Raw genomic sequence first — 57671 nt, forward strand, 5'->3', positions numbered from 1 at the left:
TGTCGAGCCGGGCCGGCTTCCCGTCGACGTACTCGATGGTCACCTGGGTCTTGCCGTCCGGGCGCAGGTAGCCGATCTGGCCCTCCTTGCGGACCGCGGACAGCCGCCTGGCGAGGCGGTGCGCCAGCGCGATCGGCAGCGGCATGAGCTCGGGGGTCTCGTCGCAGGCGAACCCGAACATCAGGCCCTGGTCGCCGGCGCCCTGCCGGTCGAACTCGTCGTCGGCGGAACCCTCGACGCGAGTCTCGTGCGCCGTGTCGACGCCCTGGGCGATGTCCGGGGACTGCGCGCCGATCGACACGCTGACGCCGCAGGACGCGCCGTCGAAGCCCTTCTTGGAGGAGTCGTAACCGATCTCCAGGATGCGCTCGCGGACGACGGAGGCGATGTCGACGTAGGTCTTCGTGGTGACCTCGCCGGCGACGTGGACCTGACCCGTCGTGATGAGCGTCTCCACGGCGACCCGGCTCTTCGGGTCATCCTTGATCATGGCATCGAGAATCGAGTCGCTGATCTGATCGGCGATCTTGTCCGGATGCCCCTCGGTGACGGACTCGGACGTGAACAGGCGCGTCGCCACTGGACTAACCCCCTGGGTGATCCGGCTGATTCCGACGAAGCTTACCGAGGTGCCGCGAGGGGTACACGTAGCGCCTCCGCGGGCGTTCCATCGGTCCGATCGGCCGTGAGGCCGACCACGAGGTCGAGGATCCGATGCGCGAGGAGGTCCTTGCTCGTGTGCTCGATCGCCGTCTCGCCACCGCGGGGGTCCAGTACCACGGCGGCGTTGTGTTCCACCTCGAATCCGAGGCCGGCGCCGACCTCGTTGACCACGAGCAGGTCGACCGGCTTGCGCGCCAGTTTGGCCCGGGCGTGGTCGAGTACCCCACCGCCGGGACCGCCGGTCTCGGCCGCGAAACCGACGAGGACCTGACGGGGCCGGCGGTTCGCCAGCAGCTCGGCCAACACGTCGGGATTCGCCACGAGCGGGATGGAGCCCGGGGCCGCGGACTCCTTCTTGATCTTGTAGGCCTGCGGCGCCCCGGGGCGGAAGTCAGCGACCGCGGCCGCCATGACGACCACGTCCGCCGAGGGCGCGACCTCGTGGACCCGATCGCGCAGCTGCGCCGCGGAGGTGACCGGGATCGTGCGGGCGCCGGCGACCTCGGGCAGCGCGACGTTCGCCGCCACCACCGTGACGGAGGCTCCCCGCACCACGGCAGCCCTGGCCACGGCGTACCCCTGACGGCCGCTCGAGGCGTTGCCGAGGAACCGGACGGGGTCGAGGTACTCCCGGGTGCCGCCGGCCGTGACCAGGACATGCCGGCCGGCAAGATCGGGCCGCACCCCGGCCGCACCCCGGGCCAGCACCGCCATGCCGAGCGCGGCGATCTCCGCTGGCTCTGGCAGGCGACCCGGACCCGAGTCGGCGCCGGTCAGCCGGCCCACCGCCGGCTCAACCACCACCGCTCCCCGCGCCCGCAGGGTCGCCACGTTCGCCCGGGTGGCCGGGTGCTGCCACATCTCGGTGTGCATCGCCGGCGCGTAGACGACCGGGCAGGTCGCCGTCAGCAGGGTGCCGGTGAGCAGGTCGTCGGCGCGCCCGGCGGCCGCGCGGGCCATCAGGTCCGCGGTGGCTGGCGCGACGAGGACGAGGTCGGCCTCGCGGCCGATCCGGACATGGGCGACCTCGTCCGCATCGTCCCACACGTCCGTGGTGACCGGGTTTCCCGACAGCGCAGCCCAAGTCGTCGCGCCGACGAACCGCAGCGCCGACGGCGTGGGCACCACCCGGACCTCGTGGCCGGACTCGGTGAACCGGCGGAGCACCTCCACCGCCTTGTAGGCGGCGATGCCGCCCGCCACACCGAGCACGACCCGGGGACGCCGAGGGTCGGACAACCCGGTGCCGGAGCGCTCCGCATCGGGCATCTCGGTCATCGTCCTACATCAGGAGACCGGCGGGAGGCTGTCGGCGACGGTCTCGTGGGTGAGCAGGCCGGCGTTGATCTCACGCAACGCGATCGACAGCGGCTTCTCCTGCGCGTTGGTCGTCTCGACCAGCGGGCCGACGTACTCCAGCAGACCCTCGCCGAGCTGCGAGTAGTAGGCGTTGATCTGACGAGCTCGCTTCGCCGCGTAGATGACCAGGCTGTACTTCGAGTCGGTCGCCTCGAGGAGCTCGTCGATGGGGGGGTTGGTGATGCCTTCGGGATGGGCGGCGGTACCGGCCACGATGTCCTTCCGGAATGGGACGTCCAAGGCGGCTGCGCCGTCCGGACAGTGCGGAGCGCAGGCTACGCGGGGGCAGGGCGGGCTGCGCGGAGGAGGCTGTACGGCATGTGGGCTGTACGGCATGTGGGCTGTACGGCATGTGGGCTGTACGGCATGTGGGCTGTACGGCATGTGGGCTGTACGGAGATGCCGGCTGCGCGGGCGACCGGTGGGCCGGACCTACGAGCCGATCATCAATGCTACCAAGCGGGCTGCCGCGGACCGCACGTCGTCGTTCACGATCACGTCGTCGAACTCCGTCTCGGCCGCGAGTTCGATGCGCGCCCGGTCCAGCCTGCGGGCGATGACCTCGGGTGACTCGGTCCCCCGACCGGTCAGCCGACGGACGAGCTCGTCGAAGGTGGGCGGGGCGAGGAAGACGAAACGGGCCTGTGGCATCGCCGAGCGCACCTGCCGGGCGCCCAGCAGCTCGATCTCCAGCAGGCAGGGCACACCCGCGGCGAGCCTTTCGAGAAGCGGACGGCGGGGGGTGCCGTAGGCGTGTCCGGCAAACATCGCGTGCTCGACGAACTCCCCGGCCTTGACCATCCGGGCGAACTCCTCGGCGTCGACGAAGTGGTACTCGACACCGTCAGTCTCACCCGGACGCGGTGGCCGCGTGGTGGCGCTGACCGAGACCCAGACCTCGGGGTGACGTTCCCGGACTGCCGCGACGACGGTGTCCTTCCCGACTCCGGACGGCCCGGACAGCACTGTAAGACCCATGGGCACCACGATAGGACCTCTCAGTCAGTCGGCGCGCACCCGGTCATCAGTCCCCAGAGGACACGAGGACGGGACTGGTTTCCCGGGGACGGCCGGATCGGGGGAGGTTAAAGAAATGCCGCCCCCCGATCCGACCGGAAGGAAGGGCAACATCGCCGGAAGAATGTGAGTGACGCCACCCTCCCGTCAACGCCGCTACCCGCCGTAACCATGATCCGGGCTGGCGGAGTGGTTTTCCCACTCCACCGGATCAGGCCATGCCGAACTCCTCGAGGAGTGCGGCACGCTGCTTGGCGCCGAGTCCTCGCAGTCGGCGGGTCGGACTGATCCCGAGCCGTTCCCGGATCTTCTGGGCGCGTACGCGCCCCACTCCGGGAAGCGACTCAAGAACAGCCGAAACCTTCATCTTGCCGACGACCTCATCAGCCTCGGCCTGTTCCAGGACGGCGGCCAGCGTGGTCTCCGCCTTCTTCAACCGCTCCTTGAGTTCCGCACGCTGCTTACGAGCCAACGCTGCTTTCTCGAGGGCGGCGGCCCTCTGCTCGGGCGTTAGGGGCGGCAGGGGCACGGGTACGCCTCCTCAATTCGGTGATCGCGCCGCGCAAACTAGCGAGGAAGGGACTCCTCAGTCCAGCCTTGGCCATAACACTCTGATGCGAACATATTGTCAGCACAAGAGAAGGCTTTGACGGACGAAAGGGGTGGCCCACTCGTGCCGCACCCTTTCGGTCTACGGCGGCCCCACCGTACCGCTTCGTACCGCACCAGGACGAACACACCCTGGTCCCATCGGCGTCACAGCAGGTCAGCAGCCCTGCCGGCAGCGCTGAGACCTGCGGCGATGGCCCTCGCGGCGACCCCGGGGTCGGGCGCACCGGTGATCGGGCGACCCACCACGACCAGGTCAGAACCCCCCACAAGGGCAGCTTCCGGCGTCGCGGTTCGGGCCTGATCGCCGGTTTCCGACCCCGCCGGTCGCACGCCTGGAGTGATGAGAGTCACATTGCTACCAAGCTCCATACGGACCATTCGAACCTCCCGCGGACTGCACACCAGGGTGCGCGCACCGGCTTCGACCGCAAGCACGGCGAGCCTGCGGACGGCGTCGGAAGGGGGTCCGGCGAGCCCGATCGCGCTGAGCGCCGCCACATCCAGCGAGGTGAGTACGGTCACGACGGCTACCTCGACATCCGGGGCCGCCTCGATCGCCGCACGTATCATCGCCGCCCCCCCAGCCGCATGCACGGTCACGAAACGAGGGCCCAACGGGGTGATTGAGCGCATTCCCCCGGCGACCGTGGCGGGAATGTCGTGCAGTTTGAGATCGAGGAACAACTCCGGGGCACTCCCGGTGCCGCCCGCGGCGACCGCCGCGCCGCCGGCCCCGGCGAGCACGCCGGCCGCGCGCAGCGCCGTCACGATTGCCGGGCCCTCCCGGTAGAACAGCTCCAGACCGATCTTCAGCACGGCCACGGTGGGGGCGACCGCGGCGGCCCAGCGCAGCGCGGTCGCGGCGTCCGGGGCATCCAGCGCGACCGCCAGCGGCGCCCGGCCCCGCGGCGGGGTGAAGCGGGGCGCGGCCGCGCTCCTCCCGCCGGAGCTCCTCCGGCCGGCGCTCATCCGCTCCTCCTGGCCGCCGGTCCGAACACGGCGGACTCAGGCGCCGCGGACTCAGACGCCGCGGACTCAGACGCCGCAGAGCCGGAGGATTCGGGCGGCGAGCCGCCCGGTTGTCCCCCGCCCCACGCCTGCCGCAGCGCCGCGTGGTATTCCTGCAACGATCGGACCCCCAGCTCCCCCCGTACCAGCGCTTCCACGCCCTGCACGCAGGCCGCCGCACCCTGGATCGTGGTGATGCACGGAACCCCGGCACTCACGCAGGCTGTGCGGATCTCATAGCCGTCCAGGCGCGGGCCGACGCCCCACGGGGTGTTGATGACGAGGTCGATCTGCCCGGATGTGATCATCTCGACACAGTCGAGTAGCCCCTCGGTGGGGGCCCAGTGCTTGCCGAGGACGACCGCCTTGACCCCGTTGCGCCGCAACACGTCCGCGGTCCCCTCGGTGGCGTAGACGACGAAACCGAGATCCGCGAGCCGCTTGATCGGAAAAACCATCGCCCGTTTGTCCCGGTTGGCCACGGAGACGAACACCCGGCCGTAGGTGGGCAGCGAGGCGTACGCGGCGGCCTGGGACTTGGCGTACGCCGTGCCGAAGCCGTCGTCGATGCCCATCACCTCACCGGTCGACTTCATCTCCGGCCCGAGGACGGTGTCGACGCCGCGGCCACCGGCGTCACGGAAGCGCCCGAAGGGCAGCACGGCCTCCTTGACCGAGATGTGCGAGTCCAGCGGCAGGGTGCCACCGTCGCCGGAGCGCGGCAGCAGGCCCTCGGCCCGCAGCTCGTCGATGGTCGCGCCGAGCATCACCCGGGCGGCGGCCTTGGCCAGCGGCACCGTGGTGGCCTTGGAGACGAACGGCACGGTCCGCGACGCCCGGGGATTGGCCTCCAGGACGTAGAGCACATCGGACTGCAGGGCGTACTGGACGTTGAGCAGACCCCGCACCCCGACGCCCTTCGCGATCGCCTCGGTGGACGTCCGGATACGGTCGAGCTCCGAACGGCCCAGCGTGATCGGCGGCAGGGCGCAGGCCGAGTCGCCCGAGTGGACCCCGGCCTCCTCGATGTGCTCCATCACCCCGGCGAGGTAGAGCGTCTCCCCGTCGTAGAGGGCGTCAACGTCGATCTCCACCGCGTCGTCGAGGAACCGGTCGACGAGCACCGGATGTTCCGGGGAGATGGCGGTGGCCCGATCGATGTAGTCGCGCAGCATCGTGTCGTCGTAGACGATCTCCATGCCACGCCCGCCGAGCACGTAGGACGGCCGCACCAGCACCGGGTACCCGATCCGCTCGGCCACCGTGCGCGCCTCGGCGAAGGAGGTCGCCACCCCGTGCGGCGGCGAGGGCAGGCCCGCCCGGGCCAGCACACGCCCGAACAGCCCACGGTCCTCGGCCAGATGGATCGCCTTGGGCGGGGTGCCCACGACGGGCACGCCCGCCTCGGCGAGCGCCGCGGCGATGCCGAGGGGGGTCTGCCCGCCGAGCTGGACGATTACCCCGGCGAGCGGCCCGGCCTGCTGCTCGGCGTGGACGACCTCAAGCACGTCCTCGACCGTCAACGGCTCGACGTAGAGCCGGTCGGCGGTGTCGTAATCGGTGGACACCGTCTCCGGGTTGCAGTTGACCATGACGGTCTCATAGCCGGCGTCGGAAAGCGCCATCACCGCATGACAACAGGCGTAGTCGAACTCGATGCCCTGGCCGATGCGGTTGGGCCCGCTGCCGAGCACGATCACCCGCGGCCGTTTGCTCGGCGCGACCTCGGTCTCGGCGTCGTAGGCGGAGTAGTGGTACGGGGTCTCGGAGGCGAACTCCGCCGCGCAGGTGTCGACGGTCTTGAACACCGGCCGGATGCCGGTGCGGTGGCGGAACGCCCGGACCACGTCCTCGGAGGTGCCGAGGATCTCGGCGAGCTGGACGTCGGAGAACCCGGCTCGCTTGGCCCGCCGGATGCCCGCCGGATTGCGGCTGATCATCGCCGCGGTCTCGTTGAGGAAGACGAGCTGGTCGACGAACCACGGGTCGATCCCGGTGACCCGGGTGACCTCGTCGGGATCCGCGCCGGCAAGCAGCGCCTGCTGGACGGTACGCAACCGGCCGTCGTGGGGAACCCGCGCGGCTTCCAGCAGGTCGGCGGCGTCCGCCTCGGGCGGGACGAAGGAGAACACCGAGCCCGGGGCCTCCATCGAGCGCAGCGCCTTCTGCAGCGCCTCGGCGAAGCTGCGGCCAACCCCCATCGCCTCGCCGACGGACTTCATCGTCGTCGTGAGCGTCGGGTCGGCACCGGGGAACTTCTCGAACGCGAACCGCGGCACCTTCACCACGACGTAGTCCAGCGCCGGCTCGAAGGCCGCGGGCGTGGTGCGGGTGATGTCGTTGGGGATCTCGTCAAGGGTGTATCCGAGCGCGAGCTTCGCCGAGATCTTCGCGATCGGGAAGCCGGTCGCCTTCGACGCCAGCGCCGAGGACCGCGACACCCGGGGGTTCATCTCGATGACCACCTGCCGGCCCGTCGCAGGGTCGACGGCGAACTGGATGTTGCAGCCGCCGGCGTCGACGCCGACGGCCCGCATCACCGCGATCGCCATGTCCCGCATGCGCTGGTACTCGCGGTCGGTCAGGGTCATCGCCGGCGCCACCGTGATCGAGTCGCCGGTGTGCACCCCCATCGGGTCGACGTTCTCGATCGAGCAGACCACGACCACGTTGTCCGCGCGGTCGCGCATCAGCTCGAGCTCGTACTCCTTCCAGCCGAGGACCGACTCCTCCACCAGCACCTCGGTCGACGGGCTCGCGGCCAGTCCGTCCGCCGCCATCCGGCGCAACTCGCCGGAATCATGGGCGAAGCCGCTGCCGGCGCCGCCGAGGGTGAAGCTGGGTCGCACGACCACCGGGTAGGAGAACTCCTCCCCGGCGGTCAGGCACTCGGCGACGGTGTGGCAGATGGCGCTGCGCGCGGTCTCGCCGCCGACCGCGGCGACGATGTCCTTGAACGCCTGACGGTCCTCCCCGGCGCGGATCGCGTCGATATTCGCGCCGATCAGACGGACCTCGAAGCGGTCCAGGACACCGGCGTCGTGCAGGGCGACGGCGGTGTTCAGCGCGGTCTGGCCACCCATGGTGGCCAGGATCGCGTCGGGCCGCTCCCGTTCGATGATCTTCGCGACGATGTCCGAGGTGATCGGCTCGACGTAGGTCGCGTCCGCGATCTCCGGATCGGTCATGATTGTCGCCGGGTTGCTGTTGACCAGGATGACCCGCAGGCCCTCCGCGCGCAGCACCCGGCAGGCCTGGGTACCCGAGTAGTCGAACTCGCACGCCTGGCCGATCACGATCGGCCCGGAGCCGAGGACCAGGACGCTGCTCAGATCCTCATGCTTCGGCATGACCGGCCTCCCGCACAGATCGCTCACTCCGCTCCCGGCCACCCTCCCGGGTGTCCGCCATCAAAGCGCGGAACCGCTCGAACAACGGGGAGGCATCATGCGGCCCCGGCGCGGCCTCCGGATGGAACTGCACGCTGAAGGCCGGCACGTCCAGACACTCCAATCCCTCGACGACGTTGTCGTTGAGGCCGCGGTGGCTGACCACCACCCGGCCGAACGGGGTGTCGGTCACCCCGGTGAGCGGCGCCCGCACGGCGAAGCCGTGGTTCTGGCTGGTGACCGCGATCCGCCCGGTCGCCATATCCCCGACCGGCTGGTTCACGCCGCGGTGGCCGTAGGTGAGCTTGTACGTCTCGAAGCCAAGAGCGCGGGCCAGCAGCTGGTGCCCGAAACAGATCCCGAACACCGGGACACCGGCCCGCAGCACCGTCCGCAGCGCGTCAACCGCATAGTCCGCCGCCGCCGGATCGCCGGGACCGTTCGACAGGAACACCCCGTCCGGTTCCAGCGCCAGCAGCTGTTCGCCGGTGGTGCGGGCCGGCAGCACATGCACCTCGCAGCCCAGCGCGGCCATGGCGGCCGGCGTCGCGCGCTTGATGCCGAGATCGAGCGCGGCGACCTTGAACAGCGCGGCGCCCGCCACCGCCTCCACCACATAGGGGGTAGGGGTGGAGACCCGGGGCGCGAGATCCGCGCCGAGCATCTCCGGGGAGGCGCGGACCCGGTCGAGCAGGGCGTCGAGCGCCGCCGCCCGCTCGCCGTCCGCGCCGGAACCCGGGCCCGGGCCGACCGGGCCACCGTCGGCGTCGGCGTCGGCGTCGGCGTCGAGCACGCTGCTGATCCCGCACCGCATCGAGCCGAGCTCACGCAGGTGACGGGTCAGCGCCCGGGTGTCGATCCCGCTGATCCCCACCACACCGGCCGCGGCCAGCTCGTCGTCGAGCGTGCCCCGGGCGCGCCAGTTGGAGGCCCGCCGGGCGGGGTCACGCACGACGAACCCGGCGACCTGGATCCGCTCGGACTCGTAGTCCTCGTCGTTGACGCCGGTGTTGCCGATGTGCGGGGCGGTCATGATGACGACTTGGCCGTGGAACGACGGATCGCTCAGCGTCTCCTGGTAGCCGGTCATCCCGGTGGAGAACACGGCCTCGCCGAAGGTCTCGCCGATCGCCCCGTACGCCTCGCCGACGAAGCTGCGACCGTCCTCCAGCATCAGGACCGCTCGCGTCGGCGTCGTGGTGGGAGTGCTCACCGATCCTCCTTCAGCCTGTTGACCTCACCGAGCGGTGAGGTCAACGGGTCGACCGACGACCAGCCGGGGTCAGACTGATCAAGCTGTTCCGGGTCCACCCACCCGGGGTCCGATTCCGGATCCGCCGGCCACTGATCGGGATGACGCCGCTCGGGGTGGCGCGGGTCGGAGCGGCGCGGGTCGGGGTGACCCTCATCCTGGTGTCGCCGATCGGGGAGTCGCTGGTCCGAGCGCCACCGCTCCGCGTAGAGCCGCCGGTCGGCGGGCACCGCCCGCTCGCCGCGGGCCTGGGCCCGCTCCCCCCGGGAACGCAGCCGAGGGCCGGTCCGGATCGCCGGCATCTCCTCGGTCGGTTGTCCGGAACCCGGCCGCTGCCCGGACCGGCCCACCGGCCCGGGGCCGGGCGCGACGGCCCGGGGCCGGATCCGCGGGCGGATCCGCGGTACCGCGTGCGGCGAGGTGACGTCGCCCGGTGCCAGATGCGCGGGCGGGGGGCCGATCAGGTCGTGGACGGCGCGCACCACCTTGGGCTGGCGGGCACGGTCCTCACCGCGGAAACCGGTCTCCAACTCGTGCCCGCCGAACGACCACGCGATGACGATCAGACGCCCGGGGGCGGAGACCTTGCCGGCGTGCGCCCGCTCCAGGCGGGCACCGCGGACGGCCTCGCGCGGGATCCAGAACGCCTCGCCGGGGCGGTCCACCCGCACCCCGGTCTCGTACACGCTGACGTAGCCGCCGGCCCGCCCGCCCAGCCCGCGGGCGGCGATCCATTCCAGCCAGTGCCCGGCGTCGACGGTGCCGAGGTACATCCCGCGCAGCGGAGCGGCGAACACCGTGCCTGGTTCCGCCGGCGGGACGGGCAGCTCGGGAAGGTCCTCCTCCTGACGCTCGGCCCGGTTGCGCCACGCCCGTCGCATCGAACCGACCGCCGCGACGAACACCAGCAACAGGCCAAGCAGGAGAAGCAGGTGCAGCCCCAGGCGATCCGGCGCCCGGTCCAGGGCGACGGCGGGCCCGGCGGCCGACAGGGCGGCGCGCGAAACAGTCATACGATCTTCCCGTCGAGCACGGTGGGCCGTCCCCGCAGGAACGTGGCGCGGATCGTTCCCGGCAGCGACCGGCCCGCATAGGGCGTGTTGCGGCTGCGGCTGGCGAGCGCGTCCGGCTCGACCATCCGCCACGGCGCCGGGTCAAGCAGGGTGACGGTCGCGGGCGCGCCCACTGCTATGGAACTCCACACCTCGGCCGCGGTTCGCGGCAGGCCACCGATCCTTGCCGGGGCCAGTGCCATCCGCTCGGCGACCCCGGCCCAGTCCAGCCGGCCCGGGATGACCATCGTCTCGATGACCACCGACAGCGCCGTCTCGAGACCGAGCATGCCGGGACGCGCGGCGGCCCACTCCGTCTCCTTGTCCTCCAGCGCGTGCGGAGCGTGGTCGGTGGCGACGCAGTCGATCGTGCCGTCGGCGAGCCCGGCGCGCAGCGCGGCGACGTCCTCGGCGGTGCGCAGCGGCGGGTTGACCTTGTAGACCGGGTCGAACGAGCAGACCAGGTCGTCGGTGAGCAGCAGGTGGTGCGGGGTCACCTCGGCGGTGACGTTCCAGCCCTTCGCCTTGGCCCACCGGATGATCTCTACCGATCCGGCGGTGGAGACGTGACAGACGTGCAGTCGGGAGCCGACGTGCCCGGCCAGCAGCGCGTCCCGGGCGATGATCGCCTCCTCGGCGACCGCGGGCCACCCCGGCAGCCCCAGCCTGGCAGCCACCGTGCCCTCGTTCATCTGGGCGTTCTCGGTCAGCCGCGGTTCCTGCGCATGCTGGGCGATCACCCCATCGAACGCCTTGACGTACTCCAGCGCCCGGCGCATGAGCAGCGCGTCCGACACGCAGTGCCCGTCGTCGGAGAAGACCCGCACGCCCGCCGCGGAGGAGGCCATGGCGCCGAGTTCGGCGAGCCGCTCGCCGGCAAGTCCGACGGTGACCGCGCCGACCGGCCGGACATCGCAGTGACCCGCGTCCAGGCCGAGCCGCCACACCTGCTCGACGACCCCCGCGGTGTCGGCGACCGGATTGGTGTTCGCCATCGCGAACACGGTGGTGTAGCCACCGAGGGCCGCGGCGCGGGTGCCGGAGGCGACCGTCTCGGCGTCCTCCCGGCCGGGTTCCCGCAGGTGGGTGTGCAGGTCGACCAGGCCGGGGAGCAGGATCAGCCCGTCCGTGTCCAGCACGGTGGTGCCGGCGGGCAGTCCCCCGGCCCCGGCGTGCGTGGAGCCGGCCGGTCGCCAGGCGGCCACCACCCCGTCCGCGAGGACGACGTCGACGGGGTCCCCGCCGAGCGGGCGGACCCGCCGCAGGACCCAGGAGGTCCCCGCCGACCTCCCCACCGGCGTTTCCTCCGACGTTTCCGCCGCGGGCGTCGTCATGAGACCTCCCCGGAACCACCCAGCAGCAGGTACAGCACGGCCATCCGCACGCTCACCCCGTTCGCAACCTGTTCCACGACTGTCGACCGGGCGGAGTCGGCGACCCGAGAGGCGATCTCCATCCCGCGTACCATCGGGCCGGGATGCATCACCAGGGCGTGGTCGGGCAACATCTCCGCCCGGTCGGCATCCAGCCCGTAGCGCCGGCTGTACTCCCGTTCGGTCGGGAAGAAGGCCGCGGACATCCGCTCCCGCTGGACCCGCAGCATCATCACCACGTCGCTCTTGGGCAGCACGGCGTCGAGGTTGTACGACACCTCGACCGGCCACGAGGAGATTCCGAGGGGCACCAACGTCGGCGGGGCCACGACGGTCACCGTCGCGCCCAGCGTGGCGAGCAGCCACACGTTCGATCGCGCCACCCGGGAATGCAGCACGTCGCCGACGATGGTGACGGCGAGGCCGTCGATCCGGCCGAGCCGGCGGCGCATGGTGAAGGCGTCGAGCAGGGCCTGGGTCGGGTGCTCGTGAGTGCCGTCTCCCGCGTTCACCACGCTGCCGCGTACCCAGGAGGCCAGTCGGTGCGGCGCGCCACTCGCGGCATGCCGGCAGACCACGGCGTCGGCACCCATCGCCTCAAGGGTCTGCGCCGTGTCCTTCAGACTTTCGCCCTTCGACACGCTTGACCCGCGCGCCGAAAAATTGATCACATCGGCCGACAGTCTCTTGGCGGCTACCTCGAAGGACGTACGGGTGCGGGTGGAGTCCTCGAAGAACAGGTTGACGACGGTGCGGCCCCGCAGGGTCGGCAGTTTGCGCACCGACGCCTCGGCGACCCGCGCCATCCGTTCGGCGGTGTCCAGCACCAGCAGCGCGTCGTCCCGGTCGAGATCCTCAGTCGACAGGAGATGGCGGTTCACGCCCGTCCCCCGAACCCGGCTTGTGCTCCCCACACGGCACTTCCCCCGATCATGGCTGGTTCCCGGGGGGCGCGTCGTCGGCGCCGTCCCCCCCGGCGGCCGAGAGGATCAGCACGCCGTCGGCGCCGTCGATCTCCCGCAGCCGGACTGCCACCGACTCCCGGCGCGAGGTCGGCATGTTCTTCCCGACGTAGTCGGCGCGGATCGGCAGCTCGCGATGGCCCCGGTCGACCAGGACCGCGAGCTGGACGGCACGCGGCCGGCCGTAGGCGGCCAAGGCGTCCAGCGCCGCCCGCACCGTGCGCCCGGAGTAGAGGACGTCGTCGACGAGGATCACCACGCGGCCGTCGACACCACCCTCGGGAATGTCGGTCACCTCGAGGGGACGCACGCCGCGCAGTCGCAGATCGTCGCGGTACATGGTCGGGTCAAGGGAGCCAACCGGGAGACGCACCCCCTCGACGGCCTGCACCCGCTGTGCCAGCCGGTGCGCAAGGGGTACCCCTCGGGTGGGTACTCCGAGCAGGACGACCCCGGCGCCACCGGAGGTCTTCTCGAGAATCTGATGCGCCATCCGGCTGACGATCCGGGTGATGTCGTCTGCGGACAGTACTGCCCGGGCGGTGCCGGGACGGCGCGATGCGGGGTCGCTCGCGGCAGCCGGGGCCACGCGGCATCCCTCCTTCCCCGCCTCACGGGACGGTCCTTAAAGGAGTGGTCCCAGCGACGTTACCAGGGCCCTCAGGACGTGTGAGGATCTCGCCGCCGGACGCCGACGCCCCTGGCGCCCGGCGCGACGACGGGTCGCCCACCGGTCCGGACAGCGCGGGACGTTATTGCCGCGCCAACCACGCAGCATCATGTTGTCACTACTTGTCACTGGGTTCGATGCCGTCGCCACAGCGGTGGCGGCATCCGGAAGTTCCCACCGCTCAGGCGTAGGGCGCAACCAGAGGGCTACAGAAAGTGGTACAAAGAAAGAGGCGACACGACCCCCCGGGTGTCGAGCGTCAACCCGGCGGGCACTACTATCGGTAACCGCCGGCGGCACGAGCCCCGGTTCCAACTGATCGACCACGACAGGAGTGGGCACTCCGATGTCCGACTATGCGAAGGCGCTCGGTGCTCGGCTGCGCGCGATACGCACCCAGCAGGGGCTCTCGCTTCATGGCGTCGAGGAGAAGTCGCACGGTCGGTGGAAAGCCGTCGTCGTGGGTTCCTACGAACGTGGGGACCGCGCCGTCACCGTGCAGCGCCTCTCCGAGCTCGCGGAGTTCTACGGCGTTCCGGTGGGGGAGCTTCTTCCCGAGGGTTCCACCGTCGCTCCGCTGGAGCAGTCTCCTCGGATCGTTCTCGACCTCGAGCGTCTCTCCCAGGTTCCCAAGGAGCAGGGTGGTCCGCTCGCCCGGTACGCGGCGACCATTCAGAGCCAGCGCGGCGACTACAACGGCCGGGTGCTCTCGATCCGGTACGAGGACCTGCGCTCGCTCGCGGTGATCTACGACACCTCGCCGAGCAAGCTCACCGAGCAGCTCGTCTCTTGGGGCGTGCTGTCTCCGGAGCAGGGCGCGGACGCCGCGGCGACCGACGTCTAGCCTCGCTCCGGTATCGCGGTACCGGTACCGCGATACCGGTACCACAATCCGCCGGCTCGCATCCGCGCCACCCGCGGCACACGTATCCGGGGAAGGACCCGGTACGTCGCCTGGGCGACGTACCGGGAACGCCGATCCCGGTTCCCTCCCGGCAACCGGGCAACCCCGGTGGACCGCCGCTACGACGGCTGGCCGGGAATTGAATCCACCGCCGATCCCCGTCCGGTCGACTCGGCCGGGGTGGCCAGGCCCTTTCCCTCGACCAGACTCGCGAGCAGCCCGTTGACAAACGCCGGCGACCGGTGGGTGGAGAGGTTCTTCGCCAGTTCCACGGCTTCGTCGATGGCGACCCGATCCGGGACGTCGGGACGCCAGAGCAGTTCCAGCACGGCAATCCGCAGAATGTTGCGGTCGACCGGCGGCATCCGCTCCAACGTCCAACCCTCGGCGTACCGGGCGATCCGCTCGTCGATCTCCCCGCGGCGCTCGACGACCCCCTCGACCAGCTCGACGGCGTATTCCGACACCGGTGGATCGGACTGGGCCAGCCGGGCAGCGAGGATCTCCGGCACGGCGCTCGCGCGCACGTCCGCTTCGTAGAGGATGTCCAGCGCCCGTTTACGGGCTTTGGACCTGGCGCTCAGCTCGTCACCCGGCCCAGGTACCGGCCGTCACGCGTGTCGACCTTGACCTTTTCCCCACTGGTGATGAACAGCGGCACGTTGATGGTGGCGCCCGTCTCCAGGGTGGCCGGCTTCGTCCCGCCGGTCGAGCGATCGCCCTGCACCCCCGGGTCGGTCTGCGAAATGGTCAGCTCGACGCTGGCCGGCAGTTCGACATAGAGCGGGGCGCCGTCATGTAGCGCGACGGTGGCCACGGTGTTTTCCAGCATGTAGTCGGCCGTCCCACCGACGACATCCGGCGGGATCGGGATCTGATCGTAGGACTCGCTGTCCATGAAGACGAAATCGGCACCGTCCCGGTAGAGGTAGGTCATCTCGCGGCGGTCGACGGTCGCGACGTCAACCTTGACCCCGGCGTTGAAGGTGCGGTCGACGACCTTCCCGGTGAGCACGTTCTTCAGGGTCGTGCGGACGAACGCCCCACCCTTACCCGGCTTGACGTGCTGGAAGCCGACGACGTTCCACAACACCCCGTCGATGTCGAGCGTCATGCCGTTCTTCAGGTCGTTGGTGGTCGCCACTGCGCGCGTTCTCCGTTTCCATCGCCGTACGCCGACGGCGGGTGTGGTCGTTCCCCGGACCCTCGTGCGAGGACCGCGGTGCTCTCTCCCCAGGCCATCCCCAGGCTCCCCAGGCCATCCCCAGGCCGCTTCCATCCTCAGGCCGCTTCCGGACCCCGCCACCGGGCGAACGCACCGGGCGCGGACACCGGGCGCGGACGTGGCGGCGATCCTACAAACCGCCGCGACGAGTCTACCGACCCTCGGCGACAGTGGTGAACGCCGCGATCAGCAGGCCAGCGTCCGGATTGTCCAGGATGACGGTGCGGCCCTGCGCCTCGAGGCCGACGAAACGCATCCGCCGTCCCCGCGCCTTCTTGTCGACCCGCATCGCGTCGAGCAGCGCCGCCCACCGGTCGTCCCGGTAGGTCACCGGCAGGCCGATGCGGGTCAGCAGCTCACGGTGCCGGTCGGCGGTGGCGTCGTCGAGGCCGACGACGAGCCGGGACAGCTCCGCCGCGAACACCATGCCCACCGAGATCGCCGCGCCGTGCCGCCAGCTGAAGTGCTCGACCTTCTCGATGGCATGACCGAGGGTGTGACCATAGTTGAGGATCTCCCGCCGGCCGTCCTCCCGCGGATCGCCGGAGACCACCTCGGCCTTGACCCGGATGGACCGCTCGATCAGCTCGGGCAGATGCGCGGCGCCGGTCGGATCGGCGTCGAGCAGATCGAGGATCGCCGCGTCGGCGATGAAACCGGTCTTGACGACCTCGGCGAGCCCGGCGCGTACCTCGACGGCCGGCAGAGACTCCAGCGCCGCCAGATCGCACAGCACGCCGAGCGGCTGGTGGAAGGCCCCGACCAGGTTCTTGCCCGCGTCGATGTCGATGCCGGTCTTCCCGCCGACCGCCGCGTCGACCATGCCGAGCACGGTGGTCGGCACCTGGACGACGTCCACCCCGCGCAGCCAGCTCGCGGCGACGAACCCGGCCAGGTCTGTCACGGTGCCGCCGCCGAGGCCGATCACCATGTCGTCCCGGGTGAAGCCGATCCGGCCGAGCACGTCCCAGCAGAAGCCGGCGATCCGCAGCTGCTTGGCCTCCTCGCCGTCGGGCACCTCGATGGCGTGCGCCTCCACGCCCGCGTTCTCCCGCAGGTCGGCGACGACGGCGTCCGCGGTGGCCCGCAACGCCCCGGGATGGATCACCGCGGCGCGGGTCCGCCCGACGACGGTCTCGGCGAGCTCGCCGAGCAGGCCCACCCCGAGCACGACGTCGTAGGGACGCCCGCCGCCCGGCCGTACCGGGATCCGCACGATGTCGGAGGCCTTCACCTGCATACTCACCGTTTGCCCCCCGCGGCGTCCGCCGCCTCGTCCGGTTCGCTGCCCCCCGCGGCGTCCGCCGCCTCGTCCGGTTCGCTGCCCCCCGCGGCGTCCGCCGCCTCGTCCGGTTCGCTGCCCCCCGCGAGCAGCGGGCCCAGGGCCGCCGCCAGCAGGTCGGTCACCTCGTCCGGCTCGTGCCCCGCGGTGTCGATGACCACCGTCGCCACCTCGGCGTAGAGCGGCCGGCGCGCCCTGAGCAGGGCGGCGAGCCGCGTGCGGGGCCCCTCGACCAGCAGTGGACGGTCCCGGGCGAGGCCCACCCGCCGCACCGCGTCGGAAACTCCCACCTCAAGATAGACGACCCGGTGCCCGGCCAGCAGGGTCCGGTTCTCGGCGTCGAGCACCGCTCCCCCGCCAAGGGCCAGGACCCCCCGGTGATCCGCGAGCGCGGCCGCCACCGCCCGGCGCTCGGCCAGCCGGAAGTACTCCTCACCATGATCGAGAAAGATGTCCGCGACGGTGGTGCCGAGCGCCGCCTCGATGTCGGCGTCGGTGTCGCGGAAACCCACCCCCCACCGCCGCGCCAGCTGGGTGCCCACCGTCGTCTTCCCCGCTCCGGGCGCTCCGACCAGCACCACCATCGGCCCCGTCCAGGCCATCGGCCCCGTCCACGCGTCCGTCGCCGGCTCCCCCACGATGATCCTCTGTCTTCGCCGCCTGCCGATTCCCGCCGCCGATCAGCGGATGACCAGGGACTTCAGGTACCCCTCGTAATTACGCCGGGTCTCCTCCACCGAGTCCCCCCCGAACTTCTCCAGCGCCGCGTCGGCGAGCACGAGGGCGACCATCGCCTCCGTCACCACCCCGGCCGCGGGCACCGCGCACACGTCGGACCGCTGGTTGATCGCGACCGCCGCCTCGCCGGTGGACACGTCCACCGTGGACAACGGCCTGGTCAGCGAGGAGATCGGCTTCATCGCCACCCGCACGCGCAACGGCTCGCCCGTGGTCATGCCGCCCTCGACCCCGCCGGCCCGGTCAGTCGCCCGCCGCACCCGCCGGCTGCCGGCACCGGCCGGCTCGATCTCGTCGTGCGCCCCGGAACCCCGCCGCCGCGCGGTGGTGAAACCGTCCCCGAACTCGACGCCCTTGATCGCCTGAATGCCCATCAGCTCGCCCGCGATCCGGGCGTCGATGCGCCGGTCGCCGTGCACGTAGCTGCCGAGCCCGGGCGGGCAGCCGTACGCCAGCACCTCGACGATGCCGCCGAGGGTGTCCGCGTCGGCGTGGGCCACGTCGATCTCGGCGACCATCCGCACGCTGGTCGCCTGGTCGGCACAGCGGACCGGGTCCGCGTCCACCGCCGCCAGCGACGTCGGGGCGGGCACCCCCGGGGGCACCTCGACCGCGCCGATCGCGACGACATGCGAGATCACCTCGATGCCGTAGGCCTGCCGCAGCAGTGCCTTGGCCGCGGTGCCGAGCGCGACCCGCGCGGCGGTCTCCCGGGCGCTGGCGCGCTCCAGCACGGGCCGGGCGTCGTCGAACCCGTACTTCTGCATGCCGGCGAGATCGGCGTGGCCGGGCCGGGGCCGGGTCAGCGGGGCTGCGCGGCCCAGGCCCGCCAGCGCCGCCGGATCGACCGGGTCGGGCGACATGACCCGCTCCCACTTGGGCCACTCGGTGTTGCGGACGACCACGCTGACCGGGCCGCCGAGGGTGACGCCGTGGCGGACTCCACCGAGCAGCTCGACCTCGTCACGCTCGAAGCTCATCCGCGCGCCGCGACCGTGCCCGAGCCGGCGGCGGGCCAGCTCGGCGGAGATGTCGGAACTGGTCATCCGGATCCCGGCGGGCAGCCCCTCGACCGTCGCCACCAGGGCGGGACCATGGGACTCCCCCGCCGTCAGCCAACGCACCATGACCCCAGTCTTTCACGCTCACCGCCCCTGTCACGACCGCGCTCAGGCAGGACAACCGGAATCAAACGGAACTATCAGTATCAAGTAGGACAAACGAGATCAGCCGGCGCGACCGAGGACGGCGAGCAGCGTCCCGGCGAGCAGAAAGGGACCGTAGGCGATGCGGTCATGCCGGCCGACCCGGCCCGCCACGAGCAGCGCGCTCGCCCAGAGCCCCCCGAGGACGATGCCGGCGAACAGCCCGAACACCACACTCGGCCAGCCGAGCCAGCCCAGCGCACCGCCCAGCAGGCCGGACACCTTGACGTCCCCGCGCCCGAGCCCCGCCCTCGGCAGGCAATGCACCCCCAGGAAGATCACCCAGACGGCAGCCGCGGCCATCCCGGCGCGCAGCAGACGGCCGGGCTCGCCGGTGAGCAGCGCGGCGAGGCCGAACAGCCCGGCGAGCACCGGATAGGACGGCAGTACCAGATGGTCGGGCAGGCGGTGCACCCGAAGATCGATCACGGCCAGCCAGACCCCGACGACCGCCAGATACACATAGGCCGGCAACCAGCTCGGATGATCGTGCAGGGCGACGGTCACGGCCGCGGCGACCAGCACCGTCACGGCACCGAGCGCCGCCGCCCCGGGCGCCTCCCGGTGCGGGGCCTGCCCGGGCAGCGCCGGCACGCCGGCCACGATCCGGCGACCGAACGGCAGGGCGGCGAGCGCAGGAAGGGCGATCAACGTGCTGAGCGCGCCGCCCGGCACCACTCCCGGCACCGCTATCCGCCGGCAGGTCCACCGCGGCCGCGGGGACCGCTCCCCGCGAGACCGTGGCCGCCCGGCACGCCGACCTCCACCGCCGGGGGCCTGTTCCCCCGCGTCCGCTCGTCCAGCGCGGCCTGACCCGCGGCCAGCAGAACGCTGGTGGGAACCACCTGCCCGGTGAAGTGCTCGACCTGCCCCACGGCCTGGGCGGCGAGGATCTCCAGGCCACCTGCGACCCGGGCACCGGCCCGGTAGGCCGCGGCGGCCAGCGCCGTGGGCCAGGGATGATAGAGCAGTTCTACGAGCTGGCAGGCTGGCGGCCACGGTCCGGTGGCGAGCCCGTCGGTCGCGCCGGCGGGCGTGGTGGAGATGACCAGATCCGGACCGGCAGGCAGGCCCGCGGCCAGCAGCTCCCAGGGCAGCGCGGTGACCTCGACGCCCAGCCGCGACCCGATCTCCGCCACCTCCGCCACGGCGGCGGGCCGGCGGGCGACGACGCCGAGGCGGGTGCAGCCCGCCGCGGCGACCGCCGCGACCGCGGCGCGGGCCGTGCCACCGGCACCGAGTACGAGCGGCTGGCCTGGGACCGCGCCGCGCATCACCCGGCGCAGCGCCATGCCGATGCCGTCCACGTCGGTGTTGTAGCCACGCAACCGGCCGGCGGGCCCGACGACGACCGTGTTGACGGCGCCGATGACCGCCGCCGTCGCGTCCACCTCGTCGAGCAGGTCGAGCGCGACGGTCTTGAGCGGCATGGTCAGGGACAGCCCGACCCAGCCCGGATCCGTGCGGACCCGGGTGAGCATCGCGGCGAGCCCGGTCTCGTCGCAGTGCACGGCGGTGTACGTCACCGCGAGACCGAGCTTGGCGTAGGCGGCGGCATGCAGCAGCGGGGAGAGCGAATGGTCCACCGGTGCCCCGAGCACGGCGGCGCGGGTGGGGCCCGACGGCGGCGCGGTGGCCGCGACGGTCGCCGGCGGTTCCATGGGCCGACGACGGCACTCAGGGGGCCGACGGCGGGCCGGGGTAGTGCCGGCGGGAACGATCTCCGGCACTACCGGGCCCTCCTCATGCTTGCGGGCCTCATGCTCGCGGCTTCCCTCGCACTACTCACGACCTCCTTCACGCCGGTACTGGGCCTCTGCCTGCTCCCACTCCCGCTCCGTGGTGGCGAAGACCGTCACCTTGCTCTGCGGCATGGAGACGAAATAGAACCACGATCCGTCGGCCGGTTCCAGTGCCGACCGCAGCGCCCAGACGCCGGGGTTGGAGATTGCGCCCGGCGGCAACCCTTTCACGGCCCGCGTGTTGTACGGGTTGTTCTGGGCGAGTTGTTCCTTGGTCAACGGCCCCTCGTACCCGTCCGTGGCGTAGCGGGTGGTCGAGTCCATGTCGAGCCGGCCAAATCTTCCCGATGTGTCCCTGAGCCGATTGTAGATCACCCGGGCCACCTTCGGACCCTCGTCGCGGTTGGCCACCTCCTTCTCGATGATCGAGGCGATGGTGACGATGTCCTTCGGCGGGACCCCGAGCGCGGCGGCCCTGCCCTCCAGATCGATCGCCGCGGTCTCCCGCTTGAAGCGGTCGACGAAGGAACGCAGCAACTGCTCGGGCGTGGCCCCGGGCACGAGGTCGTAGGTAGACGGGAAGAGATAGCCTTCCAGCAGGTTCGGCGGCGCGTAGGACGGCAGGCCCAGCTGGGCGGGGTTCTTCGCGATCGCCTCCAGGTCCGCCATCGACGTGCCCGGGAGGCGTTCATGCAGTGCTGTGAGGACCTCACGGACGGTCATGCCCTCTTTGATGACGAACTTGAACGGCGCGGACGAGGCAGGGTCGAGCAGGGCCTCGAGCGCCGCGGCGGCGCTCATCCTGGTGTGCAGACGGTAGGTGCCCGGCTGGATGCCCAGCGACTTCGGATTCGCGGTGGCGGCCTTGACGAACGCGGCGACACTCGCGGTCACGTTCGCGTCGTGCAGCTCCCCGGCGATCTCCCGGGTACTCGCCCCGGCCGGGATCTGGACCATCGCGATGCCCTCGCCGGAGCCGGAGTAGTCGGCGGGCTCGCCAGCCGAGATGTGCCCGACGACCTTCCCCACCCCGTAGATCCCCAGTCCCAGCAGGGCGGCGACCACGACAAGCACCGCGATGAGCTTCGGCAGCGCGCGACCGCGCCGGCCGCCGTCGGGACCGGGCTCGTCCCAGCCGCCGCCGTCGTCCCAGGCGCGGTGGTCCCAGTCGACCCCGGCACGGTCGTCCGGGTACTGATCATCGGCGTAGTGTTCATCCGAGTAACGATCACCGCGCTGGCGGGCCCGACGGCGACGCGAGTAGGGGTCCTCGTCGAGCATCTCGTCGAGGTCGCCGCCGGTCACCTCTCGTCCGACGGCGGGACAACACCGTCCGGAGCCCGGGGGCCGTCTCTCGGAGCCCGGACCACGCCGTCCGGACCCGCGGCCGGGGCGGCACACCCGATCACGCCGGGCGCGGCGCTCCCCCGGCGGCTGTCCAGGTCGTGCTGCAGGATCTGCACGGCTGCCTCCTGATCCACGAGACTCCGGCGGGCACGCGAACGAACGCCACGCTCGGCCATCCTGCGATGAGCCGCAACCGTGGTGAGCCGCTCGTCCACAAAACGCACGGGGACGGGTGCGATCCGCTCGGCGAGTACCTCGGCGTACTGCCGCACCAGCCGGACCGCCCGGCCTTCCTGCCCGGACATCTGTCTGGGCAGGCCGACCACGACCTCTACAGCCTGCCGCTCCCGGACGATGAGGACGAGCTGATCTATGTCCGCATTACCCCGTCTGTCCCTGGCCAGGGTAGTCACCGGAACCGCGAGCACGCCGCCCGGGTCGCTCGCGGCGACCCCGACCCGCACCGAGCCGACATCGACCCCGATCCGCACCCCGGGCCGAGAATCCCCGGGCCGAGAATCCCCGGGCCGAGAATCCCCGGGCCGGGAGCCCGAGCCGCTCACCGCGAGGCGTGCTCGGCCACCAGCCCCCGCAGCCTGGCGAACACCGCCGGCACCAGCTGTGGGTTCCCCCCGCCGCCCTGGGCCACGTCCGGCTTGCCGCCACCCTTGCCACCCAGGCTCGCCCAGGACTGCCGCACCAGGTCACCGGCGCGCAGCCCCCGGCCGCGCGCGGCGTCGTCGGTCACCACGACGATCGACGACCCGTCGGCCTTGGCCACGGCGACGACGGCGGGCCGCCCCGCCAGCCGCCCACGCACGTCCAGCGCCAGCAGCCGCACGTCGTCGGGGGCGGTGCCGGCGGGCACCTCGGCGGTGACCACGGCGACGCCAGCCACCTCCTCGGCACCCTCGGCCAGCGCCCCGGCCCCGGCGAGTACCGCGGCGGCCCGCAGTCGTTCCAGCTCCCGCTCGGCGTCGCGCAGCCGGCCGACGATGTCGGTGACCCGGTCCACCAGCTCATCCGGACGGGCCTTCAGCGCGGTGGACAGCTGCGACACCAGGAGATGCTCGCGCGCCAGGTAGCGGAAGGCGTCGAGGCCGACCAGCCCCTCGACTCGGCGGGTGCCCGCGGAGATCGACGCCTCCGACAGCAGCTTCACCGCGCCGAGCTGCGCGGAGCTCGCGACGTGCGTGCCACCGCACAGCTCGCGGGCGTAGTCGCCCACGTCGACGACCCGCACGGCGTCGCCGTACTTCTCGCCGAACAGCGCCATCGCGCCGAGCCGGCGGGCCTCCTCCTGCGTGGTTACGAAAGCCCGCACCGGCAGGTCACGCAGGGCAACCTCGTTGATCTCGTCCTCGACGTCGGCGAGCACCGACGGCGGCACCGCGCCGAGGGCGTGGAAGTCGAACCGCAGCCGGCCCGGGGAGTTCAGCGAACCGGCCTGGGTCGCGCCCTCGCCCAGCGCGCGACGGAACGCGGTGTGCACGAGATGGGTGGCGGTGTGCGACCGGGACACCGCGCGGCGACGATCGGCATCCACCTCCGCGAACACCTCCACGCCGAGCCGCAGCTCGCCGCCGAGCACCCGCACCCGGTGCAGGACCAGGTCGGGCACGGGCCGCTGGACGTCGAGCACCTCGACCTCGCCGCCGTCGAAACGCAGCCGACCGAGGTCGGGCTCCTGGCCGCCGCTCTCGGCGTAGAAGGGGGTCGCGTCGAGCACGACCCCGACCTCGGTGTCCTCCCCCGCCGCCGCCAGCCCCGCGCCGTCGGCGATGCCGACGAGGCCCACCACGCCGGAGGTCCGGCTGAGCTCCTCGTACCCGGTGAAGGTCGTCGGGCCGGAACGGGCCAGGATCGGCCGGAACGCGGACAGGTCGACGTTGCCGATCCGCCGCGCGGCCCGGTCCGCCTTCGCGGCCTGCCGCTGGCGGTCCATCAGCCGGCGGAAACCCGCCTCGTCAACGGAAAGGCCCGCCTCAGCGGCCATCTCCAGTGTCAGGTCGATCGGGAAGCCGTAGGTGTCGTGCAGCTTGAAGGCCGCCTCGCCGCCCAGCGTGGTCGAGCCCAGGGATCGGGCCTGGCGCGCCGCGGTGTCGAAGATCGTGGTACCGGTGCGCAGCGTCTCGGCGAACGCCTGCTCCTCCGCGACGGCGACCCCGGTGATCGTCTCGGCATTGTCGAGCAGTTCGGGGTAGATCGTCCCCATCGCCGACCCGACGACCGCGAACAGCTCGCTCATCACCGGCTCGTGGGCACCGAGCAACCGGGCGTTACGGATCGCCCGGCGCAGCATGCGGCGCAGCACGTAGCCGCGCCCCTCGTTGGAGGGGACGACGCCGTCGGAGATCAGCATCGCGGCGGTGCGGGTGTGGTCGGCGATCACTCGCAACCGCACGTCATCGGCGGGGTCCGCGCCGTAGCGCCGCCCGGTCAGCCGGCCGGCGGCGTCGAGCACCGGCCGGGAGATGTCGATCTCGTAGAGGTTGTCGACACCCTGGAGGATGGTCGCCATCCGCTCCAGGCCCATCCCGGTGTCGATGTTGCGGGCCGGCAACTCACGCTCGATCGGATAGTCGTACCCGGCGCCCTCGCCCCGCTCGTACTGCATGAAGACGAGGTTCCAGACCTCGAGGTAGCGCTCCTCGTCCGCGATCGGACCGCCCTCACGGCCATAGGCGCAGCCGCGGTCGAAGTAGATCTCGCTGCACGGCCCGCACGGCCCGGGCACGCCCATCGACCAGAAGTTGTCCTCCTTGCCGCGGCGCTGGATGCGCTCGGCGGGCAGCAGCTTGCGCCAGATCCCCTCGGCCTCGTCGTCGTCGAGGTAGACCGTCGCCCACAGGTCGTCGGCCTTGAAGCCGAACCCTTCGGTGAGCAGCTCGAAGGCGAACGGGATCGCCTCGGCCTTGAAATAGTCGCCGAACGAGAAGTTGCCGCACATCTGGAAGAAGGAGGCGTGCCGCGCGGTGTGCCCGACATTCTCGATGTCGACCGTCCGGACACATTTCTGCACGCTGGCCGCCCGCGGCCACGGCGCCGGGAGATCCCCGAGAAAATAGGGCTTGAAAGGCACCATGCCGGCGTTGACCAGCAGCAACGTCGGATCCTGGGCCACCAGTGAGGCGCTCGGGACGACGGTGTGCCCGCGCCGGGCGAAGTGGTTGAGAAAGCGGCTACGGATCTCGGCCGTGTCCATCGGGTTCACGTCGTCCAGACTCGTGGGAAGAGGTTCGACATCCCGGGGTGGCGTGCTGTGGTCGGGCGCGCCTTCCGGGCTGCGGTGAGGGCGGGTGCCCCCGGCCCGCGGGCAAGGGAGTCCTCAGGGCCGCCGGGCGCCGGGGACGAGCCGCATCGTGCGTTCGGCGTCGTCGAGGTCAGCGGGGTAACGCGGCGCGCCGGAGCCGGCGACCCGCGCCGCGGTGTCCCGGGGCGGGGCAGCCCCGACCGCGTCGCCTCGATCCGCTTCGTCCGGATCACCGTCGAGGCCGAGCGCGACACGGATCTCCTCCTCCCGCTCGGCCGCGGCCTCGCGCACGTCCGCGAGGAACTCCTGTACCGACTGTACGAGAGAGCCGGCCAGACTCGTCGGTGTCAGGGAGGCTGCGGCCTTAGCCACCTGGCGCACCACCACGACGCCGGCCGCCGCCCCGAAAGCGAGATAGAAGATCCTCGACATCTACCGGCCTCCCCGACGCCCGCCCGCCGCGCCGGCGGCCGTGGACACCGACGGGGTCTTCTCGCCCGCGGGCTGCGGGCCGCCGCGCCCGGCCGGCCGCCGCGCCGCCTTCTCGGCCTTCATCTGGGCCGTCACCCGGGACTCGACCTCCGAGCGGGTCCGCTTGGCCGCCGCCTTGCGCACGCCGTAGCTGAACGCCGCGACGCGCACCATCGGGCCGCCGAGCGTCGCCGCGAACAACGACGTCAGCGAGGAGACGTTGGTCGTGATCGACTGCACGTTCGCCGTGATCGCGTCGACCCGGTCGAGTTCCTTGTTGACATGCGAGAGCGCCAGATTGACCTCGTCGACCGTCGCGCCGGCCTGCCTGACCCGGGCGGTTCCCTCGTCGAGGGCGAGACCGGTCTGACGTACCCGGGCCGCGGCCTCATCGAAGATCTTACCGAGCTTGAGCAGGACGTAACAGCCGAAGAGGACGAGCACCGCGAACGCGCCCGACGCGATCAGGCCCGCGACCGCACCACCGGACATATGTGCTCCTGCCTCCATCGTCGTTGGGCCGGTCCCACCCCACCCGATTCGATCCGCCGTGCCGCGGGCGCCACCCAGCCGACGCTCCTGGAGTGACCTTACCGAGACGGCTACCGGGGCCACGGGTAGCCCCCACGAGAGGAGTCAGGACGGCGAGGAGGGCGGTGGGGAGGGCGGTGGGGACGAGCCCGGGGACGGCGGTGGGTCACCGCGCACGACGCCACGCAGCTCATGGACCCGATCGGCCGCGCGGCGCTCGAAGCCGTTACCGCTCGGCTGGTAGTAGTCGGTCGAGGTCAGCCCGTCCGGCGGGTACTGCTGACGCACGACGTTGCCGGGGGCCTCGTGCGGGTACCGGTAGCCCGCGCCGTGGCCGACCCGCCGCGCGCCGCGGTAGTGGGCGTCGCGCAGATGCGCGGGCACCGGTCCGGCCCGCCCGGCACGAACATCCGAGGTGGCGGCGTCGATCGCCCGGATCACCGCGTTCGACTTGGGCGCCAGCGCCAGGTGGATGACCGCCTGCGCGAGCGCCAGGCGGGCCTCGGGCAGGCCAACGAACTCCAGCGCCTGACTGGCCGCGACCGCGACACCGAGCGCGCCCGGATCGGCCATGCCAATATCCTCACTGGCAAGGATGATCATCCTCCGGGCGACGAACCGGGGATCCTCGCCGGCCTCCAGCATCCGCGCGAGGTAGTGGAGGGCCGCGTCGACGTCGCCGCCCCGCATCGACTTGATGAAGGCACTGATCACGTCGTAGTGCTGGTCCCCGGACCGGTCGTAGCGCACTGCGGCTCGGTTGACGGCCCGCTCCAGCAGGTCGAGATCGAGCCGTGGCCGCGGGTTGACGAACGCCTCGGCGTCTGCCCCGGCATCGGCACCCGCTCCGGCCTTCCCACCCGGTCCGGACTCGCACTCATGGGCTTCGAGCAGCGCCTCGGCCCCGGCCTCCAGGGTGGTGAGGGCCCGGCGGGCGTCACCTCCGGCAAGGCGGACCACGTGCTCGCGGGCCTCGTCGGACACCGACAGCCGCCCGTCGTACCCACGCGGGTCGCGCAGCGCCCGGGTCAGCACCCCGCGGATGTCGTCGTCGGTCAGCGGCTCCAGCGTCAGCAGCAACGACCGGGACAGCAGGGGGCTGACCACGGAGAAGAAGGGGTTCTCGGTGGTGGCGGCGACCAGAGTGACCCAGCCGCGCTCGACCGAGGGCAGCAGCGCGTCCTGCTGCGTCCGGGTGAACCGGTGCACCTCGTCGATGAACAGCACCGTGCGCGCACCGGACGTTGACAGCGTCTCGCGAGCCTCGTCGATGACGGCGCGGACATCCTTCACGCCGGCGGTGACCGCGGACAACTCCCGAAAGCGTCGCCCGGTCGCCCTCGACACGATGTGCGCCAGCGTGGTCTTGCCGGTGCCGGGCGGTCCCCACAGCACGACCGAGGTGGTTGCGCCCCCCTCGACCAGCCGGCGCAGCGGGCTTCCCGGCCCGAGTAGATGCCGCTGGCCCACGACCTCGTCCAGGGTCCGTGGCCGCAGCCGGGCGGCGAGCGGAGCCGCGCGGTCCACCCCCGGACCGCCGCCACGCCGATCCCGGAGAGCGGCGAACCCCGAGGCGGAGCGGGACGCCGTCCCGGCCTCCGACGCGTCGGACGCCCCGGCACCAGCCCCGGCACCATCGGAGAGATCGGCGTCGAACAGGCTCACCCGTTCACCGTACGACCGTCGTACGACCGCTGGGAGGCACGATCAGCCCGGAGCACGGCAGACGGCGGCCTCCGACGGCGGCCTCCGACGGCGGCTCACCGAAGCAGGCATATTACATACAACGGTATAAGTGTCTTAAATTGGCCCTTAAGCCTACGCCCATTCCCCCGACCACACTCGGACCACCAGAGCTTCATTGCCGATGCACCGGAACGCGGCCAATGCGCCGGAACGCGCGGCGAACGGGTAGTGCACCGCGCGCCATCCGGAACAATCCCCCGAGAGACCACGCTTCGTTCACGTCGGACACCGGACCTCAATGGCGCGCGTATTATCATTCAGCTAGTCCGTTCAGCTGCTCGACTGAGCACATGTGCCGCCTTCGTGGTAATGCACGGTGTTCCGGACGGAACCGCGCCCGAAACCAGGCCGGGAACCGGGCCGGATTACGAAATCGCCCTGACCAGCCCAGATCGCAACGACGGGCTACCGCCCCTCACCCGGGGCGGGTGCCCGCAGAACCCACCCTCGCCACGGCACAGCCACACCACACCGTCAGAACCGACCAGCTCACCCGGAGACCGAAACCCTGCCCCGGAGAGGTGTCATCCGATGACCGTGCTACAGCCGCCCCGCGCCCTCGGAAACCGTGCCGCCGCATCACGCGGGCACCGCTTCGACAAGAACAGCGCGATACCCGAAGCTCCGATCGCATCAGCCGAGCCGACCGGGCATCCGGTTCGGCTGGCCCGCCCGGGGGAGACGGACGACCGCGAGTCGCGCCCCGCCCGGGACACCACCACGACAATCACCCGAACCGGCACCCCCGGCATCGGCGGCATCACCGCCACCGGCCCCGGCCACCCCCTGCCCACCCCCCTGCTAGCCACCAACCGCGTCGGCCAACACGTCCGCGTCCCCAAGACCGCCGAACTCGTCGCCGCCCACCTACGCCGCCAGATCGTCCGCGGCGAACTCCAAGAAGGCGACGCCCTACCCCCCGAAGCCGTCCTCATGGAACAGTTCGGCGTCTCCCGCCCCACCCTGCGCGAAGCCTTCCGCGTCCTCGAATCCGAAGCCCTCATCTCCGTCCGCCGCGGCGCCCACGGCGGCGCCCGCGTCCACACCCCCAACGGCGACGTCGCCGCCCGCTACACCGCCCTCGTCCTCGAACACCGCCACACCACCCTCGCCGACATCCACACCGCCCACACCCACCTCGAACCCACCGCCATCCGCCTCCTCGCCACCACCGCCACCGACCACACCCTGACCACCCTCACCGCCCACCTCACCGCCACCGACCACGCCCTGACCACCCCCACCCCCGACCCCACCGACATCCACACCCGCCACCTGCGCTTCCACACCCTGCTGCTCGACACCACCACCAACCACACCCTCACCATGATCACCAGCATGCTCCGGCACATCCTCGACGCCACCACCCCCGACACCCCCACCCCCATCCCCGACCTGCCAACCCTGCGCCACCAGCACACCACCCACCACCAGCTCCTCACCCACCTCACCCAGCACGACCCCGACGCCGCCGAAACCCTCTGGCGCCACCACCTCACCACCACCCCCCACACCCCCCACCAACCCACCACCCCCCTCGACCTCCTCGGCTGAGCAGGGGCGTAGCCGGCCGCCCGGGAGACCGATTCCGCGGCCGGTCACCATCGGCCCACGCCCGGTTCGCCCGTCGAGATCCGCTGTACGCTGCGCGGCATGGGATCTGGGCGGGTACGGGTTCGATTCGCGCCATCTCCCACCGGCATCTTCCATGTGGGTGGGGCGCGGTCGGCGCTGTTCAACTGGCTGGTCGCGCGGCGCGCCGGCGGCGACTTCGTGCTGCGCGTCGAGGACACCGACGCGTCCCGCAACCGGCCGGAGTGGACCGACGGCATCATCAGCGCGCTGGACTGGCTCGGCATCAGCCCCGGCGGGTACGAGGGTCCGGTGCTGCAGTCGTCGCGCGCCGACCGGCACCGGGCCGCGGCCGAACGGCTGCACGCCGAGGGTCTCGCCTACTACTGCGACTGCACCCGCGAGGCCCTGGCGGAACGCACCGGCAACGCGCAGCGCGGCTACGACGGATTCTGCCGGGACCGCGGGCTCGCCCCGGGTCCCGGCCGGGCGCTGCGCTTTCGCACGCCGGACGACGGCGTGACGATCGTCGAGGACCTCATCCGCGGCACGCCGGAGTTCCCGAACGAGACCATCGAGGACTTCGTGGTCGCGCGGGCCGACGGGTCGGCGGTGTTCCTGCTCGCCAACGTCGTTGACGACCTGGAGATGGGGATCACCCACGTCATCCGGGGTGAGGAACACCTGTCGAACACCCCTAAGCAGCAGCTGCTCTGGGCAGCGCTCGGCGCGGACGCGCCGCCGGTGTGGGCGCACGTCCCGGTGATCGTCAACGAGAAGCGCCAGAAGCTGTCGAAGCGGCGCGACAAGGTGGCGCTCGAGTCCTACCGGGACGAGGGATACCTGCCCGCCGCCATGAAGAACTACCTGATGCTGCTCGGTTGGGCCCCGCCCGGCGAGGACGAGATCGTGCCCTGGGAAACGATCGAGTCCACCTTCGACCTTGCCGACGTGAAGCCATCGCCGGCGTTCTTCGACGAGAAGAAGCTCAAGGCGTTCAACGGTGAGTACATCCGGCGGCTGAGCGTCGCGGAGTTCATCGAGGCGGTCCGGCCCTGGCTCTCGGCGCCGGCCGCGCCGTGGGAGCCGGCCGCGTTCGACGCGGACGCGTTCGCAGCCCTCGCCCCCTTGGCGCAGAGCCGGGTCTCCGTGCTGTCGGAGATCGTGCCGATGGTCGACTTCCTCTTCCTGCCGGAGGCACCGATCGACGACGCGGCCTGGGCCAAGGCGATGAAGGGGCCGGCGGCGGAACTGCTCGCCGACGTCCACGACCTCTACGACAAGATCGAGTGGGAAGCCGAGACGTTGAAGGCCGGACTCACCGAGGTGGGCGAGCGGCACGGTCTCAAGCTCGGCAAGGCGCAGGCACCGGTGCGGGTCGCCGTGACCGGGCGGAGCGTGGGACTGCCCCTGTTCGAGTCGCTGGAGGCGCTCGGCCGGGAGACCACCCTGCGGCGGCTTGCCGAAGCGCGGGAACGGCTCACCGGCGGCTGACCTCACGCCGGTCCACGACAGCCTCGCGCGCACGCCGGTCCACAACGGCTTCGCGCGGCGGGCAGGGCTGAGCCCGGGTCGCGGCTGGGACGGGCCGCGACCCGGGCTGGGGAGACCCACCAGAAGCCGGGGTTACCTCTGGTGGATGAGGCTGCTTCAGTTCGCCAGCCGGGCGACAAGGACCAGCACACCCCGCTGGGCCTAAGAGATCCTTAAAACGAGCTCAAGACAAGCTGTGATCTTGCCGTCACGAGATGCCTCTCGATAGTGATCATTCCGCGATGTCGGGATATTGCCGCCAAGCGGGAGTCCACCGAACTTAGGGCTCACCGTGACCCTGGGTGGCTGATCCTCGGGGCGTGCGCTGGCGCGGGCTCAGCCCGGACCAGTCGTCCGCCCAGGCCGCCAGCGGTTCCAGCACTCCCTGCAGGCGACGGCCGTGCGCGGTCAGCCGGTACTCGCCGACCTCGTCCACCTCGACGAGGCCGGCCTCGCGCAGCTCCCGCAGGCGTTGGGTCACCTGGGCCTGCGGCGCGTCGAGCCGCGCCACGAGCGCGCGGAACGGCAGGGCCGTCCCGCGCAGGTTCCAGTAGACGGCGAGGGCGAAACGCCGACCCAACAGGTCCACAAGACCGGCGAGGGCGGACGGTGCGCCGTCCGAAGTCTCGGGATGACCGGAGGCGTGCGGTCGTCCCGGCCCGTTCGGCCTCGCCTGCCTCATCGGCATGTCCCGCCGGGACCGCTCATCGGTGGTCTCCGGGGTCTCCGGGGTCTCCGGGGTCTCCGGCGCGAGGGTGCCTCGATCAGCGGGCACCGACCGAACCGACGCCGTTGGATCCGACACCGTTGGATCCGACACCGTTGGATCCGACACCGTTGGATCCGACACCGTTGGAGCTGTGCGAGCCGAGGGGAGCGAACAGCCTGGTCGCGGACTGCCCGGCATGGGCACCAAGCAGGTCCCGGGCCTTCTGGTAGACGGTGGCCGCCTGCGCGGAGACGAGTCCCGCCACGCTCTGGACCTCCGGGCGCTCCTGGAGGTCACGGACCTGCCGCATGATGGCGTCGTAGTGCTCCCGGCCGGCCCGGGCGCCGAGGACGTATCCGAGACCGAGGGCCAGGATGACGCTGGGCCTGATACGCATGTTGCCTCCCAGGAGACCGAGGGACGTGCAGGCGGATGGCCGCCGGCCGCTTGACGTTGTGCCGTCGGGTTGATTCCTACCCCACGTCCAAGACCGCCCGAACCTCAGGTAGGCTGACGACGTCAGATGCACGGCACCCGATCCCGCGTAGCTCAATTGGCAGAGCAGCCGGCTGTTAACCGGCAGGTTATAGGTTCGAGTCCTATCGCGGGAGCATGTTTGCCCAGGTCAGGGCCTATCTTAGCAAGATCTTAAAGATCTTGAAATAAAGATCACCCCAACTTTACCCCCATGATTCTTTTCCTGTCTGGGTCTGTCTGTATGACGTCATCCGTTTGATCACCAGACCCCCTCCGGGTGGCCACCTGTTCCTGTCGGGATGGCCTGGAGGGGTCGTATGGAAGCGCAGGTCGCGCGGTGCGCGGGCCTGGATGTGCACAAGGACGAGATCGTCGCCTGCGTGCGGATGGCCGAGGCGCCGGGTGGGCCGGTCCAGGTGCAGCTGCACACCTTCGGGGCGACGACCGTGGAGTTGCTGGCGCTGCGGGACTGGCTGACCGGTCTGGGGGTGACCCGGGTCGGGATGGAGTCGACGCCTGATTACTGGCGTGTACTGGCGACCGGTCTTCCACATTCTCGAGGACGCGATCGGTGAGTGCTGGCTGCTCAACGCCCGGCACATGCACAACGTCCCCGGCCGCAAGACGGACGCGGCCGACGCCGCGTGGATCGCCGAACTCGTCGAGTACGGGCTGGTCCGCCCGTCGTTCGTGCCGCCGCAACCGATCCGCCAGCTGCGGGATCTGACCCGCTACCGCAAGGCGCAGATCGAGGAGCGGACCCGCGAGGTCCAGCGCCTGGACAAGGTTCTGCAGGACGCGGGGATCAAGCTGTCGTCGGTGTCCTCGTCGATCCTGACGGTGTCCGGCCGGGCGATCCTCGAGGCGATGATCGCCGGTACCACCAACCCGGAGGTACTCTCCGAGCTCGCCCGCGGCCGGCTGCGCGCCAAGATCCCGGCGTTGCGGGAGGCGCTGAACGGGTTCTTCACCGGCCACCACGGTCTGATCATCGGGGAGATCCTCGCGAAGCTGGACTATCTCGATGAGGCGATCGACCGGCTCTCGACCGAGATCGACCGGGTGATCGCCCCTTTCGAGGCGAAGGTCGACCTGCTGGACACGATCCCCGGGGTTGACCGCCGCATGGCCGAATGCCTGCTCGCCGAGATCGGCCCGGACATGTCGGTCTTCCCGACCGCCGGCCACCTGGCTTCCTGGGCCGGGCGCTGCCCCGGCCAGCACGAGTCCGCCGGCAGGTCCAAGGGCGGCAAGACCCGCAAGGGCTCGAAGTAGCTACGCCTCAACCTGCACGAGGCCGCCCGCGCCGCCAGCCGCACCAAGAACAGCTACCTCAACGCCCAATATCACCGGATCAAAGCCCGCCGCGGCCCCGCCAAAGCCAGGGTCGCCGTCGAGCACTCGATCCTCGTCGCCGCCTTCCACATGCTCGACCGAGACGAGCCCTACCACGACCTCGGCGCCGACTACTTCACCCGACGCCGCGACCCCAACCGCCACGCCCAACGCCTGATCAGCCAGCTCGACGCCCTCGGCTACGACGCGGTCATCACCAGACGAACCGACCAGCCCACCGACACCAAGGCCGCGTGACCCGAGGCAGCGGACCACCACACCACCCGACCCAGCCCCGCCACGGCGCTGAGGCGGCACGCCCCATGTGGGTACGTCCCGATCAACGGTCACCCTGTTTTCCCTTTAGAGGCCCTGCTAGAACTAGCGGGCAGGGGTGCTAGACCCAGTAGCCGCTGGCAGGTGCACGCGGGCCACGGTGTCCCACCGGTAGGCGCGTTCCTCACGGCGCAGTTCGACCAGTGCCACGGTTCTGACCGCGACCCGGACGGATGGAAGCTCCCGGAGGTCTCTGACGGCCGCGATGATCGAATGGGCGTCGGTCGGGCTGTTGCAGTAGGCGATTCCGATGTGGGGTCGGAACCCGTGCGGCTTGGTCACGACCGCGGCGGGCCCGAGTACGGCCGTGGTCGCTTCGACGATCTTGCCCTGGATGGTGACCACCGGTGCCCAGGGCAGGACGCTGAAGCGGACGGCTCCGGAGGACCCAGCCAGCGGCCCCACAGCCAAGGAGAACGGCTCGACCTCGGTCAGCCGTACACACGTCTGCTCCACGGCTCTGTCGACGTCAGCCCGGCCGATCTGATCGGTGAACGCAAGACGTTGGAGCGTCAGATGCAGCCCGTCAGGCGGCACCGGGTCGAGGGCGGGCAGGCGTAGCCGCCGCTGGCACCGGTCGGCAAGGACGTGCAGCTCGGTTGCATCCTCGAAGGTCAGCATCCAGTGGTAGGAGCGGCGGCCGGGTGTCCAGCCCGGCCGGTCCCAGTGGTTTTCGAGCCGGTCGAGACCGGCGAAGCGGTGCCAGTCGTCCGCGACCGGGTCCGCGGTGCGTGCCGTGGTCACCGGTGTGCGCCGGTGGGGAGGGCGAGCGCGCGGGAAGCCTCCGCGAGTTCGGTGACCGGGCCGATCTGCTGCCACGGCTTGGCGCGGGTGACCAGCTCATGGCTACGACGTCGGACGGACTCGATCGGGTTGCCGGCCGTGGCGGTCAGAGCCTCGATGCCCAGGACGGCAGCCTGCTCCGGATCGGGGGAGTGGGACAGCAGCAGCGCGGTCGCGAGGTCGAGGCGGACGAGGCAACGGCTCCACATCGACGGGGATCGGTCTGCGACCTGAGCGGCCATGTCCGCATACTCCCGCGCCTGACCGGGCTCGCCCAGTGAGACATAGGCGGTCGCGGCGTTCGCGGCGATACGGGCGATGCTGTACGGCGCGAAGGAGATGCAGGGCGACATCCCGTCGGGCACCGGATGCTGTTCGGCGAGGTCGAACGCCTCGCCCACGGATCGGCCCACCCCGGCGCGGTCACCGAGCCGACCGAGGGCGCGTGCCTCCCCGTTCACAGCGAGGCGGATCACCTGGGCCGACCGGCCACCGACACGGCGACCCTCCCGGGCGAACTCCAGGGCAGCTCTGTAGTCCCCGGCGTAGTACTCACACAGGCTCTGCGTGCCGCCTATCCATGCCGTGAGGTCGTGGTGACCGACCAGCTCAGCGGTGTGGAGAGCCTCCAGACAGTAGGCGCGCGCGAGTCCGAACCGGCCGGTGTTCACCGCCATGTAGCCGAGTATTCCGGAGAGGCGACCGGCGATTTCGTAGAGCCGTTCACGCTGCCGGGGCGGCTGTCGTCCTTCCAGGAGGTTCTGAACCCGGCGGCGTTGCCTGAGTACCCGTGGTGCGAGTTTTTCCGGGCCGGCCCACTCGTACTCGTCCGCCATGGTCAGGAGCAGAACGTCGAAGTGGGCGAGAACGGCCGTGCTGACGTTGGATGCACCGAGCGTCTCGATCCGCTGCCCGATCTCCTCGACGGAATCCGATTCCTCGGGAAGGGCGGTCTGTTCCACGATGTTCGTCCGTGAGGCCTCCGGAGACTGGACGGCGCCGCGCGGTGCCAGCCCCATCAACATGCGGGCACGGTCGGGCAGGTCGAGCCCATCGGCGACGCGCTCGAACAACTCGAACTCGGCGGCGATTCGCTTGCCGTTGATGTACTTGCTGATATCTGACTGGGCCAGGCCGACGCGCATCCCGATCCCTGGCTGACTCGCCCCGGCGTACCGCTGTACCAGCCGGAAGAGGGAACCGATGTCCCTCATCTGCAGGCTCTCGGCGACCTGGGTCCGATCCCAGAATTCCGCCGGTATGACGAACGCGGACGGATCATGACGCACGTCGACTCACCCCGCCATCTGCCGCCATCTGTAGCTGATCGTAGTCGATGAGAGCCGGTCCAGGGCCGGAAAACGAGTGCTCGGCGCCATGCCTCGAAGCACTGCTCTTCGGGGACTGCGGCATGCCGCCGGGAACTGTCCTGCCGATCCCGTCCGGGTCATGATTACGGACATCGACACGACCTCCCCGATTTACCCACCGGACCATACGCCCGACCGGGGAGGCTCGCGAATCGATACCGGAATCAACGGAGAGCCCGAAAGGACAGTGAGCCATGCTCGCCACGAAACCCGAATACCCCGCAGCTTTCTCGGTGGAAATGAGCGAACCGTTCACGCCCACCTGGAACCGTCTCCCGGGCATCACGGTGAACGGGACCACGGTCACGGTCGAGCCGGACCGGTACTTCGTCCGTCGCAGTACCGCGCCGGTCTGGATGCTCGTCGACTGGGACCTGGTGACCGAGCGCCTGCTGTCGGAGGACGAGACCGAGGAGGCCGCTGTCGAACAGCAGACCTTGGAGTTCGTCCGTGCCTACGGTCAGCGGACGTCCGAGCCGGCGGACGTGCTGCGCACCGCCGACCGGGTCTACCACCACCTGTTCTCCGCCGAGCGGCTGGACGACCCCGACCTGTCCGACGTCACCGACGACGACCTGCGCATCCTGCGGGAGTCCGCGACGCTCGCGGCGCTGAACCGGGTCGAGCTGTCCGGGGAGATCGCCGACATCGGCCCGGCCTGGTTCTTCCCGGCCACCGCCCGCGTCGTCTACGACCTGGACGCGGACGGAGCCGAGCGGGTCGACGACCTGTACCACGGCGGCTTCTTCAACGAGTACCGCCGGGTGGAGGCGGTCAAGGCGCACGCTGCGCTCGGTTTCAGCCTCGCCCGTCCACATTACGATCTTGATCGATGCAGGATCAAGAGAGCCGTCACAGGCGCGGCCACAAGTGGACCACCGAGATCATAAAAGATTCACCTGCCGGTGGGTCGACAGCAACTCCTCGGGTTGCCACGCTGTGCAGCAGAGCCGACACGACGGTGCTGTGGGGGTGACCGGTGCGACTGGCGTCGTTCAACGTGGAAAACCTGTTCGAACGGATCCGGGCGATGGACCTGCCCACCTGGGACGAAGGCCAACCGGTCCTGGCCGCATTCGACCGATTCATCACCCTCGCCCAGCACGAGGTCTATACCGTTCAGAACAAGACCGACATGCTCGCCGACCTGGAAACGATGGAGATCCTGACCCGCACCAGCGAGGGTCGGCTGCAGCTCAACCGGGATCCACAGCCGCGGTGGGCCCGGCTTCGTGAGAACCGCGGGAACTTCCTCACCCAACCCCCCGGTAAGGACGCTGTGATCGACGCGACCGGGCGGCAGGATTGGATCGGCTGGGTCGAACTGGTCACCGGCCCCGTCGACGAGACCGCGATCCGCTCCACTGCCCAGGTCATCACGGACATCAACGCCGACGTTCTCGCCGTGATCGAAGCCGAAAACCGTCCGGCGCTGGTCCGGTTCAACACCAGTCTGCTCGCCGGCCTGTACGCCCACGTGATGCTCGTCGACGGCAACGACCCCCGCGGCATCGACGTCGGCCTGCTGGCCAAACCCGGCCACACGATCGGCTCGATCGTCAGCCACGTCGACGACCCCGACCCGGCCCGCCCCGACCGGCCGCTGTTCAGCCGCGACTGCCCCGCCTACGAACTGCACACCCCCGCCGGCAACACCATCTGGGTACTGCCGAACCATTTGAAAAGCCAGTCCTGGACCTCCGGAAACCCCGACCCGCTACGCCGCCGGCAGGCCCACCGGGTGGCGGAGATCTACACCGCGCTCCGCGACGCCGGCGCCCGGTACATCGCCGTCGTCGGTGACCTCAACAAGCCACCCCCGCCCGCGTTCCCCAGCCTCGAACCCCTCCTCGGCCCCGACAGTCCACTCGTCGACGCCGCCAGCCGGGCCGGATTCGACACCGGCCCCCGACCCGGTACCTTCCAGTCCTGCACCGCCCGTAACCGACTCGACTACATCCTGCTCTCCCCCGACCTCGCCGACCGGATGACCGGCGGGCAGATCGTCCGCACCGGCCTGTGGGGCGACCCCGACAACAAACACCCATCCGCCCAGTGGGTGATCCACCCCAAGATCACCCGAGCCGACCAGGCCGCCTCCGATCACGCCGCCCTTTACGTCGACCTCGATATCTAAAAACACCGCGGCATCTAGAACACCAGGCGACACTCTGTTGTGCCGCTGAGCGGACGCCTGCCCCGCCGCTCGATTTGACCCCGCCCCCGAACCATCCGAGGAATCGCCAGCAGAGGTGGGCGATGTCGTGGATGCGTTCGCCCGGTGCGGCGAGGTCCCAGTCGTCGCCGTGGTCGAACGGAACCACGAACCCGGCGCAGCCGTACTCTCGACCGATCCGGCGAGCGGCCCGGGTCGGCGACCGCGGCCGGGTCCGCTCCCACCCGCGGCCTCGACGACTGCCAGGTCCGCGACTACCGGGCCCGGTACGCGCACATCACCTTGTCCAGGCTCGCCTACCGATAGTCGCCCTACAGCACAGTTTATCACTCCAGCCAGCCGCTAGAGATCGCTGTCCGTACGACACGTCGGTGGATGCCACTCGTATCTTCCGAATACTCTTCCGAATACTAGACTTAAGTTATGAAAATAGCCCATAACGCCCCACTGTGAGATAGCCAACACCGTAGAGACTTCAACGGAGGTTGACGGTCACCGGAAGCGCTGGTCAGCCCGCTGCGGGCACAGATTACTTGCTATTAAGCAGCAGCATAATTTTTCTTCTCAACAACCAATGGCCCCTCCTTCCTCGTAGACCTCGCCAGTTGGTTGTGGTTAGACTGACGACCGAGCGATTCCAGGAGACGTTACAAGAACAGTAAGTCGCGGCTTCGCCTACTTGACGGCACGGATGCGACGCATGGCGACACGGGGGGTGCGACAACGTAGCGCTGGAGTGCGCAACGGCCGCTACTGTAACTACAGTAAGCGCGCCCAGGCCGCGCGCATGCCTGGAGAATCACGGCCGGCCCGGCCCTGTCGAATTCATCCACAGCTGATGATGATGATAATCAGAAAAACGATCATTGACGCGGGCATGCACGCCGTTCCACGGAATATCGACGGGCATCGCTGGCATATTTCTAATACCAAAAGGTCGTTGACAGCTCCTACCAGTGATCCGGCCGCATCGCCATGCGGACATTCCCTGCTGGAAAAGGAAGTAGATGACTGCGCAAACCGCACGACGGGTGCTTTTGACGGGGGCGTCGGGCGTGCTCGGTCAAGAGCTCCTGAGCCAGTTGAAAAGAGTTCCTGACATCGAGCCGGTGTGCCTGGTGCACCGCACCGTCCTGGCCGACCAGACGATTACCACCGTGCGCGGTGACATCGCTCGTCCACAACTCGGCCTGGATGGATCGGAGTACCGATCCCTGGTCGACAGCGTGGATGCGGTGGTGAATTCAGCCGCCGTGGTCGCATTCAACGGTACCGAGAGGACATTAAGGTCGATCAACGTCGAGGGAACTTCGCGGATAGCGCAGCTGGCCGCGGCGGCAGACGCACCCCTCTACCATGTGAGCACCGCCTACATTGGCGCCCGCAGCGACGGCGCCGGCGAGTCCGGTGCTCGCTACGCCAGCAGCAAGCGCGAGGCCGAGGACGTAGTGCGCGGCGCGGGGGTCCCCTATGCCATCCTCCGGCCCTCGATCATCGTCGGCCACTCCGATACCGGTGCCATAGCCAGCTTCCAAGGCTTCTACCAGATGGTGGCCAGATTCCTGCACGATAAACTACCGATAATACCCTTCTCCCCGGACTCTCGGATCGATCTGGTGCCCGTTGATTATGTAGCCGAGGCAGTTGTTGCCGCTGTACGTAAGGAGGCGCTGGGCAGCGAACTCTGGCTCGCTAATGGGCCGGCGGCACTGACCCTCACCGACGTCGTTGACATGGCGCTCGATATTGGCCGTGATTTTGGCTATCCGGCCAAGCCCCCGATGCTGATATCCGGTACTGTCCTGGATGAATCCGCCATCACGGATCCGGCACTATACGCGGGGATAATGAAGGCAGTAGCCTATTTCTCTGCATACGTCCGCTCAAGCCTGATACTGCCGACATCGGCTGATGAGCTCGCCGCCCTCGGCGTCCGGCCGCTCCCCGACGCCAGGACGGTCGCGGATCGGAGCATGCGCTACTGGGCGGCCCGCGACGCTCGGTCGAACCAGGGCACGACAAAGATCGACCGAGCGGCCGTTGCTGGGAGCAGCCGGCCGTGACCCGTAGCAGCAGCACAGGGGTCGCACAGACGCGATCCGTCGCGGAGCCCACTTTGGACGTGCTGACCCGGCACGCTCACAACCCATCTGCATACCTGGCGCTGAACGAAGGAAATCTGACGTTCGAGGTGGATGGAATCGACGGCGTCGTCATCTACCGGCCAAGCGGGAGGTTCCTGATCCAGTTCGGCGGAGTCTTCGCGCCGCCGGACCAGCAGGCTGAGCTGCTGACTGAGTTCGTCCGTTGGGCCAGGCAGAACCGCCGTCGGGTGATTAGCGTCCAGCTGATGCCCGAAGATACTGACATCTACCTGCGTGCCGGTTTTGGCGTGAACCAGCTCGGCGCCTCCTACGCCCGTTCACTGGACGGGTTCAGCATGTCGGGGAAACATTTCGTGAAGATCCGGAATAAGATCTCTCGAGCTAATCGGGACGGCGTCCGGGTACGCGAGGTGGCGGCGGTCCGTGAGCGGACGCCGCAGCTGATGGAGGCACTGAACGAGGTGGACTGGGTATGGTTGAAGGCAAAAGGTTTTGGCGTCGCCGAGATCGACTTTATGATCGGCCAACGGGGCGGTTGGGCCGAGCGCAGGCGCCGGTTGTTCGTTGCCGAGCACGCCGGCCGGCTGGTGGGCTACCAGGTATTCTCGCCGGTCTTCGGGCGGCACTCCGGTTGGCTGCATGACCTGAGCCGGCGGATACCGGACGCTCCCACCGGAGTCAGCGAGCTGATCCTGTCCACGGCCGTACGGCAGTTCGTCGGGGAGAAGACGCCGTACCTGCACTTTGGTCTCACTCCCTTCACTTCGCTCGATCCGAAACATCGACTTCCTGGACACAGCCCCTTCGTGGACCGTTTCGTGCGCTGGCTCGGCACTCGCGCCGAGTGGATCTACCCCGCCCAGTCCCAGGTGGCATACAAGCTGAAGTGGCAACCAGACCTGATCCAGCCGGAGTATGTCGCGTTCCAGGACGGCGTCTCGCTCTCCGCCGTCTGGCGGTTGATGCGGGTGACGAAGGCCGTCTCGCTGCGCCGGGGCAGGAAGAGCGTCACACGTCGCCCAGCGAGTCCCCATGAGTGATAAAATTCTTTCTCGCGATGCCGGAAATAAAGATCAAGTCCTTCGCTCCGCCCCGAACGCGGTCCCGAACGGGAGCGGGACGGCGAAGTCGGGGGTGACCGGGTCCGGTCGGGTCCCAGGCCGGCGGCTCCCGCGTTACGAAGCGCGGCCCGTGCTTGTCGCCTGCGTTGTGTTCGCCATCCTCGGAACGCTACGTATTGCCGGCGCGTTCGACGAGTGGCTCATGGTGTTCTCTATCGTGCTCACCCCGTTCGCGCTGTTCGTCGTGCCGCGGCGAATGTGGTCGGATGTCGGCGTGCAGGCCATATCCTCGCCACGGCAGTTGGCCCGCGGGATCGGGGTGGTGACCGCCGGCTACCTGCTGACCCTCGTCGCCTGCCTGACGCTGCTCGGGCGGGGTGAGGACAACTGGGCGGCCCTGCTGCCCGGCCTCTTCCGCGAGATGTTCCCGGGCTCTCCGGCGCTCGCCTATATCTCCTTGTTCCTCTGTATGGGTTTGCTCGTCCCGATCGCTGAGGAGGTCTTCTACCGAGGCGTGCTGCTGCACGCCGCCTCCCGGCGCATGGGGCTCTGGAGGTCCGTCGTCACGGTCAGTGCCGGCTGGGCACTCGTGCACCTCGGCGATTACGGACTCAATCCTTTCAACCCGCTGGTCCTGGCCGGGATGATCCCCTCGGTCTTCGTGATGGGCCTCGCCCTGGGTTATTGCCGGATGGTGACGGGATCGGTGGTCGGTACGACCATCGCGCAGGGTGTGGCCAACGTTCTGTTCACCATCTGGGCAATCTCGCTCTAACGTGATCGGAGAAGGCGAGATGGCTGCCAGCCAGGACGCGGTCGAGACGAACTCCACCGCGGTTCGCCACGACGTATTCAAGGTGACCGCCGCGACCTGTGGCGCGCTGTTCGTGGACAGCCTGCTCTACAGCATCGTGGTACCTGTCCTGCCGAACTACGCGGACCAGTTCGATGTGGGGTCGGCCGGGGTGAGCCTGCTGTACGCCGCGTACGCGGTCGCCCTGCTGGCGGGGACTCCCCTGATGGGCCGGGTCGGCGACCGGTTCGGGCATGAACGGCCATTCCAGGTCGGTGCCGCCGGTCTGCTGATCTCGACGGTCGGTTTCGCGCTGGCTCGTAGTTATCCCGAACTTCTGGCTGCCCGCACGCTCCAGGGAGTCGCCGCGGCGGCGCTGTGGACGAACGGAATCGCTCTGCTCGCCCAGCGGGTGCGGCCCCCCAGGGCCGGCGGCGCGATGGGAGCGGCGATGTCCAGTATGTCCGTCGGTATGGTCGCTGGCCCAGTGATCGGCGGGCTGCTGGCCGAACGCTTCGGCGACGCGGCGCCGTTCGTGGTGTGCACGGTGCTCACCGCGGTACTCGCCGCCGTCCTGCCGTGGCTGGTCCGCGGCGCCGCGCAGCCGGTACGTGAGCAGCAGCCATCCGGCTGGCGTTCGCTCCTGCCGACCCTGCTCGCTGTCGCCTTCGGAGCGGCGACGCTGAGCATGCTGGAACCGCTGCTCCCGCTGCACCTGGCCGACCGGTTCGGCAGCGGCCCGGCCACGCTGGGTCTGATCTTCGGGGCGGCGACGCTGGCGCACGGGCTCGCCGGGGTGCCGGTCGGCCTGCTTGGGGACCGGCGGCCGGATCTGCCGTTGATCCCGGGCGGGTTGCTGGGGATGAGCGCCGTCCTGCCGCTGCTCCCCAGGTTCGACGTTGGCTGGACGACGGTGCTGCTGGTGACGTTCGCCGTTTGCTTCTCCTTTGTCCTCATCCCTGCGCTGGGGATTCTCACCGCAGCGGCGGAACGGCGGGGGGTCGGGCATGGGGCCATCTTCGCGATGTTCAACATCGCCTATGCCGTGGGGATGATGAGCGGCCCTCTGCTCGGCGCGCTGGGTACCGGCTTCAGCAGCGTCACCACCGCGCTTACCGGCATGGCGGCGGTTCTCGTCCTGGGCGCCGTCCTGATCCTGACCGCGGCGCAGCGCCGCTCCGTCACCTGACGTCCGAGCCAGGATGCCCGGCTGCGGTCGGGCATCCACCTCACCGAAAAGACATCCCGTCCTTCTGCTCGCGATCCACTGGGAGTTGCTATGAGCCGAGCCGGTCTGGCGCTGCGCGCCGCCCGTCTCCTACTCACCCGCGCCGTTGCCGACACCACACCTGATTACGACATCGCCAGCAGCACCTATGACGAGGCGTTCACCGCCCTCATGGGCCCGAACTCGACGGCGATGCTGGACCTGGTGGGGATCGCCCCGGGGATGGACGTCATCGAGCTGGCATGCGGCACGGGTCACCTGTCCGAACAGATTCGGATCCGGCAGCAGGGCCTCGGTTCGCTGCGGGTGATCGAGAAGTCCCCGGGGATGCTGGCCGTCGCGAAGGCCAAGATGGAGACGCTCGGCCAAGCCTCCAAGGATGTCAGCTGGCAGCAGGGCGACATGCTGGAGTTCCTCAAGGCCCAGGCGACCAACAGCGCCGACGCGATCGTCTGCGGTTGGGCGATCTGCTATAGCAAGCCCTCCCAATTGTTCCGCGAGGCGCGGCGGGTGCTCCGCCCAGGAGGTCGGATCGGCATCATCGAGTCCCGCGCGGACGCATTGGCCTCGCTGCGCAAGGCTTTCGAAGACGTCGTCGCGGACGAGCCGACTCTGCTCACCGCGATGGTGCGGGTGGCCCTGCCGAAGGACGCCGAGACGGTGGCCAGGTGGATGCGCAAGGGCGAACTGCGGGTAATCAACCAGTATGAGGGTGAACAGCGCTGGCCGGTGGCCACCGCCGAGGAAGCCGTAGAGTGGGTGGAACGGTCCGGCGCCGGCGCCGGCTTCCGGGACTCGTTCGACATGTCCCGCGAAGACGACGTCAGAGGCAAACTGACAGAGGCGCTACGCAAGCAGGCCAGCCGGCCGGGGGGCCTCACACTCCTCCATCCGTTCGTCGTGGTCGTCGCCGAGACCACACCGGAGCCGGCAGCTCCCGTCCAGCCGGGCGTCACCAAGGCGAATGGGATCCAGTGAACTCTGGGACTGGCGGGATCGGATCGGAGTCGACGCCTTCCCCTTCCGCCCATCCGGTGCTGGGACGGATCGCCCGGGCCGTGGTCAGACACCCCGTGGTCGTCATCGTCCTCTGGCTCGTCGCTATCGGGGCCTGCGCGCCGTTCGCGCTCAAGCTCTCCGAGGTACAGTCCCGGCAGGGCAGCTCGAAGATCGTGCCCGGCTCGGTCGGCGACGCCGTAGCGCAACGGCTCGTACAGGCATTCCCGCATCACTCCGAGCGGGAAACCCTCATCGTGCTCAGTGCGCCCGATGTGACCGCCGCGAGTTCGCGGCGGCTGATGGGCATGCTGGACGCCTCGCTACAGCCACTCGTCCACGATGGCTCAGTCATGAGCACGACGTCGCCGTACACGCTGCACCGCGACGCTCTCCTGGCCGCGATGCGCCACGTGCTCGCGCCGGCGGGTACGCCGCCACCGAGCACCGAGGAGGCCATGGGCCGCCTGGCCCAGGCGCGGGCCACGGGTCAGGTGCCCGCGGCGCTGGTTCCACTCCTGCAACGGGCCGCACGTACCGACCAGGCGGAATGGCCGAAGCTGGCCGGCACGCTGGCCGAGGAGACGGACTGGGCGGACTTCCCCGTGCCGGTGGACGCCGCCAGCCTGATCTCCGATGACCACAGGGCGTCACTCGTTACCGTCGCCTACTCGAGGCATGGACCTGACCCGGACCTGACAGCGCTGCGCCGCACTGTGGCCGCGGACATAGCCCGGCTGGGCCCGGCCTCCCCGGTGCACGCCGCCGTCACCGGCGAACTGGCACTGATCAAGGACACGTACGACAAGGCCGAGGCCGACAACGCGAAGATGGAGTACGCGGCTTACATCATCATCATCATCGTTCTGCTGCTGTTCTTCCGTGCCGTCGTTCCGGCAGTCCTCACCCTGACGATGATCGGGCTCGCCATGACGATCAGCCAGGCATGGCTGTACGCCGTCGGCAGCCAGGTGGAACTAACCCAGTTCACCACGACAATCATGACCTTCGTCATGCTCGGTGCTGGCGTCGACTACAGCATGTTGCTGTCCTCCAGATATCGGCAGGAACGCCTGGCTGGCCGCGACCCGAAAGAAGCCGTCGTCAACGCCACCATCCACGCCGGTGAAAGCATTGCCCTCGCGGGAAGCACCGTCATCCTCGCGTTCGCCGCAACCCTGCTCTCACCGGTCGACTGGATCCCGCCGCTCGGCTATGGGGGGCTCGCGGGCATCCCGGTGATGCTGCTGGCCGCACTGACGATCACACCGGCGCTGCTGGTTCTGCTGGGCGACAAATTCTTCCTGCTCGGTGTCCGGCCGCTCACGGATATGGAGTCCAAGGGCTGGCTGACCAACCTGCTGCGACGGCTGGCCGTGCTGCCGCGACGGGCACCCGTCGCCGTCGTCGCGGTGTTCGTGCTGGCGACGATCCCCATCATTGTCCTCCTGGGATCCCACCGGCTGACCTCCGACCCGGTCGCGCTGAGCCCGGACACAGACGCCCGCCGCGGCTACAACCTTATCGCCGAACACTGGCAACCCGGCCTGCTGCAGCCGACGACCGTCGTCGGTGACATCGGCGACAACGGTCACCGAGGCGACACTCTCACCCTTGCCGGCTGGCAGCGACTGGACAGCCTAAGCGACGCGATCGCCCGCACTCCCGGCGTGGTCTCCGTTTCGAGCCTGTCCCGCCCCACGGGCACGAAGCTGTCCTGGGAGGACACGTCGGCGCTACCACAAAACGTCCGACAGGACTTTCTGGCCCCGGACGGCGCCCTGCGGCTGTCCATCGTGCTGGCTGGGGACCCACTGTCGGAGCAGGCGAGGTCGACGATCCGGACGCTGACCACGCTGGTCGCCGACAGTACCATCGACAACGCTCAGGTCGGTGGTGCCACCGTCATCGACCAAGAATACGATGCGGCGCTGACATCGTCCTTCTGGAAGATGATCGCCTTTGTGTGCGCCGGCGTCATAGTGCTGCTGACCTTCGCATTACGATCCATCCTGGTCCCGATCCGGCTGATCCTGACGATCGCGCTCAGCAACATTTGGGCACTCGGCGCCACGCTCGCGGTCTTCGCCGGCTGGCTCGATGAACCCGTCATCAACGACCTACCAATCTTCCTGGTGATCCTCATGATGGGTCTCGGCATGGACTACGAAATCTTTTTGATAACCCGGATCCGAGAAATAACCCGGCAGGGAAGCAGTGACGCCGACGCGGTGACGACAGCTATCGTGGACACCGGCCGGGTAATCACCGCTGCCGGCCTGGTTATGGCGGGAACACTGGGGACGATGATGCTCTCGTCAACGTTGATGCTGCGCGAGTATGGCTTCGGCCTCAGCGTCGCGGTGCTGCTCGACGCCACGCTGATCAGGCTCGTCCTGGCGCCCGCCACACTCCTGATAGCCGGGAAGTACAACTGGTGGCTGCCCTCCCTACGGCGCCGCGCCGCCGCCCCGGACGGGCCGGCGTGAGGTAGACGGCGCCATTCCATAACCATTCCGTATCCCGCGTGACACCGCCGTATCCCGCATGACACTAAGATTTACCGGCCAGGCCAGGACACGCCCGACACGGCATACCGGAGTTGACACTTCCTTGCAGGATGCGCCATTATTGAAGAAATTTCAACAAGAGTGCGTTGACCCTTTCCGGCTGCTCTTCATGCGGTAGGTGGCCGGCATTTTCTATGGAGACGAAGCGGGCGTTTGGAAGCCTTGCCTCAAGATTCTGGCCAAATTTTATTGGTATGTAACGATCATCCTTGCCCCAGATCACAAGAGTCTCGTTGTGTACCTTTTCGAGATGCCGGTCGACTTCGCTCCAGTTCAAATTACGTTGCAGGATGTACTGAGCTTTGAGGTTGCGAGAATAAGTGATAGGAATATATATCTGGCGAATCTCCGCGTCAGATACGGCCGATGGGTTGCTGAAGAGATTTTCGTGTATATCCTTCCTGACGTTGCCAAAAGAAAAGAAGTGTACGAGCAACTCGCCTACCAGCGGATACGACAGGTACTTCCAGGAGCTCCCGTCGTGAGCCGCGATCTCCGCCGTCCCCGTAGCATCAATGAGCACTATCCTGCCGACCTCATCAGGGTAAACCTCGGCAAAATAAAGCGCCCAACCGCCACCCCATGAACTCCCAATAAAATCAGCCTGGACAATTCCTTGCTTTGCCAAAAAATCTTTCAGGAGCGTCGCGAATCCGGCCAAGGTGAGCGTAGCAGGATCCTGGTAGGTGGTGAAACCATGCCCGGGCATATCCAGGGCATACACAGTATGCTCCCGGGCAAGTTCATCGATGTTCTTCCGGAAAGAATACAGCCAGGTGCCACCGCCATGCAGGAGAATGACAGGTCTACCAGCGCCTTGCTTCAGATAGTGGAGCCGTGTATCACCTATGTCCATGTATCGAGTTGTACGTTCCTTCAGAAACGAGGGCGTCTCCTTGAGATTCCGCCCAGGCTCGACGCCGTAGGCAAAAAAGCTAACAGCTAGGAAGCCTAGCAAGAACAGGCTAATAATAGAAAGCATATATATCCTGGCTACAGCACAACTCATTCTTGGACTCCAACTAAAGTGCTAAGCCTGCTAGCTTGAAAAGTCCTGATTCCACACCAAGAAATCTATCCTTAATCTTCTTGCAGAATAGAACACCCTCGCCCACCGTAACACGGTCGGGAACATACTCTTCAGCTCCACCAAGCCCTATAGTGCCAAGGCGCGAGGAATCTCCCGGAAAAATGCCTGAACCGCCTCGGCGTGTCCGGCGGTGAGGCGTCCTCGGTTCTGTAGGATCGGCTTGCTGGATGGTGACCATCCAGCCTTGGCGGCTGGCCGGCAGACGAGGATGTAGCCGGGATGGTTACCATCCCCGTCCCGTGCCACCGCCCTACCCACCGGTCGGTATGGGACGGGGACGGCGCGTCAGGAACTCCAGGAGGGAGAACTGCCGTGGCGTCAGCTCGACCGGTGACTCACCCCGCCAGGCCCGGTGCGACGCGGGTCGAGCCGGAGGTCGCCAGCCGCCAGGACGACCGGGCGTTCCCCACCACCACGGCGCAGCAGCGCCCGCAGTCGCGCCACCAGACTCCGGTCGTCATCCGCCACCAGGATGCGCATGTGCGGAACAGGGCCACCCTGCCGCTGAGCGCCAGCCGAATCCCTGCTGAATCTTCGCTCTGAAGGACGGGGCCCTGCGCGCTACGTTTCCCGGTCACGGGCCTCGAGTCGGTCCGCGGGAAGAAGAGCACGAGGAGGATCATGCGGCACGAACACCGGACCCCGGTCGACGTTCTTGCGCTACTGATACGGGACGGCCGCCTGCTCCTGACGAAACGCGCGGGAGGCATCTACGGAAGCGGCTGCTGGGCGCTGCCCAGCGGACGGATCGAGCCCGCCGAGGACGTCGTGACCGCGGTGATCCGGGAGCTCGACGAGGAGCTCGGTATCGGGGTCGAACCCGAGGATGTCGCTTTCGCGGGTATCACGCATGCCCTTCCGCCGGACAGCGACGCTCGTATCGGTTTCGGCTTCCTGGTGTCGCGGTGGAGCGGCGAGCCCACCAATCGGGAGCCAGCCACCTGCTCCGCCCTCGCCTGGCACCCACCGGACGATCTGCCGGCCGACACCCTGGCGTACAGCAGGGAGATCATCCGTCTGCATCTGCGGGCGGAACCGTTCTCCCGGTTCGGCTGGCCGCCGAGTCGGGGAGCGGGCGCACGATCGCGGCAGGCTTTCTCGGCTATCCGGTCCCGCGACCGGTCCACGGGTCCCCCGCCAGACCGAGCTGGCTGATCCAGGTCTGGTAACAGCGGCGGTCGGCGAGCCGGGTCCAGTCGCCGCCCCACCGCTCCATGGCCGTACGGACACCGCACCCGCAGAATGCGCATGGCGGCGACGTGGATGCAACATGCAACAAAACCTTCACGGTTGTCGACCGATAGCAATGGAGATGCTACTTTCAGTTCACACCTTGAGCGTGAGGGGAGAGGGTGACGATCATCGCCATCGCGCCGCATCGAACGCCCGTACGTACCGCCGTCGCGATGATCAGCATCCTCGCTCTCACCACCGTCCTGATCGGCGTCGGCCTGGCCGGATCCGCCGTGGCCGGCGCCTGCCCGACGGCCGGGTCCAGCGACGTGGGGAAGACGGGGAAGATCAGGAAAACCGAGAAAACCTGTCCCGATGGGGACGATGCGCCGCCGTTCGGCTTTCTCGATCTCGCCGACGCATCCCCCGCCGGCATCCGCGTCGCCGGCTGGACCATCGACCCGGGGGACCTCACCCACCCCCTGGCCGTAACGATCATTCTGGACGACGTCGCCACCGCCAGTGTCGTCGCCGACCGCTCCCGTCCCGACGTCGCCCGGGCCCACCCGGGCGCCGGCCCCGACCACGGCTTCGACACCACCGTGGCCGCCGCACCCGGCACCCACACCGTCTGCACCGCCGCGGTGAACATCGGCCCGCTCGGCTCCTTCCACCGGCGGAGCCTCGGCTGCGCCACCGCGACCGTGGACGCGCCCGCCGTCGACCACACGCCCCTCGGCTACCTCGACCTCGCGACGCCCAACCCGTGGATCACCGCCGGCTGGAGCAGCGTCCGCGTCGCCGGCTGGACCTACGACCCCGACGACCCCGCCGACCCCCTCATCGTCACGGTCACTCTCGACGCCACCACCGCCACCACCGCCACCGCGGACACCTCCCGACCGGACGTCGCCCGCTTCTACCCCGACGCCGGCCCCGACCACGGCTTCGAGACCACCGTCATCACGAGCGCCGTCCCGCACACGGTGTGCGCCTACGCCACGAACGCCGGGCCCGACGGCCCCATCCGGCATCAGCTCGGCTGCGCCACCGTCTCCTGGCTCCCCTGACCGCTGCTGGCCCCTGACCGCTGCTGGCCCCTGACCGCTGCTGGCCCCTGACCGCTGCTGGCCCCTCTGACCACCGCCGGCCGCGATGCGCAGGTCCCGCCCGGCGGTCGTCTCACTCGGTAGTCGTCTCACTCGGCGTCTGGAGCGGCGGCCGGAGCGAAGACCGTGGCGAGCGCGGGCAGCGCTCCGGGCACGAGTCGGTAGTAGGCCCACACGCCACGCTTCTCCCGGCTGATCAGGCCGGCGGCGACAAGAACCTTCAGGTGGTGGCTGACGGTCGGCTGGGTCAGCCCGAGCGGCTCGGTCAGTTCGCAGACGCACGCCTCACCACCCTCCCGCGCATAGATCATCGACAGCAGCCGCAGCCGGGCGGGAACGGCGATCGCTTTGAGCACACCGACGAGACGTTCGGCGTCCTCCGCGGACAGCGGGGTGCGAGCCAACGGCGTGCAGCAGGACGCGACGGTGCCCGCGAGCCCGCTCGGTGCGTCACTCTCGTCACCGTGATCACCGTGATCACGCGCGGTCAGACATCCCATGGTTTTCGTTGTCAAGCGGCGACGTCGAGTGTTGCTTTCTGTGTCCATGCGGTTGCCTCACTGTAGGGGGTGTGGGTCTTGAGGCAGCCGTGCAGGATTCCGACGAGCCGGTTGCCGAGCTGGCGCAGCGCGGCGTGGTGCGACGTGCCGCGCGCGCGGATCGCGTCGTAGTACGACCGGGCGCCCGGGGATGCGCTCAGGGCCGAGAGCGCCTGCTGATGTAGCGCGTCGGCGAGCCGGTTGTTGCGTGCGTAGCGGGCCAGGACCGTCTTCTTCTTCCCGGAGGCGCGGGTGATCGGGCTCGTGCCGGCGTAGTTCTTCCGTGCCTTCGCGTCGGCGTAGCGCGTCGGGTCGTCACCGAACTCGGCGAGCACCCGGGCCGCGAGGACCGGTCCCAGGCCGGGCTGGGACAGCAGGATCTTCGCGTCCGGGTGCTGGTCAAAATGGTCCGCGACCTGCTCCTCGAGCCGGGCGATCTCGCCGTTGAGGGCTGCGAGCAGCCCGGCCTGGGCGCGCACGACCGCGGCGTAGGCGGTGGTCGCCGCCGGCGTGACGGGCAGCTGCTCGGCCCGCAGCGCCGCCCGGATCGCGGCCGCCCTCTCGGGGATCTTCCGCCGGCGGGCGTGCCTGAGCGCGGCGCTGATCTGCGCAACGGTCAGCCTCGCGGCCTCGGCCGGCGACGGCGCCTTCGCGAGAAGCTCCAGCGCGTCAGGGGTATCGAGGTCGTCGAACGCGGCCAGCGCGGCCGGGAAGAACTCCAGGAGCGCCGAGCGCAGCCGCTGGGTCTGGCGGGTCCGGTCCCAGATCAGGTTCTGATGCGCCCGCGCCACGATCTTCACCGCCTCGGCGGTGTCACTGTCCCCAGCGACCGGCCGCAGCTGGTGACGGTCCGTACGGACCATGTCCGCCAGGCTGTGCGCGTCGCCGGCGTCGCTCTTGGCACCCGACGTCGAGTACCGCTCCCGGTACCGCGCCGCCTGCAACGGGTTCACCGCGATCACCTGGTAGCCCGCCGCGACGAGCGCCCGCACCCACGGGCCGCGGTCGGTCTCGATCCCGACCACGACCTGCTCCGGGCCGGCGTCCTCGGCCAGGTGCCGCCCGATCAGCGCGTGCAGCCGGGCGATCCCGGCCACGCCCTCCGGCAGCCGGCCCTTCGCCAGTCGCCGACCCGTCTCGTCCTGCACCTCCACATCGTGGTGGTCCTGCGCCCAGTCGTCACCGACGAACAGCATCCGGGTCTCCCGTCTCTCGGCACCAGGTCCGGCAGCCTCCAGGAGATCCACCACACCCTAATGGTCAAGTGCTCACGCCACGATCAGCGGGCACGACATCCCATCTGTGGTCCGCTCTCCCGACCACCGGCAGGGGCACGGTCTGACCTTAGGACTCGTCCTGCGTCCAGGGGCCTCGAGTGCTCACCTGCTGGCGGCTACCGGAACCGAGCCTGCCTCACGGCTGCCCGGTATGTCCCATTAGGGGCACCAGGGTCGATGCGAGCGTCGTCGTCATGCACACCAGCATGCCCCACGGGACCGCACCCGGGCCCGTCCAGCCATCCTGGCGGCCCATAAAACTTGACAGGATTACATAGCGCTGTTTATCTCTACATGTTCGTGTGATGGAAGCCGGTGTGATTCCGGCATGGTCGCGCCACTGTGATCGGCCCGTCCGTCCTGGACGGTCTCGGAAGTCAGACCCATTGCCCGAACCCGTCCTACCCGTGGAACGCGTGATTCCAGTGGAGGTTCTCCTCATGGCGCACCCCGCCGTCTCCCCCGCACCGCTCGCCCAGCCGGCCCTGCCGGCCCTGCCGACCATCCCGATGCGTGAGCTGGTGCCCTTCCTGCTCTTCGGCGGGCTGCTGGCGCTGCTCGGGCTGTACTTCGTCGGCGCCGAGCAGGGCGCGCTGTCAATCTTCGGCGGGAACTACGTCCACGAGTTCGTGCACGACGCCCGCCACCTGCTCGGCTTCCCCTGCCACTAACGCCTCCTCCCGATCTGTTCCAGCGAGGAGACGCTGTGGCACGAACACTGTTGATCCGTGGCATGCTCGTCGGTCTGGTCGCCGCCGTGCTCGCCTTCATCGTCGCGAAGACCCTCGGCGAGAGCCAGATCGGTCACGCGATCACCTTCGAGTCGGCGGGCGAGAGTTCCACTCATGCGCACGAGGCGGTGGGTCTCGCCGCTCACGCGCACGAGGAGTCCGAGCCGGTGTCCCGGACCGTGCAGTCGACGCTCGGTCTGTTCACCGGTCTGCTGCTCTTCTCCGTCGCCATCGGCGGCATGTTCGCCCTGGCGTACGCGTGCGTGCAGGGCCGCCTGGGCACCCTCGGGCCCCGCGGGACGGCCGCCCTGGTCGCCCTCGCCGGGTTCACCGCGGTCTACCTCCTGCCCGATTTGAAGTACCCGGCGAATCCCCCCGCGATCGGCAATCCCGACACGATCGGCCGGCGGACCGTCCTGTACTTCCTCATGATCCTGATCTCGGTGATCGTCGTGGTCGGGACGGGTGTGGCCGCGCGGCGGCTCACCGGCCGGCTCGGCGGCTGGAACGCGACGATCGCCGCCGCCGTCGGCGGGCTGGTGGTCCTGGGCGTCGTCTACGCCGTTCTGCCCCACGTGCACGAGACGCCGGAGGGCTTCCCGGCCGACGTGCTGTGGCGGTTCCGGATCGCCTCGCTCGCCATCCAGGCGACCGTCTGGGCGGCCATCGGCCTGCTGTTCGGCACGTTGACCGAACGCGCGTTCCGACGTACCGCGGCCCCCACCAGCGCGATCGGTGCGATCGGTGCCGCCGGTGCGGCTGGCCCTGGTTAGTTGCGCGCCGACCGTGGCCCTGCGGGCCGCCCGGTTCCCTATCGACGAGCCTCTCGACGCCGACGGGCTGCACCGAGCCGCCGGCGCCGCCGAGGCGGTAGCGGCTGGCGCGCTTCCCGCGACGGGACGGGTGCTCTGCGACGGATCCGCGCGGGCCTGTCAGACCGCCGCCGCCCTGGGCCTCGGTGCCCGCAAGGGTGACGTCACCATCCCGCGGGCCCCGGGCCTACCCGTCGTCCCCGAGGTGGATCCGGCCCTGCGCGACCTGGACGTCGGGGCCTGGCGGGGGCGCAGCCTGGACGAGATTCCCCCGGACGAGCTGCGCCGGTGGCACAGCGATCCGGCGGTGGCCCCGCCGGGCGGCGAATCCCTACTGAGCTTGCTCAGCCGCGTCGAGAACTGGCTGGTCCGGCGAAGCACCGAACCGAGCCACATCATCGCGGTGACCCATCCGGCGGTCATCCGGGGCGTGCTCGTGGCCGCCCTGCGCTGCCCGGTCGAGATGTTCTGGCGGATCGACGTCGCCCCGTTGACGGCGACCCTCCTGCACCATCGGATCGGCGCGGGCGGTCATGACGGCACGACCGGCACGCAGCCGAAAACGGAGAGTGCCGCGACCAGGACCGCGACCGGAACCGGAACCGGAACCGACTGGACCTTGACACACGTCTGCCGCCCGCTTTAGCGAGATCCGCCGGGTCCGGCGTCCATCGGCGCCGGCGCGCGGATGGGAAAGCTCATGGTCGCCCAGGAGCTCGGGGTGACCGTTCTGCCCGACTACAGCATCGTGGGCGACCCGCCCGAACGCAGCGGCGTCATCACCCACCGCTCGCTTGGAGGTCGAGTGAAAATCGCATCAGAATCGTCAGGTTCGACCGGTTTCCCGGCCCGGCCACGAGGCTGCCGCGGCCCCTTGACGCGCGGCACCGTCCGGATGGAATCATGGCCGTGGGTCCGAACCCCCAGGTGGCCCCAGGTGGCTAGATGACCCCGGGTGAGAGGCGGTCGGGTGGGTAAGCACGCGAAACCGGTAGCCTGCCCGACCTGCAACGGCAGCGGGAAGATCACCGTGACCAGCGACGGCAAGAACGAGACCGTCTCCTGCGGCGTGTGCAAGGGCTCAGGGAAGGCGTGAGCGTCCGCCGGGTGAACCGCGAGGATTTCATCCCGGATGAGATCTGGGTCCGGGACGAGGACGGGTTCTTCCTGGTCCCGCTCCGGCGCCAGGATGATCCACAGCGGTGGTCGGAGCTGTGCCGCGGCGACGACGGGATCACGACGCAGGTCGACGACGGGACGGGCAGGTACGACGGTAGGGGCGTCATACCGACCAGTTCCAGCAGCGCGCCGTGGGTCATGGCCCGGATGCTCGACCTCCTCGATGTGCGGGACGGGATGAACGTCCTCGAGATCGGTACCGGGACCGGCTATAACGCGGCGCTGCTCGCCGAGCGGACCCCGACCGGCCAGGTCACCACCATCGAGATCGATCCGGGAATCGCGGGGCACGCCCGCGCGGCCCTCGCCAGAATCGGCCGTCCGGTGACGGTGGTCGTCGGGGACGGCGCGGCGGGGTTTCCCGATCGGGCTCCCTACGACCGGATCATCGCCACGGCGTCGGTGGTTACCGTTCCCTACCCCTGGATCACGCAGACCCGGCCGGGCGGGCGGATCGTGCTGCCGTTCACGAGCGAGTTCGGTGGGGCGCTGCTGTCATTGACCGTCGCGGACGGCACCGCCTCGGGCCATTTTCATGATGATGCGGGTTTCATGCGGCTGCGCGGCCAACGGGCCGACAGACCCGTCTGGTGGCTCGGCGAGGACGACGCCGACGTCAGAACAACCTGCCGGTATCTGGATGAGCCCTTCGCGGACGCCGCGGCCGGATTCGCGGTCGGCCTGTGGCTGCCCGGCTGCACCACCGGGCAGATCGAGGAAGGCGGCCCGGCGAGAACACTTCTGCTGTCCCACGCGGCGTCACATTCGTGGGCGTCACTGACCGCCGGGTCGGACGGGCAGTCGGACGGGCACGAGGTCACCCAGTATGGGCCACGACGGTTGTGGGACGAACTCGAAATGGCCTACGACTGGTGGGTGAACGCAGGGCGGCCGTCCTGCGCCCGCTTCGGGCTCACCGTCACCCCCGACGGTCAGACATCCTGGCTGGACTACCCGGAGCGGGTCATCCCGGCCTCGTGACCCCCGCGGACGAACTGGCGCGACGGCGAACTGGCGCGACGGCGAACTGGCGCGACGGCGAACTGGCGCGACGGCGAATCGCCGAGGGTTGGTAACGGTCTCCGGTCTTGAAACCGCGCCTAACCCTCGGCAACTCTCTGTCATCAAACAGTCGACGTCATCAAACGGTCGACGTCGCCGACCATCGGTGCATCCGCGGGGTCAGCACCTCGGATCCCTGGATCCCGGATCCTGGGATCCAGGGCCCCGGGCGATCGGCGGCCCTTCACCGCTGCGGCACTACCGCGGCAGGCCGAGCCACCGGGCCCGCCGGCCGGCGGGCGGCGGTTGCTCGTCGGCAGGACCCGCGCCGACCGCGACCATGGGTGCGGGCACCCGCACCGGTGCGTCCCACCGGCGACGCGAGCCGGTCCCGATGACCGCCGTCGGCAACGCGTCCATCGGGTCGACGAACCGGCCGGTCGACTCCTCGAGCACCCAGATGCGCGCGTCGGCGATGTCGAAGTACAGGCCGACGAGTTCCAGCGTGCCGCGTGCCAGGGCACGGCGCACGGCCGGATGCGCGCGCAGGTTCTCCAACTGCTGCGCCACGTTGGCGCGGCCCAGCCTTTCCACCGGGGGCAGATCCTCCGTGCCGGCGGGGGGCGTCCGCTCAAGCGAGGCGGCGGCGTGCGACAGCCAGCCCGCCAGGGCCGAGTCGGGTGCGCCGTCGAGCGTGCCGGACAGCAACGCCTGCATGGCGCCACAGCCGGAGTGGCCGCACACCACGAGCGAGGGCACCCGCAGGACGTCGACGGCGTAGTCCAGCGCGGCGGTCACCGACAGGTCACCACTGCGCCGCAAGGGCGCGTCCGGGTCGGATCCGGCGGGGTCGTCCACCGGGACGATGTTCCCGACATTACGGATCGTGAACAGGTCGCCGGGACCGCTGCTGGTGATGATGTTGGGAACAATGCGGGAGTCGGCGCAGGTGAGGAACAGGGCGCCGGGCTGCTGTCCCCCGGCGAGCGCGTCGAAGGTGCCCCGCAGGAGCGGGGCGGCCCGCCGGTGGAACTCGTTCACCCCGAACAGCATCGTGCTGACGTGGTCGAATGTCCGGTCGGGGGAGGCCTGCGCCGGCACCGACGCCGCCGGGTCCGGGCCCTGGACTGGGTGGATCGCCGGCGGAGTGACGCCGGCGGGCTGGGAATCCGAAGACCGCGATCCCGACGAAGGGGAATCAGACGAAGGGGAATCAGACGAAGGGGAATCAGACGATGACGAGGCGAGTTCCAGTTCCTGCCACTGCGACCAGGGCGCGAACCAGCGCGGGAGGTGCGGGACGACGGTGCGGCGCCGTTGCTCCGCGACCTCGGCCGGCCGGCGGAACCAGACCTGGCCGATCTCGTCGACGCTCACCGTCCCGCCGGACGCCTCGTGGTTCGCGCACCAGCCACGCAGATGCTCATAGGCGGCGTGATCAAGGTAGTCGACGATGAGTTCGATCGAGACGGGGGCACCGGCGGGGATACGGCCCAGGATCCGCGCGAGGCGGGGCAGGGACAGGAAGCTCAGCGTCCCCTCGACCTCCACCTGCCAGAGCTCGCCGGTGCGGACCAGCCGGACACTCGACCACAGCACCCGGCGCAGGACCAGGGCGAGCGCGGTGAGCAGACCCAGGGCGACGCCCTGCAGGAGGTCGAGGGCGACGACACCGACGATTGTCACCAGGTAGACGGGCAGCTCCCCGTGCCGGCGGACGTGGCGCAGATGCGCGACGTTGACCAGCCGCGCACCGACGACGACGAGCAGGCCGGCGAGGGCGGACAGCGGGACCCACTCCACCATGCGGCCCAGGAACACGGCGAACAGCAGCACCCAGACGCCGTGCAGGACGGCAGACTTCCGGGTACGCCCGCCGGAGGCGACGTTGGTGGAGCTGCGCACGATCACCCC

At 69.7% G+C, this 57671-nt stretch carries 51 protein-coding genes, 1 tRNA gene and 3 pseudogenes (2 of these 55 cut by a window edge); 21 read left to right on the plus strand and 34 right to left on the minus strand.

The features are described from left to right. The 12 genes from metK to pyrR form a co-directional block, all read right to left on the minus strand. Positions 1 to 580, minus strand: partial view of a methionine adenosyltransferase gene (metK, locus tag FRANCCI3_RS16065; RefSeq protein ID WP_011437577.1) — the beginning only. The gene continues 617 nt to the left of window position 1, outside the view; the window shows 580 of its 1197 coding nt (coding positions 1–580); the start codon lies at positions 578 to 580; its stop codon lies off the left edge, out of view. A gap of 41 nt (positions 581 to 621) precedes the next feature. Beyond that, positions 622 to 1932, minus strand: coding sequence for a bifunctional phosphopantothenoylcysteine decarboxylase/phosphopantothenate--cysteine ligase CoaBC (coaBC, locus tag FRANCCI3_RS16070; protein ID WP_011437578.1), 1311 nt, complete (start codon positions 1930 to 1932; stop codon positions 622 to 624). Positions 1933 to 1950: 18 nt separating this feature from the next. Then, positions 1951 to 2235 (minus strand): DNA-directed RNA polymerase subunit omega, encoded by a 285-nt coding sequence (gene rpoZ, locus FRANCCI3_RS16075; protein WP_023841498.1) that lies wholly within the window; start codon positions 2233 to 2235, stop codon positions 1951 to 1953. A 219-nt stretch (positions 2236 to 2454) separates the two neighbouring features. Next, entirely contained in the window at positions 2455 to 3000 is a 546-nt protein-coding gene (gmk, locus tag FRANCCI3_RS16080; RefSeq protein ID WP_035733409.1) for a guanylate kinase, read from the minus strand. 250 nt (positions 3001 to 3250) lie between these two features. After that, positions 3251 to 3568: an integration host factor, actinobacterial type gene (gene mihF / locus FRANCCI3_RS16085; protein WP_011437581.1), complete on the minus strand. Its 318-nt coding sequence runs from the start codon at positions 3566 to 3568 to the stop codon at positions 3251 to 3253. A gap of 227 nt (positions 3569 to 3795) precedes the next feature. Beyond that, positions 3796 to 4620, minus strand: coding sequence for an orotidine-5'-phosphate decarboxylase (gene pyrF, locus FRANCCI3_RS16090; RefSeq protein WP_011437582.1), 825 nt, complete (start codon positions 4618 to 4620; stop codon positions 3796 to 3798). After that, positions 4617 to 8009, minus strand: a complete 3393-nt coding sequence (carB, locus tag FRANCCI3_RS16095) for a carbamoyl-phosphate synthase large subunit (protein WP_011437583.1) — start codon at positions 8007 to 8009, stop codon at positions 4617 to 4619. Before carB ends, pyrF begins: the two co-directional genes overlap by 4 nt. Next, complete coding sequence (carA, locus tag FRANCCI3_RS16100) at positions 7996 to 9222, minus strand: glutamine-hydrolyzing carbamoyl-phosphate synthase small subunit (protein WP_082456767.1); 1227 nt, start codon at positions 9220 to 9222, stop codon at positions 7996 to 7998. The genes carB and carA overlap by 14 nt, the downstream gene beginning before the upstream one ends. 35 nt (positions 9223 to 9257) lie before the next feature. After that, positions 9258 to 10313 carry a hypothetical protein gene (locus FRANCCI3_RS25395; RefSeq protein ID WP_011437585.1) on the minus strand — a complete coding sequence of 352 codons (1056 nt, stop codon included), beginning with the start codon at positions 10311 to 10313 and terminating at the stop codon, positions 9258 to 9260. Beyond that, positions 10310 to 11686 carry a dihydroorotase gene (locus FRANCCI3_RS16110; protein ID WP_011437586.1) on the minus strand — a complete coding sequence of 459 codons (1377 nt, stop codon included), beginning with the start codon at positions 11684 to 11686 and terminating at the stop codon, positions 10310 to 10312. The genes FRANCCI3_RS25395 and FRANCCI3_RS16110 overlap by 4 nt, the downstream gene beginning before the upstream one ends. Continuing rightward, positions 11683 to 12606 (minus strand): aspartate carbamoyltransferase catalytic subunit, encoded by a 924-nt coding sequence (locus FRANCCI3_RS16115; RefSeq protein WP_023841496.1) that lies wholly within the window; start codon positions 12604 to 12606, stop codon positions 11683 to 11685. Before FRANCCI3_RS16115 ends, FRANCCI3_RS16110 begins: the two co-directional genes overlap by 4 nt. A gap of 49 nt (positions 12607 to 12655) precedes the next feature. Next, positions 12656 to 13276 (minus strand): bifunctional pyr operon transcriptional regulator/uracil phosphoribosyltransferase PyrR, encoded by a 621-nt coding sequence (pyrR, locus tag FRANCCI3_RS16120; RefSeq protein ID WP_011437588.1) that lies wholly within the window; start codon positions 13274 to 13276, stop codon positions 12656 to 12658. Positions 13277 to 13703: 427 nt separating this feature from the next. On the opposite strand from pyrR, the gene FRANCCI3_RS16125 reads away from it, so the two are divergent. Beyond that, on the plus strand, positions 13704 to 14201 hold the full coding sequence (locus FRANCCI3_RS16125; RefSeq protein ID WP_011437589.1) for a transcriptional regulator BldD: 498 nt from the start codon (positions 13704 to 13706) through the stop codon (positions 14199 to 14201). 179 nt (positions 14202 to 14380) lie between these two features. On the opposite strand, the gene nusB is transcribed toward FRANCCI3_RS16125, so the two are convergent. The 13 genes from nusB to FRANCCI3_RS16190 all read right to left on the minus strand — a co-directional run bounded on the left by nusB (position 14381) and on the right by FRANCCI3_RS16190 (position 27582). Continuing rightward, positions 14381 to 14788, minus strand: coding sequence for a transcription antitermination factor NusB (gene nusB, locus FRANCCI3_RS16130; RefSeq protein ID WP_011437590.1), 408 nt, complete (start codon positions 14786 to 14788; stop codon positions 14381 to 14383). Between the two features lie 53 nt (positions 14789 to 14841). Next, entirely contained in the window at positions 14842 to 15405 is a 564-nt protein-coding gene (efp, locus tag FRANCCI3_RS16135; RefSeq protein ID WP_011437591.1) for an elongation factor P, read from the minus strand. Between the two features lie 232 nt (positions 15406 to 15637). Next, positions 15638 to 16726, minus strand: coding sequence for a 3-dehydroquinate synthase (aroB, locus tag FRANCCI3_RS16140; RefSeq protein ID WP_011437592.1), 1089 nt, complete (start codon positions 16724 to 16726; stop codon positions 15638 to 15640). Positions 16727 to 16728: 2 nt separating this feature from the next. Beyond that, positions 16729 to 17406: a shikimate kinase gene (locus tag FRANCCI3_RS16145; protein ID WP_011437593.1), complete on the minus strand. Its 678-nt coding sequence runs from the start codon at positions 17404 to 17406 to the stop codon at positions 16729 to 16731. Between the two features lie 42 nt (positions 17407 to 17448). After that, positions 17449 to 18633 carry a chorismate synthase gene (gene aroC / locus FRANCCI3_RS16150; protein WP_011437594.1) on the minus strand — a complete coding sequence of 395 codons (1185 nt, stop codon included), beginning with the start codon at positions 18631 to 18633 and terminating at the stop codon, positions 17449 to 17451. 99 nt (positions 18634 to 18732) lie between these two features. Beyond that, positions 18733 to 19398: a prepilin peptidase gene (locus FRANCCI3_RS16155; protein WP_023841493.1), complete on the minus strand. Its 666-nt coding sequence runs from the start codon at positions 19396 to 19398 to the stop codon at positions 18733 to 18735. A gap of 2 nt (positions 19399 to 19400) precedes the next feature. Continuing rightward, entirely contained in the window at positions 19401 to 20372 is a 972-nt protein-coding gene (locus tag FRANCCI3_RS16160; RefSeq protein WP_108913579.1) for a shikimate dehydrogenase, read from the minus strand. A gap of 120 nt (positions 20373 to 20492) precedes the next feature. Beyond that, positions 20493 to 21734 carry an endolytic transglycosylase MltG gene (gene mltG / locus FRANCCI3_RS16165; RefSeq protein ID WP_011437597.1) on the minus strand — a complete coding sequence of 414 codons (1242 nt, stop codon included), beginning with the start codon at positions 21732 to 21734 and terminating at the stop codon, positions 20493 to 20495. A 20-nt stretch (positions 21735 to 21754) separates the two neighbouring features. After that, a complete protein-coding gene (gene ruvX / locus FRANCCI3_RS16170) occupies positions 21755 to 22363 on the minus strand; it encodes a Holliday junction resolvase RuvX (protein WP_011437598.1) in 609 nt (202 codons plus the stop codon). After that, positions 22360 to 25005: an alanine--tRNA ligase gene (gene alaS, locus FRANCCI3_RS16175; RefSeq protein ID WP_011437599.1), complete on the minus strand. Its 2646-nt coding sequence runs from the start codon at positions 25003 to 25005 to the stop codon at positions 22360 to 22362. Before alaS ends, ruvX begins: the two co-directional genes overlap by 4 nt. 123 nt (positions 25006 to 25128) lie before the next feature. Then, positions 25129 to 25485 (minus strand): hypothetical protein, encoded by a 357-nt coding sequence (locus FRANCCI3_RS16180; RefSeq protein ID WP_011437600.1) that lies wholly within the window; start codon positions 25483 to 25485, stop codon positions 25129 to 25131. After that, on the minus strand, positions 25486 to 26016 hold the full coding sequence (locus tag FRANCCI3_RS16185) for a DUF948 domain-containing protein (protein WP_011437601.1): 531 nt from the start codon (positions 26014 to 26016) through the stop codon (positions 25486 to 25488). Between the two features lie 144 nt (positions 26017 to 26160). Then, positions 26161 to 27582: a replication-associated recombination protein A gene (locus FRANCCI3_RS16190; RefSeq protein WP_049761107.1), complete on the minus strand. Its 1422-nt coding sequence runs from the start codon at positions 27580 to 27582 to the stop codon at positions 26161 to 26163. Positions 27583 to 28332: 750 nt separating this feature from the next. On the opposite strand from FRANCCI3_RS16190, the gene FRANCCI3_RS16195 reads away from it, so the two are divergent. Both FRANCCI3_RS16195 and gltX read left to right on the plus strand, forming a co-directional pair. Further along, entirely contained in the window at positions 28333 to 29355 is a 1023-nt protein-coding gene (locus FRANCCI3_RS16195; protein WP_011437603.1) for a FadR/GntR family transcriptional regulator, read from the plus strand. Between the two features lie 99 nt (positions 29356 to 29454). Next, on the plus strand, positions 29455 to 30867 hold the full coding sequence (gltX, locus tag FRANCCI3_RS16200) for a glutamate--tRNA ligase (RefSeq protein ID WP_011437604.1): 1413 nt from the start codon (positions 29455 to 29457) through the stop codon (positions 30865 to 30867). A 319-nt stretch (positions 30868 to 31186) separates the two neighbouring features. On the opposite strand, the gene FRANCCI3_RS28775 is transcribed toward gltX, so the two are convergent. Next, the gene (locus tag FRANCCI3_RS28775; RefSeq protein WP_011437605.1) at positions 31187 to 31681 is read right to left on the minus strand and encodes a winged helix-turn-helix transcriptional regulator; all 495 of its coding nucleotides are present in this window, start codon (positions 31679 to 31681) and stop codon (positions 31187 to 31189) included. After that, entirely contained in the window at positions 31671 to 32012 is a 342-nt protein-coding gene (locus tag FRANCCI3_RS16210; RefSeq protein WP_011437606.1) for a hypothetical protein, read from the minus strand. Before FRANCCI3_RS16210 ends, FRANCCI3_RS28775 begins: the two co-directional genes overlap by 11 nt. A gap of 141 nt (positions 32013 to 32153) precedes the next feature. On the opposite strand from FRANCCI3_RS16210, the gene FRANCCI3_RS16215 reads away from it, so the two are divergent. Together FRANCCI3_RS16215 and FRANCCI3_RS16225 are read left to right on the plus strand one after the other, a co-directional pair. Continuing rightward, positions 32154 to 32226, plus strand: a tRNA-Asn gene (locus FRANCCI3_RS16215). Positions 32227 to 32409: 183 nt separating this feature from the next. After that, a pseudogene (locus FRANCCI3_RS16225) lies at positions 32410 to 33685 on the plus strand (IS110 family transposase). A 123-nt stretch (positions 33686 to 33808) separates the two neighbouring features. Here FRANCCI3_RS16225 and FRANCCI3_RS16230 read toward each other — a convergent pair. Both FRANCCI3_RS16230 and FRANCCI3_RS16235 read right to left on the minus strand, forming a co-directional pair. Further along, a complete protein-coding gene (locus FRANCCI3_RS16230; RefSeq protein ID WP_011437610.1) occupies positions 33809 to 34507 on the minus strand; it encodes a 2'-5' RNA ligase family protein in 699 nt (232 codons plus the stop codon). Beyond that, positions 34504 to 35835, minus strand: a complete 1332-nt coding sequence (locus tag FRANCCI3_RS16235) for a hypothetical protein (RefSeq protein WP_011437611.1) — start codon at positions 35833 to 35835, stop codon at positions 34504 to 34506. Before FRANCCI3_RS16235 ends, FRANCCI3_RS16230 begins: the two co-directional genes overlap by 4 nt. Positions 35836 to 36110: 275 nt before the next feature. Here FRANCCI3_RS16235 and FRANCCI3_RS16240 point away from each other — a divergent pair, with 275 nt between their 5' ends. From FRANCCI3_RS16240 to FRANCCI3_RS16275, 8 genes are all read left to right on the plus strand, one after another. Next, a complete protein-coding gene (locus FRANCCI3_RS16240; protein WP_011437612.1) occupies positions 36111 to 36806 on the plus strand; it encodes a hypothetical protein in 696 nt (231 codons plus the stop codon). A gap of 89 nt (positions 36807 to 36895) precedes the next feature. Beyond that, on the plus strand, positions 36896 to 38053 hold the full coding sequence (locus FRANCCI3_RS16245) for an endonuclease/exonuclease/phosphatase family protein (protein WP_011437613.1): 1158 nt from the start codon (positions 36896 to 36898) through the stop codon (positions 38051 to 38053). A gap of 1046 nt (positions 38054 to 39099) precedes the next feature. Next, a complete protein-coding gene (locus FRANCCI3_RS16250; RefSeq protein ID WP_011437614.1) occupies positions 39100 to 40155 on the plus strand; it encodes an SDR family oxidoreductase in 1056 nt (351 codons plus the stop codon). Then, positions 40152 to 41237, plus strand: coding sequence for a bifunctional lysylphosphatidylglycerol flippase/synthetase MprF (locus FRANCCI3_RS16255; RefSeq protein ID WP_011437615.1), 1086 nt, complete (start codon positions 40152 to 40154; stop codon positions 41235 to 41237). Before FRANCCI3_RS16250 ends, FRANCCI3_RS16255 begins: the two co-directional genes overlap by 4 nt. Before the next feature lie 151 nt (positions 41238 to 41388). Beyond that, a complete protein-coding gene (locus FRANCCI3_RS16260; protein WP_157858588.1) occupies positions 41389 to 42033 on the plus strand; it encodes a CPBP family intramembrane glutamic endopeptidase in 645 nt (214 codons plus the stop codon). A 19-nt stretch (positions 42034 to 42052) separates the two neighbouring features. Continuing rightward, positions 42053 to 43240: an MFS transporter gene (locus tag FRANCCI3_RS16265; protein WP_011437617.1), complete on the plus strand. Its 1188-nt coding sequence runs from the start codon at positions 42053 to 42055 to the stop codon at positions 43238 to 43240. A 90-nt stretch (positions 43241 to 43330) separates the two neighbouring features. Beyond that, positions 43331 to 44257, plus strand: coding sequence for a class I SAM-dependent methyltransferase (locus FRANCCI3_RS16270; RefSeq protein ID WP_011437618.1), 927 nt, complete (start codon positions 43331 to 43333; stop codon positions 44255 to 44257). A gap of 80 nt (positions 44258 to 44337) precedes the next feature. Continuing rightward, positions 44338 to 46764 (plus strand): MMPL family transporter, encoded by a 2427-nt coding sequence (locus FRANCCI3_RS16275; protein ID WP_200923117.1) that lies wholly within the window; start codon positions 44338 to 44340, stop codon positions 46762 to 46764. Positions 46765 to 46903: 139 nt separating this feature from the next. On the opposite strand, the gene FRANCCI3_RS24800 is transcribed toward FRANCCI3_RS16275, so the two are convergent. Both FRANCCI3_RS24800 and FRANCCI3_RS24805 read right to left on the minus strand, forming a co-directional pair. Beyond that, entirely contained in the window at positions 46904 to 47827 is a 924-nt protein-coding gene (locus FRANCCI3_RS24800; RefSeq protein ID WP_023841938.1) for an alpha/beta fold hydrolase, read from the minus strand. A 382-nt stretch (positions 47828 to 48209) separates the two neighbouring features. Then, positions 48210 to 48382, minus strand: a pseudogene (locus FRANCCI3_RS24805) (response regulator transcription factor); the annotation flags it as partial. Positions 48383 to 48556: 174 nt separating this feature from the next. On the opposite strand from FRANCCI3_RS24805, the gene FRANCCI3_RS16285 reads away from it, so the two are divergent. Both FRANCCI3_RS16285 and FRANCCI3_RS16290 read left to right on the plus strand, forming a co-directional pair. Further along, a complete protein-coding gene (locus FRANCCI3_RS16285; protein ID WP_011437622.1) occupies positions 48557 to 49090 on the plus strand; it encodes an NUDIX hydrolase in 534 nt (177 codons plus the stop codon). A gap of 197 nt (positions 49091 to 49287) precedes the next feature. Beyond that, positions 49288 to 50178, plus strand: coding sequence for a hypothetical protein (locus FRANCCI3_RS16290; protein ID WP_011437623.1), 891 nt, complete (start codon positions 49288 to 49290; stop codon positions 50176 to 50178). Between the two features lie 128 nt (positions 50179 to 50306). Here FRANCCI3_RS16290 and FRANCCI3_RS16295 read toward each other — a convergent pair whose 3' ends face one another. Together FRANCCI3_RS16295 and FRANCCI3_RS16300 are read right to left on the minus strand one after the other, a co-directional pair. Then, positions 50307 to 50717, minus strand: a complete 411-nt coding sequence (locus FRANCCI3_RS16295; RefSeq protein ID WP_011437624.1) for an ArsR/SmtB family transcription factor — start codon at positions 50715 to 50717, stop codon at positions 50307 to 50309. 11 nt (positions 50718 to 50728) lie between these two features. Next, on the minus strand, positions 50729 to 51952 hold the full coding sequence (locus tag FRANCCI3_RS16300; RefSeq protein ID WP_011435467.1) for an IS110 family transposase: 1224 nt from the start codon (positions 51950 to 51952) through the stop codon (positions 50729 to 50731). Positions 51953 to 52473: 521 nt separating this feature from the next. Here FRANCCI3_RS16300 and FRANCCI3_RS16305 point away from each other — a divergent pair. The 6 genes and pseudogenes from FRANCCI3_RS16305 to FRANCCI3_RS16320 all read left to right on the plus strand — a co-directional run bounded on the left by FRANCCI3_RS16305 (position 52474) and on the right by FRANCCI3_RS16320 (position 55736). Continuing rightward, complete coding sequence (locus tag FRANCCI3_RS16305) at positions 52474 to 52704, plus strand: CbtB domain-containing protein (RefSeq protein WP_011437626.1); 231 nt, start codon at positions 52474 to 52476, stop codon at positions 52702 to 52704. Between the two features lie 35 nt (positions 52705 to 52739). Then, on the plus strand, positions 52740 to 53537 hold the full coding sequence (locus FRANCCI3_RS16310; RefSeq protein WP_011437627.1) for a CbtA family protein: 798 nt from the start codon (positions 52740 to 52742) through the stop codon (positions 53535 to 53537). Next, the gene (locus FRANCCI3_RS16315) at positions 53500 to 54222 is read left to right on the plus strand and encodes a histidine phosphatase family protein (protein WP_108913823.1); all 723 of its coding nucleotides are present in this window, start codon (positions 53500 to 53502) and stop codon (positions 54220 to 54222) included. Before FRANCCI3_RS16310 ends, FRANCCI3_RS16315 begins: the two co-directional genes overlap by 38 nt. Before the next feature lie 33 nt (positions 54223 to 54255). Continuing rightward, positions 54256 to 54378, plus strand: a pseudogene (locus FRANCCI3_RS29135) (LysR family transcriptional regulator); the annotation flags it as partial. Between the two features lie 168 nt (positions 54379 to 54546). Beyond that, entirely contained in the window at positions 54547 to 54672 is a 126-nt protein-coding gene (locus tag FRANCCI3_RS28585) for a hypothetical protein (RefSeq protein WP_023842045.1), read from the plus strand. Between the two features lie 11 nt (positions 54673 to 54683). Beyond that, positions 54684 to 55736 carry a methyltransferase domain-containing protein gene (locus FRANCCI3_RS16320; protein ID WP_236701519.1) on the plus strand — a complete coding sequence of 351 codons (1053 nt, stop codon included), beginning with the start codon at positions 54684 to 54686 and terminating at the stop codon, positions 55734 to 55736. A gap of 279 nt (positions 55737 to 56015) precedes the next feature. Here the strand turns inward: FRANCCI3_RS16320 and FRANCCI3_RS16325 are convergent, their stop codons facing one another. Next, positions 56016 to 57671, minus strand: the 3' portion of a protein-coding gene (locus FRANCCI3_RS16325; protein ID WP_011437630.1) for a SulP family inorganic anion transporter. The gene runs 978 nt beyond the window's last position; only the last 1656 of its 2634 coding nucleotides appear in the window; its start codon lies beyond the right edge, outside the window; its stop codon occupies positions 56016 to 56018.

This window comes from Frankia casuarinae (genome assembly GCF_000013345.1).
GTDB lineage: Bacteria > Actinomycetota > Actinomycetes > Frankiales > Frankiaceae > Frankia > Frankia casuarinae.

What these genes read in the sequence shown, in the direction of transcription:
- coaBC (WP_011437578.1), bottom strand. Translation starts at nt 1,932, where the DNA reads ATGCCCGATGCGGAGCGCTCCGGCACCGGGTTGTCCGACCCTCGGCGT.
- gmk (WP_035733409.1), bottom strand. Translation starts at nt 3,000, where the DNA reads ATGGGTCTTACAGTGCTGTCCGGGCCGTCCGGAGTCGGGAAGGACACC.
- pyrF (WP_011437582.1), bottom strand. Translation starts at nt 4,620, where the DNA reads ATGAGCGCCGGCCGGAGGAGCTCCGGCGGGAGGAGCGCGGCCGCGCCC.
- carB (WP_011437583.1), bottom strand. Translation starts at nt 8,009, where the DNA reads ATGCCGAAGCATGAGGATCTGAGCAGCGTCCTGGTCCTCGGCTCCGGG.
- carA (WP_082456767.1), bottom strand. Translation starts at nt 9,222, where the DNA reads ATGCTGGAGGACGGTCGCAGCTTCGTCGGCGAGGCGTACGGGGCGATC.
- FRANCCI3_RS25395 (WP_011437585.1), bottom strand. Translation starts at nt 10,313, where the DNA reads ATGACTGTTTCGCGCGCCGCCCTGTCGGCCGCCGGGCCCGCCGTCGCC.
- FRANCCI3_RS16110 (WP_011437586.1), bottom strand. Translation starts at nt 11,686, where the DNA reads ATGACGACGCCCGCGGCGGAAACGTCGGAGGAAACGCCGGTGGGGAGG.
- FRANCCI3_RS16125 (WP_011437589.1), top strand. Translation starts at nt 13,704, where the DNA reads ATGTCCGACTATGCGAAGGCGCTCGGTGCTCGGCTGCGCGCGATACGC.
- aroB (WP_011437592.1), bottom strand. Translation starts at nt 16,726, where the DNA reads ATGCAGGTGAAGGCCTCCGACATCGTGCGGATCCCGGTACGGCCGGGC.
- aroC (WP_011437594.1), bottom strand. Translation starts at nt 18,633, where the DNA reads ATGGTGCGTTGGCTGACGGCGGGGGAGTCCCATGGTCCCGCCCTGGTG.
- FRANCCI3_RS16160 (WP_108913579.1), bottom strand. Translation starts at nt 20,372, where the DNA reads ATGGAACCGCCGGCGACCGTCGCGGCCACCGCGCCGCCGTCGGGCCCC.
- mltG (WP_011437597.1), bottom strand. Translation starts at nt 21,734, where the DNA reads ATGCTCGACGAGGACCCCTACTCGCGTCGCCGTCGGGCCCGCCAGCGC.
- alaS (WP_011437599.1), bottom strand. Translation starts at nt 25,005, where the DNA reads ATGGACACGGCCGAGATCCGTAGCCGCTTTCTCAACCACTTCGCCCGG.
- FRANCCI3_RS16180 (WP_011437600.1), bottom strand. Translation starts at nt 25,485, where the DNA reads ATGTCGAGGATCTTCTATCTCGCTTTCGGGGCGGCGGCCGGCGTCGTG.
- FRANCCI3_RS16185 (WP_011437601.1), bottom strand. Translation starts at nt 26,016, where the DNA reads ATGTCCGGTGGTGCGGTCGCGGGCCTGATCGCGTCGGGCGCGTTCGCG.
- FRANCCI3_RS16195 (WP_011437603.1), top strand. Translation starts at nt 28,333, where the DNA reads ATGACCGTGCTACAGCCGCCCCGCGCCCTCGGAAACCGTGCCGCCGCA.
- gltX (WP_011437604.1), top strand. Translation starts at nt 29,455, where the DNA reads ATGGGATCTGGGCGGGTACGGGTTCGATTCGCGCCATCTCCCACCGGC.
- FRANCCI3_RS16210 (WP_011437606.1), bottom strand. Translation starts at nt 32,012, where the DNA reads ATGCGTATCAGGCCCAGCGTCATCCTGGCCCTCGGTCTCGGATACGTC.
- FRANCCI3_RS16240 (WP_011437612.1), top strand. Translation starts at nt 36,111, where the DNA reads ATGCTCGCCACGAAACCCGAATACCCCGCAGCTTTCTCGGTGGAAATG.
- FRANCCI3_RS16250 (WP_011437614.1), top strand. Translation starts at nt 39,100, where the DNA reads ATGACTGCGCAAACCGCACGACGGGTGCTTTTGACGGGGGCGTCGGGC.
- FRANCCI3_RS16265 (WP_011437617.1), top strand. Translation starts at nt 42,053, where the DNA reads ATGGCTGCCAGCCAGGACGCGGTCGAGACGAACTCCACCGCGGTTCGC.
- FRANCCI3_RS16270 (WP_011437618.1), top strand. Translation starts at nt 43,331, where the DNA reads ATGAGCCGAGCCGGTCTGGCGCTGCGCGCCGCCCGTCTCCTACTCACC.
- FRANCCI3_RS24800 (WP_023841938.1), bottom strand. Translation starts at nt 47,827, where the DNA reads ATGCTTTCTATTATTAGCCTGTTCTTGCTAGGCTTCCTAGCTGTTAGC.
- FRANCCI3_RS16285 (WP_011437622.1), top strand. Translation starts at nt 48,557, where the DNA reads ATGCGGCACGAACACCGGACCCCGGTCGACGTTCTTGCGCTACTGATA.
- FRANCCI3_RS16295 (WP_011437624.1), bottom strand. Translation starts at nt 50,717, where the DNA reads ATGGGATGTCTGACCGCGCGTGATCACGGTGATCACGGTGACGAGAGT.
- FRANCCI3_RS16300 (WP_011435467.1), bottom strand. Translation starts at nt 51,952, where the DNA reads ATGCTGTTCGTCGGTGACGACTGGGCGCAGGACCACCACGATGTGGAG.
- FRANCCI3_RS16305 (WP_011437626.1), top strand. Translation starts at nt 52,474, where the DNA reads ATGGCGCACCCCGCCGTCTCCCCCGCACCGCTCGCCCAGCCGGCCCTG.